Below are 57671 nucleotides of genomic sequence, written 5' to 3' on the forward strand. Positions count from 1 at the left end.
GCGCACCGCCGCTACCCGGTACGTGATACTTCATCTTGATGTCGGTCGGCAGCGCGAAAAAGCGCTGGAACGCATCGTAGGAATCGTCGATCAGTTCGCGTGCAATACCATGCCCGCTGATGCAGCAAAAACCGAACTCGCGATAAGCCGCGCCCAGTTCAGCGACGAATGCGTCACGGTCAGTGTCGTAACGACGGATATCCAGCGTGGGAACGTGCTTCATGAGGCTTCGGCGAGATACGTCAGGGCCGATGATTTTACGACGTCGGCCAGCCGTTCGGCCAGTTGCTGCACTTCCACAGCATCCGCCGCTTCTACAGTAACTCGCACCAACGGCTCGGTTCCCGAAGCGCGCAGCACGACGCGACCGCGGCCGCTGAGAGTCGTCTCCACTTCGGCGAGTGCCTGTTGTACCGCCGTTCCCGCCAGTGCCTCACGCGCACCCTGGGCACGCACGTTGAGCATGACCTGCGGCAATTTTTGCAGGCCCGTGCGCGCCAACGCCAGATCCTGACCGGACAGCGCCAGGGCTTCGAGCACCGCCAGTGCCGCGACGATGCCATCACCTGTTGTGGCCCGATCCAGACAAAGGATGTGGCCAGACGTTTCGCCGCCCAGCATGCCGCCATGCTCCCGCAGCATCTGCATCACATAGCGATCGCCGACATTGGCGCGGATCAGCGGCACGTCGATTTCCGCCAGCGCCTGCTGCAGGCCGAAATTGCTCATCAACGTGCCGATCACCGGCCCCTTCAGCAGGCCACGTGTGTGCAGGCTGCGAGCCAGCACGTAAAGAATGTCGTCACCGTCGGCCAGCGCGCCATGGCGATCGACCAGCACCAGCCGATCACCATCACCGTCAAAAGCCATGCCCATATCGGCACCGTGTGCCAGCACAGCCTGCTGCACGGCTTGCGGATGGGTAGAACCGAACTGGCGATTGATATTGAAGCCATCCGGTTTGTCACCGATGACGATGACCTCGGCGCCCATTTCGGTAAACACCTTTGGCGCAACTTGATAGGTCGCGCCGTGTGCGCAGTCGATCACCAGCTTGAATCCGCGCAGGCTGAAATCCTCCGGCACGGTGGCCTTGCAGAACTCGGCGTAACGCGCCACTGCATCATCGATGCGTCTGGCCTTGCCCAATCGCTCGGAATCAACGGTGACGAAGTCGGCATCGACCTCCTGCTCGATCGCCAGCTCGACCGCATCGGAGAGCTTTTCGCCATTCGCTGAAAAAAACTTGATGCCGTTGTCGTGATGCGGGTTGTGCGACGCGCTGATCACAATGCCAGCGCTGGCGCGCATTGAACGGGTGAGAAACGCGACGGCGGGCGTTGGCATCGGCCCCAGCAAGCCGACATCCGCACCGGCCGCTACCAGACCGGCTTCGAGCGCGGATTCAAACATGTAGCCGGACACGCGGGTGTCCTTGCCGATCAGTACCTTGGGCCGATCCCGGCCCTCGCGCACCAGCACGGCGCCCACGGCGCGCCCCAGCCGCAGCATGAAATCCGCGCTTATAGGCCAATGGCCGACCAGACCGCGGATACCGTCCGTACCGAAATACTTGCGTTGATTCATCGTGTCTTGCCGCTTTGAAGGTATTTCATTCGCTGGAGCATAACGCCGCGACGATTGAAGCGCTCACTCATCATCCGGCCAGCGAGGCACGGCCGTCTTCGCGTCGCGCTTCGGAACAGTATCGATCGCGTGCACTGCACGCCATACGGCTAGCGCATCCACCGTGGCAGCAACATCGTGCACGCGCACCATCCGCGCGCCACGCTGCACGGCAATCAGCGCGGCAGCGGCCGAGCCGGCGGCGCGTTCGGCGGGGTCGGTTTTACCCGTGAGTGTGCCGATCATGCCCTTGCGCGACAGCCCGACATACACACCGCTGCCCAGATTGCCAAAGCGTTCCAGCGCACTCAGTAGTGCCAGATTGTGCTCCAGCGTCTTGCCGAAACCAAAGCCGGGGTCGACCAGAATTTTGCGCTTGTCGATGCCCGCCAGCTCGCAGGAAAACAGCCGATCGGTGAGGAATCGATGGACGTCGCCGACCACATCGTCGTATTGCGGATCGGCCTGCATGCTGCCGGGCTCGCCCTGCATATGCATCAGGCACACCGGCACACCCAATGCCGCCGCGGCATCCAGTGCACCTTCGCGACGCAGCGCGTAGACGTCGTTGATCATGCCCGCACCAGCAGCAACCGCGGCACGCATCACTTCCGGCTTGGAGGTGTCGATGGCAATAGGCAACTGAGTGCGTGCGATCAGCTGTTCGATGACCGGCAACACCCGGCGAAGCTCATCTTCGACCGAAACTTCCGTCGCACCGGGCCGAGTCGACTCGCCTCCAATGTCGAGCATATCGGCACCCTCTTCCGCCATGCGCAAACCCTGCGCTACGGCGGCATCGATCTGGCCATGGAGGCCATCGGCCGAAAACGAGTCTGGCGTGAGATTGATGATGCCTACCACGCGCGGGCGATCCAGCCGCAGCGCGCGCCCGGCACAATCCAGCACTGGCGCAAACAGATCGATCGACATGCGTGTCACCTCAGAATTGCGATATCCGAAAAGACTGGCGAGACATCAGGCAGCGGACGATCCGCCCAGCTCACCCATGTAACGGCGATAGTGGCGCAGCTCGTCGATCGAGTCGCGGATATCCGACAGCGCCGTATGCGCCGATTCCTTGCCAAAGCTCTTGGCGATATTCGGGGCCCAGCGCCGGGCCAGCTCCTTGAGCGTGGAGACGTCAAGATTGCGGTAGTGAAAATAGCGCTCCAGCCGTGGCATCTGCCGATGCATGAAGCGGCGGTCCTGGCAGATCGAATTGCCGCACATCGGCGACTTCCCCGGTGGCACCCATGCGCGCAGAAACTCCACCGTCGCTTGTTCGGCCATCGCGTGATCGGTTTCGGAGATCAGCACCTGGCGCCACAAACCCGACTTGTGATGCTGATTGCTGTTCCAGCTGTCCATCGATTCAAGCCGGTCGATCTCGTGACGAATCGCAAATACCGGGCCCTCCGCCAGCAGATTGAGGTCCCTGTCGGTGACGATCGTGGCGATCTCCAGAATCGAGTCGTTGTCGGTATCGAGGCCGGTCATTTCCAGATCGATCCAGATCAGGTTTTCTTCGTTCACGAGGCTCATGGGTACTCCTTTGGATAAGCAGTTTATCAGTCTTGCTCCGTCTGCCTATCTAAATAGATTCGCCTACGTATCTACGTGACGATGGGCTTTTAAGTTTTTGCGACTTTTCTCCATGCGATGATTCACGCCATGCAGACTTTTTTCTGGCACGACTACGAAACCTCTGGCGCCGACGCACGGCGCGATCGCCCGCTGCAGTTCGCCGGCATTCGCACCACGCTGGAGCTTGAGATTGTCGGCGAGCCGGTGATGTTCTACGGCAAGCCGTCTCGCGAGATGCCGCCGCATCCCGACGCCTGCATGATCACCGGCATCACGCCGCAACGGGCCGAACGCGAAGGCTTGATCGAAAGCGAATTCGCCGCCCGTGTGCATGAGCAACTGTCGACGCCCGGCACCTGCGGCGTCGGCTACAACTCGCTGCGCTTCGATGACGAATTCACGCGGCAGATGCTGTATCGCAATTTCTATGAGCCGTACGGTCGCGAGTGGGAAAACGGCAATTCGCGCTGGGATCTCATCGACTTGGTACGCATGTGCCAGGCGCTGCGGCCCGAAGGTATCGTGTGGCCAAAGCGCGATGATGGCTCGCCCAGCTTCAAGCTCGAGCATCTGGCCACGGCCAACCAGCTCACGCAGGAGCGCGCACACGACGCCTTGTCCGACGTCTATGCGCTGATCGATCTGGCACGCCTGATTCGCGTGCGCCAACCGCGCCTTTGGGACTGGTATTACGGTCTGCGCCGCAAGCAGAAAGTATTCGAGATGCTCGATGTGATCGGCATGACACCGGTGGTCCACGTGTCTTCGCGCTATCCGGCCAGCCGGCATTGCCTCACGATCATTGCCCCACTGGCGCCGCATCCCAGCCGCGCTGGCGAAGTGATTGTGTACGACCTCGCGACCGATCCAGCGGACTGGCTGGCACTGGACGAAGAGGAAATCGCCGACCGTATCTTCACTGCCCGCGCTGATCTACCCGAGGGCATCGAGCGCATTCCGCTACGCACCGTTCGCGCCAATCACGCACCCGCGCTGGCGCCGCTATCGGTGCTGCAAGGTATCGACACGAATCGCTTGCAACTCGATGCAGGCAAGTGCATGGCCCATCGCGATGTGCTGCGCGCAGCTGATGGCCTGGCTGAAAAACTGCGCCGCGTATTTCAGCGCGCCGCCGAACTGCCACCACCGGACGATCCCGAGCTGGCACTCTACGGCGGCGGCTTTCTGCCCGACGCCGACAAGAAACTGTTGGCACAGGTGCGCGCCACGCCTGCCGAACAGCTGGGTCAGCGCGTGTTTCCGTTTCGCGATGCGCGCTATCCGGAACTGCTGTTTCGCTACCGCGCACGCAACTGGCCTCAGAGCCTGGAGGCCGGCGAGCAGGTGCGATGGGATGATTTCCGTCGAACGCGACTGACCAAGCACACTTCACTGACTGCACTCACGCTGGACGACTACTTTGCGCGACTCGCCGAATTGCGGGCCGATCCGCAGGCACAAGGCAAAATTCCCCTGCTCGACCAGTTGCAGGCCTGGGGTGAGAAGCTCGCCGCCAGCATCTGAACAAACCCGACCCGGCCATCCCTCGATTCGATCGCCATCCCCTGCAGCCATGTTCGACGTTAAACGCTTACCGATCCCTCACTCAGCCCACCTTCTGATCATCACGCATGCCAAAAACCTACTTCACACCTGCCACGTTTCGCTTTCTGACCGCGCTCGATCGCCACAACAGCCGCGAATGGTTTCATGCGCACAAGGATGACTACGAGCGCCACGTGCGCGAGCCGTTTCTGCAGCTGATCACCGATCTGCAGGCACCACTAGCGAAGATCAGCACGCACTATCGTGCCGATCCACGCAAGAACGGCGGTTCACTATTTCGCATCTTTCGCGACACGCGCTTTTCCAACAACAAACTGCCGTACAAGCCGTGGCAGGGCTCGCGGTTTTTCCACGAGCGCCGGCACGAGATCCCGGCACCGTCGTTCTACCTGCACATCCAGCCGGGTGACTGCTTTGCCGGCGGCGGCATGTGGCACCCCGAGTCCGATGCGCTGAAGCACATCCGCGAATTCATCGTCGACAACCCGGCAACGTGGAAGCGCGCTACGCAAGGCAAGGCGTTTCGCGAGCACCTGCAGATGGGTGGCGAGTCGCTCAGCCGGCCGCCCCGCGGCTACGAGGCAACGCATGAGCTGATCGATGATCTCAAGCGCAAGGATTTCGTCGCCTCGGCTTACTTCACCGAAGAACTCGCGTGTTCCGACGAGCTGTTGCCGTGGACGGTGTCGACCTTCAAGAAGGTGTCGCCGCTGATCGATTACCTGTGCGCGGCACAAGAACTGGAGTTCTGAACACTCGGACGGTTCATTGCTCGATGATTCAACGCTCGTAAAAGGCGCGGCGCGAACCCAGTAGATACAGCGCCACGACGACGCCCACGACGGCGGTGATCGCCACATAATGCGCCGGCGCCAGCGGGCCGAGCTTGCCGGCGAACCAGCCAATCAGCGGCGGTGTGATTGCACCAAAGATTGCGTAGGCGATGTTGTAGGAGAACGAAATGCCGGTGAAGCGTATCGCCGGTGGAAACGCCGCCACCATCACCGAAGGCACCACGCCTACCACGCCCACGCTAAACCCGGCGATGGCGTACAACGGCAGAAAATGCGCACCGCCTGCAGCCAGATCCAGATACAGCGCATACGTCGTCACCAACAGAGCAAGCGAGCCCAGCAATAACGACCAGCCACGGCCGATGCGATCAACCAGCAATCCACTGCCTAGGCAGCCGAAACAAAGGAACAAAGCGGCGACGCTGCTGCCTTCAAACGCCAGCGCCGGTGCCAGATGAAACCGGGTCTGCGCCAACGTCGGCGTCATCAAGATCACCACCACGATGCCCGCGGTCAACATCCAGGTCACCAGCACCGACAGCCATACACCGACCAGATGTCCGCGCAGTACGGCTTTCAGCGGCAGCTCCTGTGTCAGCTGCTTGCGTTCGCGCAGTGCGGCAAACACCGGCGTTTCGCTGAGCCAGCGGCGCAACCACACCGCGACGAAACCGAAGATGCCGCCCAGCACGAACGGAATACGCCAGGCGAAGGCCAGAACCTGATCCGCTGAATAATGCCTGCTGATCCCCGCGGCCAGCAGCGAGCCTATCAGGATGCCCGCGGTCAGCCCACAGGTCAGTGCCGCGCAGGCAAAACCGATCCGGCCCACCGGTGCATGTTCGGCGACGAACACCCAGGCGCCAGGAACTTCTCCGCCGATCGCAATGCCCTGCACGATGCGCAACAGCAGCAAAAGTAGCGGTGCGATCAGACCCAGTTGTGCGTATGTCGGCAACAAGCCAATGGCCAGCGTGGGCACTGCCATCAAGAACACGCTGAGTGTGAACATCTTTTTGCGCCCCAGCTTGTCGCCGAAATGCGCCATCACAATGCCGCCGAGCGGTCGCGCCAGATAGCCAGCGGCAAAGATGCCATACACCTGCAACTGCGCCAGCCAGGGCGCGACATTGGCCGGAAAGAACAGCTGCCCCAGCACCTTGGCGAAAAAAACGAACACGACAAAGTCATAGAACTCCAGCGCACCACCTAGCGCGGACAGTGTCAGCGTTCGTGCATCGCTGCGGTTGAGAGGGCGGACGATCGATGACGGTGATGGCGTGTCGTGGGGCATCAATGGCTCGCTGGGCGCTGAAAGAGGTCGTGGCTGGCGACCATACACCAATCCATCGACCAGGAAAGCTGTTTTATACGTCCGTTTGCGGAATGCGTATAGCCGTCCAAAAATATATATATTCGTGGTCGCTCAGTACACCAAACAGCTTTGCGAGGATGATTTCTAGACAATCCGAGTCACGACGATTCGACTCGGTCCATTTCGTAAAGCTCGATCGGCAGATCGTCCGGATCGGCGAAGAAAGTGAAGCGCCGACCAGTATATTCGTCAACGCGCACCGGCTCGCAGGTCACGCCGCGATCGAGCAGAACGGCGATTGATGCATCGATATCGTCCACCGCAAACGCCAGATGGCGCAGACCCTGCGCCTCCGGCCGCGATGGCCGCGGCGGCGGCTCGGGAAAAGAGAACAACTCCAGCTGCACGCCAGGGCTGACCTCGAGATCACACTTCCACGACTGCCGCGTCTCGCGATAAACCTCACGCACGATCGGCAGGCCCAGCGTCTCGCTGTAGAAAGCGCGCGAGCGCGGATAGTCCGAGCAGATCAGTGCGACATGGTGGATCGATTTCAGCAGCGCTGAGGTTATTGGCGCTGAAGTTATTGGTGGTGACGTCATCTCTGCTCAGGCCTCGTGAAAGGGAAAGGCCAGCACATCGGCGATCGCATCCGTGTCGGCCAGGCACATCAGCAGGCGTTCGATGCCCATGGCAACGCCGGCAGCATCAGGCATCGCATCGAGTATGGCCAGCAGGCGATGATCAATCGGCATATCGTGCAGACCACGTTCGCGACGAACCACCTGATCCCGCTCGAAACGCATGCGCTGCTCATCGGCATCATTGAGCTCGTGATATCCGTTGGCCACTTCATGATGGCCAAGATAAAGCTCGAAGCGTTCGGCCAAGGGTGGATCACCTGCACGAATTTTCGCCAGCGCGCATTGCGTCGCCGGATAATCGTGAATCACCGTGATGCAGTCGCGCGGAAATGCCGGCTGCAGCCGGTGCGTGATCAGCAGGTCGAGCCAGTCGTCTCGCGTCAATCCGGCCGGATCGATCCCATAGTCGAACAGCGGTTCGCGCAACTCCTCGATCGGTGCATGCAGCGGATCGATCCCCAGCTCATCGAGAAACAACTGTCGGTAGCTGACGATATGCACCTCGGCACGCCGGCCGACCAATGCCAGGGCGGCCTCCACCAGCGTGATCGTCTCCTCCATCAGGCGCCGGTGATCCCAGCCGACCCGATACCACTCCAGCATGCTGAACTCGGGATTGTGCTGACCGCCGGCCTCGCCGTTGCGAAACACCCGACCCAGCTCGTAGCAATCACCCACACCGGCGGCGAGCAGACGCTTGAGCGGATATTCCGGCGATGTGCGCAGCCAGCGCACCGGCGCACCCGCATCGACATGGCCCATGAAGGTCGTACTGAAACTTTCGATATTCGGTTCGCTGTTGCCTGCTGCGGACAGGATCGGCGTTTCCACTTCCAGCACATTACGCACGGCGAAAAAGTTGCGGATCAGGTTGTAGACTTTCGCGCGCAGCTGCAGCGCACTAATCAGCGACAGCTTCTTGGCACTCACGCGGCACGCTCGTGCTTGGCCAATAGCGCCAGCAATTTCGCTTCGTCCCAGATCGCCACGCCGAGCGCTTGCGCCTTGTCCAGTTTTGAGCCGGCCGCTTCGCCCGCGACCACAAAATCGGTTTTCTTCGACACGGAGCCGGATACCTTCGCGCCCAGTGCTTCCAGCCGCTCTTTCGCTTCCTCACGACTCAGCGTAGGCAAGGTGCCGGTCAGTACGACGGTTTGACCTTCCAGCGCAGCATCCTCGGCATGGGCACTTTGAGGAATTGCCTGCAGCAGCACCTGCATCGCCAGTTCGACCTCATGGAGCCGGGCACGCTTTTCATTGTCATCGAGGAAAGTCTGCAAGTTGGTCGCTACAGCCGAGGGCAATCCGGCGACGATCCAGTGTGCGGAGCCAGCCTTCTGCAAGGCTGCCAGTGTCGCGTAATGCCGGCTCAGCAATTCACCGCTCTTGGTTTTGGCGCCGAGCTTGGGAATGCCCGCCGTATCCAGCAACACGGCGAGGCCAAGTCGATCGCGCAGCTTTGGCGAAGGCGAGGACTCGTCGCTGAAGGCGATGCCAGACGCCAGCAAGGCATCGACCACTGCCTCGTTGCCTGGTTGCGCGAAAAAGCCGGCAATCGACGTGGCGACTTCTTCCCCGATATCCGGCAACACGCGCAAAATAGGTGCCGGCATCACGCGCACGATACCCAGACGGCCAAACCACGCGGCAAGCGTCTTGGCCGTACTCTCGCCGATATGCATGATGCCAAGGCCAAACAGAAAGCGCGACAGCGTCGACTGCTTGCTGGCCTGAATCGCATCGACAAGATTTTCTGCCCACTTGGTGGCCACCTTTCCGGCTTTTGCGGTTTCCGGTGTGGTGCCATCACGCTCGTCGATAGCCTGCTTCATCGTCACAAGCCGCTCGACGGTGAGGTCATAAAGATCGGCCGGCGTCTTGACGATATCGAGTTCCACCAAGGCATCGACGAAACGCTCGCCGAGGCCTTCGATATCCATGGCCCTGCGCGAGGCGAAATGGATGATGGCTTCCTTGCGCTGTGCCGCACAGATCAATCCGCCGGAACAGCGAAATGCCGCCGCCCCGTCTTCGCGCAGCAAATCGGAGCCGCAGACGGGACAGTGCGTCGGCATCGTCCACGGTACGGTGTCCGCGGGACGCTGATCCTCGATCACGCGCACGACTTCGGGAATCACGTCACCGGCACGACGCACGATCACCGTGTCGCCAATACGAACATCCAAACGGGCAATCTGGTCAGCATTGTGCAAGGTTGCATACGTGACCGTGACCCCGCCCACCTGCACCGGCTCCATCCGAGCCCGCGGCGTGGCCGCACCGGTGCGGCCGATCTGGATTTCGATATCCAGCAGACGGGTCATCTCTTCCTGTGCGGGAAACTTGTGTGCAATCGCCCAGCGCGGCGCGCGCGAGACAAAGCCCATCTCGCGCTGGCCGGCATAGTCGTCGAGCTTGTAGACCACGCCATCAATGTCGTACGGCAGCGTGTCACGTTTGGCGCCGATGCGCTGAAAGTAGGCGATCAGCCCGTCGAAGCCCTTTGCCGTGCCGACTTCAGGCGATACCGGAAAGCCCCAGTCGCGCAATTGCTGCAGCGTCTGCGAATGGGTCGGCGGCAGCGAGCCGCCTTCGACAACGCCGATGGCATAAGCGAAAAAGCTCAGCCGCCGCTTTGCCGTGATTGCAGGATCGAGCTGGCGCAACGAGCCCGCCGCACCGTTGCGCGGATTGGCCAGCGGCTTCTCGTCATGCGCACGGGCGCGTTCGTTGAAACTCTCGAAATCCTTGCGCAGCATGATGACCTCGCCGCGCACTTCGAGCAGCGATGGCCAGCCTTCATCGCGAAGCCTCAGCGGATGATCGCCATCTTTTCCGCTGCGCAAGCGCAGCGGAATGGCGCGCACCGTGCGTAGATTCGCGGTGACATCCTCACCGGTTTCACCATCGCCGCGGGTCGCGCCCTGCACAAACACGCCATTCTCGTAGCGCAGGCTAATCGCCAGACCGTCGAGCTTGGGTTCCACAGAAAACAGCGGTTCACGACGATCCAGCGTCTGCTCGATCCGACGTTCGAATTCGGCGACTTCATGAAAACGTTCGCGGTCGTTGTCGCCGGCCTGTTCGAACGCGTTGCCGAGCGACAGCATCGGTAGTGCGTGCCGCACTTCGGCAAATCCACCGTTCGCGCGAGCACCGACGCGACGCGTCGGCGAATCGACAGCGGCCAATGTCGGATGCTCGGCTTCCAGCGCCTCCAGTTCGCGCATCAGGCGATCGTATTCCGCGTCAGGCAATTGCGGGTCGTCGAGCACGTGATAGCGATAATTGGCCTGCTCGATCGCAACACGCAGCTCAGTAGCGCGCACGGCGGGATCGGCGGGGGCTGGACGTTCGGTCATGCAAATCTCCTGGATCGTCGAAGTTTAACGATACCGGCGGCTTTCGGATGACTATCAGCAGATTGATAGCGCCCGAGCTTCCACCCGTAGATAAAGCCGGCCTGACTCCTAAAACATCTTTCACGCGGATCAAGCTGTCACAGCAGGTATCATGAGCGGCTTATGTCAGCCGATGCCACCGCCGCAGAGTCACGCGCCGCCGTCGCCACTGTTGCCGCGCCCGCCACGGTTTCAGAGGTGGTGGCGGAAATCTCCTCACGAGAACGTTACCGCGGCCTGCTCTGGCTGGTGGCTGCCGCCTTCTTCATGCAGTCGCTGGATTCCACCGTGGTCAACACCGCGGTGCCAGCCATGGCTTCGGCACTTGACGTCACGCCACTTGGGATGCGCACCGCGCTGACCAGTTACGTGCTGACGTTGGCGATTCTGATCCCGGCCAGCCCATGGCTGTGCGACAGGTTGGGCACGCGCCGGGTATTCGGTCTCGCCATCGTCGTGTTTGGCGCCGGCTCGCTGCTGTGCGGCCTGGCGCAGACGCTGCCCGAACTGGTCGCCGCGCGCGTGCTGCAAGGCGTCGGCGGTGCCTCGCTGATGCCGGTAGGCCGCTACGTCCTTGTCCGCAGCATCGAAAAGCGCGAATTCGTCCGCGCCATGAGCACCGTGGCGACCTTTGGCCTGCTCGGCTCGGTACTCGGGCCGCTACTGGGCGGCGCGCTGGTGGAGTTCACCTCGTGGCGGCTGATTTTTCTAATCAATGTGCCGGTGGCGATTGCCGGCGTATGGATGAACCGGCGCGACATGCCGGACTACCGGCTCGATCATGCGAACCGCTTCGATCTCTCAGGCTTCCTGATGTTTGTGGCTGCCTCGGCACTGCTGCTCACCGCCTCTGAACTGGCTGGCAGCACGCCGGTGCCTTGGAGCCACATTGGTTTGTGCACATTGCTGGCGTTGCTGCTAGGCGCGACCTACGTCTGGCATAGCCGCCGCACGGAATATCCAGTCGCCGATCTCACCCTGCTGCGCGTGCGCAGCGTTTGGGTGGCGTTGGCCGGCGGCCTGTTCACCCGACTCGGCATCTCCGGCATGTTTCTGCTGCTGGTGCTGTTTCTGCAGGTAGGCTGCGGCTGGTCGCCGCTAATGGCCGGACTGATGATGGTGCCGCAGGCGCTGGGCTCGATCAGCGCCAAGTGGGCGATCAACCGCACGCTGATCCACTTTGGCTATCGCCGCCTGCTACTGGGCAATACGCTGATCGCCTCGGTGCTGATGGCAATGTTTGCCCTGCTAGGCCCGACCACACCGATGTGGGCGACCGCCCTGCTGGTGTTCGCCTATGGCAGCTGCACCGGCATGCAGTACACCGCAATGAACACGCTGATCTACAACGATATCGACATCAAGCACGCCTCGATGGCCTCGTCGATGGCCTCGACCGCGCAGTATCTGGCGATGAGTTTTGGCATTGCACTAGCCACCTTGTTGATGGAAGCACTGCTGCAGGGTCACGCGCACGAACAGTACATCGTCGCGTTCCGCTGGACCGTGGTCTTGCTAGGTGGCATCACCGCCATCGCCAGCCGCATTTTCAGCCGACTGCCAGAAAATCGTCCCTTGTCCGGTACCGCCACCGCGCATTGACCAACATGCGCGCCACCGCATGCCAGCCGCCTGCGCATGCATGTAGGATGCTATCTCCAACGACAGCCTGAGCGCGCCGCATGCAGCATGCCAGCGACATCCTGTTCACCCTCTTTGTTGTGTTTATCGCTGCGCAGCTTGGCGGTGAAATTGCGCAGCGACTAAAGCTGCCTGGCGTCGTCGGTGAGATCGCTGCCGGTTGCGTCGTTGGTCCGTCATTGCTCGGCCTGATCACGCCCGACCAGATCGCCATTGGTACACCGCTGGATGTACTGGCCGAGATCGGCGTGGTGCTGCTGCTGTTTTCCGTCGGTCTGGAAACGCGACTGGAAGATCTGAAAAAAGTCGGCAAGGTCGCCTTTCTGGTCGGCGTGCTCGGCGTCGTCATACCGTTCGGCATGGGTAGTCTGTGGGCACACGGTAGCGGCTTCAGCTGGGACAAATCGCTGTTCGTCGCAGCGGCGTTTGTCGCGACGTCAGCCGGTATTACGGCACGGGTGCTGCAGGAGCTGCATGCGCTGCAGCGGATCGAGAGCAAGGTGATTCTGGGTGCTGCGGTGATCGATGACATCCTCGCCATGCTGCTGCTCGGCGTCGTGGTGTCGCTGCAGGGCGGCGGCGGTTTCGACCCCGTGCACCTGCTGGTGGTGCTGGCGGGTGCGATCGGCTTTATCGCGCTGATCGGTTGGGGTGGCACGCGAGTGATGCGCTGGAATTCCGACTGGCTGGAGAAACCGCGCGATCCGCATTCGCCGTTGATGATCGTGCTGGCGATGTGTCTGGGGCTGGCCTACCTATCCACGCTGTTCGGACTGGCTGCCATCATCGGCGCCTTCCTGGCCGGCATGATCGCCTCGGAAACCCAGCAGCGGCACACGCTGGAAAAGCAGATGATGCCGCTGCTCGCGCTGCTGACACCGTTCTTCTTCGTGGTGACTGGCAGCAAGATCGACCTGCACGAACTGGCCAGTGCCGATGCGCTGATCATGCTCGCAGTAATCACCGTGATCGCCATCGTTTCCAAGCTGGCCGGTGGCTGGCTGGGTTCACTGTCGCTGGGCAAGCGCAGCGCCACGATCATCGGTTTCGGCATGGTGCCGCGCGGCGAAGTGGGCGTGGTTATCGCCAGCCTCGGCTTGGCCGCCGGCGTTTTCAGCAATCGCATGTACGCCATCATCGTGGCGATGTCGCTGCTCACCGCAATGGTCACTCCGCCAGTGCTGGCGTGGTTGCTCAAACGGGCTGGTAGCGACAGCGAATTGCAGGAAATCGATTCAAAAATTCTTCCGTAAAATGGAGTGATTCGCAGCTCTGAAGAAACCTGATACGAATTGACCGGCGATTCAGCTGAGCTGATTAGAATGACCAAGCGGCAAGAAAGTGCCCTCTCCAATTCGGGAATACTCATGAACATTAAACCCTTGTTTGCCCTGTCCCTTGCTACAGCTTTGACACTCGGCAGCGCCGGTGTGGCGAGTGCCAGTCCGGACGGCAGTGGCGTGCTGGTCCGCCAGGACGGCATCTATCTGCGCTGCGACCAGTGCGGCACAGTGCAAAGCGTGGAGCAAAACATCACCCAGGGTAGTAACCACGGCGTGGCCGGCGCCATCATCGGCGCGGTGGCCGGCGGCGTACTGGGCAATCAGATCGGCAAAGGCAACGGCCGCAAGATCGCCACGGTCGGCGGTGCGGTGGGTGGCGGCTTCGCCGGCAACGCCATCGGCAAGGGCGGTAGCAGCGAGAGCTGGCTGGTGCGCCTGCGCATGGGTAACGGCAGCTACGCCAATGTTCAGGTCAAGGACGCCAGCGCTATTCGCCAGGGTGATCTCGTGCAGCTCGACCAGAGTGGAAATATCACGCGCATTCGCTGAGGCGAGACTTTCTCTTAAGTAAATATTATTGAAAAGAAAACGCCCCGACCGGGGCGTTTTTTTTGGTTGCACCTTGAGAGTTTTTCCATCTGCACATCGAACCACGGCGACTTCAGGCGGCCTTCGTAACCCTGAACGCTTCCAGCGCACGACGCGTTGAAAGGTAGAGGCCTATCTCGATCGGGTCGATGCTGTGAATAGCGCGTACCGCTTCGAGCAACTCGCTATCAGTGCATCGAAACCGTCGGCACCACAAGGCTCGGCTGGGTCGATCACGCAGTTGGATGTGTTCTGTCATCAGCAATATCCGCTTGGAAAAATTCCGGCAAAGCGTGCCTGCAGCGAGATGAAATGCCTGTCGTCGAAACGTTATATGAGCTTTGACGGCGACATCAGCCATCACGCCGAGCCCGATCGCGGCAATTCAAAACGAGGGCCACACGGTTTCATCCAGTCTGCTCAACGCATATGCGTTTCGGGGCAAGTAAAGCCGATGCCACCGACTTCAGGGCGAGGTCGCTTCCGAGGATTCGAAACGGTAGCCCGCGCCATACACCGAATGGATATACGGGCCGCCCGGCACGATATCATCGAGCTTGCGGCGGAGATTTCTGATGTGACTATCCACGACACGATCGGTGACGTCGCGCAGCTCGTCATGCATCAGGTCCAGCAGCTGATCGCGCGAATAAACGCGGCCAGGATGCGCGACCAGCGTCTGCAACAGGCGGTACTCGGTGGTGGTCAGCGGCAGCGGTTTGCCGGCAACCAGAATGCGCTGCATGCTCTCATCGACAACAAATGGATTGATGGGTACCGACCCGCTCGTACGACGCAACAGCGCACGCACCCGCGCCACCACTTCGCGCGGACTGAACGGCTTGCAGACGTAATCATCGGCGCCAAACTCCAGGCCGAGCAGACGATCGATTTCCTCCACGCGCGCGGTCAGCATGATTACCGGCAACGGATTGTCCTTGCGCAACTCACGCAGAATCTGCAACCCATCCTTGCCGGGTAGCATCACGTCGAGCAGCAGCAGATCAGGTTGTTGGTCGCCGATGGCCTGCAATACGCGATCGCCTTCATCGACGATTGATGCAAGGTATCCAGCATCCTGAAGATATTCGCTCAGCAGCGCGGCAATCTTCGGCTCGTCCTCGGCAATCAGGATGTACTGTGTGGTTGTCATCTCAGCCTTGTACTAGAGGCAGGGTCAATACGATGCGCAGGCCGCCGAGCGGCGATGGCAACGCGCGCAACTCGCCGTTATGCGCCAGCGCAATACGTTGCGCGATGGCCAGACCAAGCCCACTGCCGCCGCGCTTGCGGTCGCGCGAAGCTTCGCCGCGATAGAGCGGCTCGAACAGCCGCGCGAAGGAGTCGGCATCAACGTCCGGTGGTGTGTCGTCGACAATGATGTCTACCGTATGCGTTTGCTTTGCCATGCCGATACGCACACGACCACCGCGATCGCTATAGCGCAGGCTGTTGCCGATGACGTTATCGATCAGCTGGCGCATGCGGTCAGCATCGACCTGCACAAACGCTGGCGACAAATCCTGCTCCAGTACAAGTTCCGACTCGCGCGCCATCGGCGCAAAACGCACCATGGCAGCACGCAACAGCTCTGCGATATCGATCAGTTGCAGGCGATAACTCAGCGTCCCGAGATCGGCCATCGACAGCTGATGCAGATCATCGACGAGACGATCCAGCCGCATCACTTCCTCATGCAGCGACAGCACGCCGCCGGCATCGACCGTGCGCACGCCGTCCTGCATCGCTTCGACTTCACCACGCACGATCGACAACGGCGTGCGCAGTTCATGCGAGATGTCGGCAATCCAGCGCCGACGCGCCGTTTCGTGCGACTGCAGTGCGGCACTGAGCCGATTGATATGCCTGACCAGATCCCCTAATTCGTCGCGCCGCAAGGTATCCAGATGCAGGTGATAGTTGCCGTTGGCAAGTTGGTCGGCCGCCTGCTCCACATCGCGCAGTGGCCCCAGCAGATGGCGCGCGAATATCCAGGCGATACCTAGCGCCAGCAGCAAAAGCAACCCGGCGATCAGCGCCATGTCGCGCACCTGTACCGAAAGAAAATCGGTATCGCGACTTTCCACCGGATGCGTGAGCGGCTGCAGCGCAAGCCAGCCAACCAGTATTCCGTCTTGCTGCAGCGGCCGTTGCAAAGCATCAGGCCCTAACGGCGCACCGACGATCAGGCGATGTTGCGCATCGAGCAGCGACACGCGCGGGGGCAGAGGCAACGCTGGCTGTGGCGGTGGAACATCGTCGTGATCCGGCGCAGGCGGCGGTCGCGGATACCTCCTGGATGGATCCGGTGCACCGTATGGTGGTTTCGGATCCAGTATCTCGTGCAGTAGCGCATCCCATTTTTCACGATCGCGCAAATCATCGAAACCATGCCTTGCATCCGCCCGCTGGTCCAGTGCCTGCGTTAGCGGCGAGAGCCGCGCGAGATCGAGCGTGTTGACGTAAGCGACAAAGCCGCTGCGCAAGTTGAGGATGGTGATACTGCCCAGCGTACCCAGCGCCAGCGCAATCGTGAACGCCAGCAGCAGAAAAAGCTTGTGCACCACGCGCAGACGCAAACGCGTGCGCGGCGAGTCATTGGATGCGGCTGGCGTCGGAGTATCCATCGGCGATGCAGGATAACCCGGTGCTTGAAAATACGCGTCCGCATTCCCTGCATAATTCCTGCGAAGTGGGAGGTCATAGTGGAGTGTGCCGGGCCGACCGGCACCACACAGGAGCATCCCGATGCAAACCCGATTTCTTTGCACCTTGATCGCCATGGCCGTCGCCGGCACGGCCGTTGCGCAAGCCGTTCAACCGTCGCCGCCGGATGTCGGAGCCCCGCCTGCACGGTTCGCCGGCGGTTTGCCGCCACCGCCGCCCGGCTGTGTTGGCAATGGTGCGTTACCTTTGCCGCCTCCACCGCGGCCGCGGCCGCCCGTTCCTGCTAGTGACGACGGATTCGCCAAGGATCTGGGCATCAGCAGCACACAGGCGACCAAGGTGCAGCAAGTATTCGAGCGCCAGGCCGCGCAAGTGCAGCGTCTGGATCAGCAGCGTCGCGATATTGAAGCGGAAACCTGCCGCAGCCTGCAGAGCATCATCGGCGATCAGGGCATGGCTCGCTGGTCGGCCGCTTTTCCACCGCCACCACCACCGGGCGGACCGTGGTACGGACCGCACCTGATGCCGCCACCTCCCCCGCCGCCGCAAGGCTAATGACCGATTACTCGATGACGAATTGGCCAGACTGGAATCTGCAGAAAAAACGCCCCCATGGGGCGTTTTTTTCAAGCTAATGAGCCGGCCGCAATATTCAGCGATAACGCGAACATTCACCGCTGAATCGATATCAGCTATCAGGCAACGCCTCGGTTAAACCAAGCGTGGCAAAAGCCTGCACACGCTCAATCGCTTCGATGAGTTCCTTGCCACCGAAGGGCTTGCGCAGATAGACGCTACGCTCTGGTACAGCTTCGGGATCGGTATTCGGGTCGGCGGAGATAACAACCAAGCCCACCTCGGGATGCCGGCGTCTGGCGAGTTCACAGATGTCGATACCGGTAGTTTCACCGGCGAGAATCACGTCCGCTATGACGACATCGACCTGCTCTTGCTTCGAAAGAAAGCCGGAGGCCCCGCTTGAGCCCACAGCGCAGTGCACACGAAAACCGCCCTTGCCTTCGAGCAACATCCGCATCGTTTCCAATACGGCGTGATCGTCATCAACAATGAGGACAACCTTGTCGGTGCCCATGATTACCTTCACCTGCGGCTGGCGGGTATGCATTCATTCCCCTGAGTAGCCAGTTTACTCGACTGGGATGACTTCGCGAGGTCTTCATGGCAATGCCTCACTCACGGAGCTTCTCAGCACAAGATAATGTGCCGACGTTCAGGTCGCAAAGCCTTAGCTTTCATGCAACGCGTGTTTTGCTGATTGCCATTCAGCATAGAGGATGGCCCAATATGACGCGGTGCACCGACCTTATGGAAAGCCCTTCTTGACTGCCGTTGAAAAAATCATCCTGTTTACTGCCATGATCCTTTCGATCATGGCCTGCCAGCAGTCGCCCGACCCTGCCGCGCTGCGCAGCGCGCACTACGATCCGGCTCAGTATTTCGACAACGATCGGCTGCGCGCGAACACATTGATCGCCTGTCATGCAGGCACTGCACAGAGTCAATTGGATTGGTCCAGCTTGTACGCGTGCCGGACATCCGCCTCAACAGATCGCGCCAAGCACAGTGGCTGGAAGCCGGCGACGGGCTCCCCACGTTAATCAGAAGTCAGCTCCTCGGGAATGGCAGACTCCTGCCTAGGCTTCGGCCAGTTCCGCTACCCAGGCAGCACGCGAAAGCGTGCGGGGCTTATGGTCACGCTGCGTTGAAGACTGGGCTGTGCTGGTCGTCAGCATCACGCAATCAATCGTCTTGCCCATGGAAAGCGCGTGCTCGCGTGCCAGCGTTTCGGTATTGAAGTGCTGCGGCTTCAACTTGCGACCCTGGTGAAAACCACACACTACAAATGTCGTCGTATTCATCGTCACATCTCTTGAGGTCGTTCCAGCTTGCCTGGCGAATGTGTCAAGAAATGAGATCAAGAGATCGTTAGGACCAAAAAACCTCAATCGGGTCGCCTTACCAGCGCTTTGTCACGTCGCGAATCACACGCTTTTTCATGCGAGCTAGACAGGCGGGCTAGCGTCACGACAAACCCCCATGCGGCCATGCAAGTAATTGCGGCAATAGCGGCGGCAAACATATACCTGCAGCCATACAAAAGCTTCTCCAAAACCCTTTGACAGCCTATCCTCGCGGGCTTGGCATCCGTTGTTACTATGTATCGAACTGACAACGTGTCGAGCATCAGCTCGACCGTGGCTTCGATGCCTGACGGTTGGCGCGTATCACCTAGCTGTGAGGCCTATGGGCATTCCGAAGAAATTGAAGAATAGTGGTTCGGACAGGAACAAAATGGCGAGCTGGCCGCTTGCCCATTCGATGTCATTCGCTGCGACGCTGGCTTGTCTGCTGATTGCCGGTTGCGCGGTGGGTCCCGACTTCAAGAAGCCGGCGACTCCCAAGGTCACCAGCTACACCGATCATCCGCTTTCAACCACGGTCAGCAGTCAGAACATCACCGGAGGCGAAGCACAGCGTTTCGCCAACGGGGCCAACATTCCCGGCGACTGGTGGACGTTGTTTCATTCCACCCCGCTGAACGCACTGATCGAGCAGTCACTCAAAAGCAACGCCGATCTCAAGGCGGCACAAGCTGCCCTGCTGGTGGCCAGTGAAACGACCAAGGCTGGACACGGTGCGTTTTACCCCAGCGTCTCGGGAAGCTTTTCAGCCTCGCGCGAAAAGGACCCACCGGGTTCACTCGCTCCCGTACCCAGCAACAACGCCTATCGGTACGACTTGTTCACTCCACAGCTCAGCATTTCGTATGCACCCGATATTTTCGGTCTGAATCGTCGAACGGTGGAATCCCTGCAGGCGCAGGAACAGGCTGTCCGTTTCCAGACCATCGCGACGCAGATCACGCTCAGCACCAACGTGGTGGCCGCCGTGGTGCAGGAGGCATCGCTGCAAGCGCAGGTGGATGCGACCCATCAGCTGGTCGACATCAACACGCACATGCTGAAGATCCTGCAATACCAGTTGACCAAGGGATATGTCGGTCGGCTCGATGTCGCCGCACAGGAATCGCAGCTGGCGCAGGTCACCGCCACGCTACCGCCGCTGATCAAGCAACTGGCCCAGCAGCATGATCTGCTGGCTGTCCTGGTCGGCCGCTTTCCGAATGAGATACCGGGCGGAAGTTTTGATCTGGCGAGCCTGCAATTGCCACAGGATTTGCCGCTGAGCCTGCCTTCCCAACTGGTGGCTCAGCGTCCCGACGTGCTGCAGGCCGAGGCCAACATGCATGCCGCCAGCGCCCAGATCGGCGTGGCCACTGCCAACCGGCTGCCGAATATCGCGCTGACCGCGAATGTCGGCAGCACGGCACTGGCGATGGGCCAGGTGTTCAAGTCCGGCACTGGCTTCTGGAATATTGGCGCGGCGATCACCGCACCGATTTTTCAGGGTGGCACCCTGCTGCACCAGGAGCGTGCTGCGAAGGCGGCCTATGTCGAAGCAGCCGAACAATATCGCAGCACCGTGCTGGGCGCGTTCCAGAATGTTGCCGATACCCTGACCGCGCTTGAGCAGGACGCCGAGGGGCTGAAGGCGGCAGCTCACGCTGCCGATGCCGCCAAGATCACCCTGGATCTGTCGCAGCGGCAATGGAAGGCCGGCTACGCCAACTATCTTTCGTTGTTGAGCGCGGAACAGGGCTATCAACAGGCCCGGATCAACCTGGTGCAGGCGCAGGCCAACCGTTTTACCGATACGGCTGCGCTGTTTCAGGCGCTGGGCGGCGGCTGGTGGAACCGCGCGGATTTGGCCAATGCGGATTCGATGCAGAACGATTCAATGCAGGACAAAAATGAAAAATAATTTGTTGCACGCAATACCGGGGACTTCGCCTGCGCAACGTCCCGGTGAACTACCGCACCGGGTTGCCGTTGCCACCATGATGATCGCAATGCTTGTGTCGCTCACCGCGTGTTCGTCCAAAACGGACGATGACACGAACGCGCAGCCCGCATCCGTCACCGCACACAACGTGACGATGACCTCAGACCAGCGCCAGCACATCAAGCTCTACACCGTGGCACCGTCGACGTTTCACAAGACGGTCGAGACCACCGGTGCCGTCGATTTCGACAACGATCAGGCCACCAGCGTGATCGCGCCCTTCTCCGGTCCGGTAACCCGGCTGCTGGTTTCTCCCGGCGATCGCGTCAAGAAAGGCCAGCCGCTGGCCATGGTCGACTCACCCGACTTTGCCGCCGCCGTCAGCGCCTATGCCAAGGCACTCGCGACGGCAAAAACCGACCGCCGTCTTGCTGACGCCGACAAGGACCTGGGCCAGCATGAAGGCGTCGCCCAACGCGAAAACGAGCAGGCGCAAACCGATGCCGTCAACGCCGAAGCTGATCGCGATGCCGCCCTCCAGGCTCTGATTGCACTGGATATCGATCCAGACGCGATCAAGGGTATCCAGCAGGGCCGCACGGTTTCGCATATCGAGGGCATCATCCGTTCCCCGATTGCCGGCACCGTGGCGGAAAAGCTGATCACGCCAGGCCTGCTGCTGCAGGCTGGTACCACGCCGTGTTTCACCGTGGCCAATCTCTCACGGGTCTGGGTCATGGCGCAGGTCTCCGGATCTGACCTCGATTCGATCAGCGTCGGTGACCCGGCGGAGGTGGTAACAGGCATCGGCAGTAAAAACTTTCCAGGCACCGTGGACAACATCGCCGCGCTGGTGAATCCCGACACCCGTTCGGTGATCGCGCGCGTCGTGGTCGACGACCCGGGCGACTTTCTGAAGAAACAGATGTACGTCACCGTGCGGATTCATTCGCGTCAGTCACACAGCGGATTGCTCGTGCCGGTATCGGCGATTTTGCGCGACGACGAGAACCTGCCCTTCGTCTATGTCGCACAGCAGGACGGCAGCTTCGCGCGGCGATCGGTGACCCTGGGTGACCGGACCGGCGATCAGTTCAACATTCCTGACGGTCTGCATGCAGGTGACCAGGTCGTGGTCGACGGCGGCATCTTCGTCCAGTTCATGCAAAACCAATGAGCGACCAACTACCTCCTGACGAGACGCCGTCGCGCACGGCGTCGATCATGAACCGGCTGGTCGGCTCCTCGCTGGCCCAGCCGCTGCTGATCATTCTGATGACGCTGCTGCTGACCGGCGCCGGCGCGAGATCGCTGCAGCGCCTGCCGGTGGATGCATATCCCGACCTCTCGCCGCCCATTGTCGAGATCATCACACAGTGGCCAGGGCACGCTGCCGAAGAAGTGGAGCGACTGATCACCGTGCCGGTCGAGCTCGCGATGAACGGCATCCCGAAGGTCGCCAACGCACGCTCGATTTCGCTGTACGGATTGTCGGACGTCATCATCACGTTCAACAACGGCACTGACGATAATTTTGCCCGGCAGGAAGTGTTCAACCGGCTGGGCGATCCCAGCCTGCCAAGCGGAGTCACGCCTTCGGTATCGCCGCTGTCCGCCCCGTCGGGACTGATTTATCGCTACGTGCTGCAAAGCCCCGACCGCTCGCCGATGGAGCTGAAAACGCTCGAAGCGTGGACGGTCGAACCGCAGTACCGATCGGTTCCCGGCGTCGCCGATGACTCGGGCTTCGGCGGCGGCACCATGCAATATCAGGTACTGCTCGATCAGGCCAAGATCGCTTCGGTCGGCCTGTCCGCCGTGCAGATCGAAGCGGCGCTGGCATCCAACAACGACAACGCCGGCGGTGGCTTCTATTCGCAGGGTGGCCAGTTCTATTACGTGCGCGGCCTGGGCCGTATGGACACGCTGGAGGACATCAGCAATGTGGTGTTGGCGGTGCATGACGGCACGCCGATACTGTTGAAGGACGTGGGCCGCGTGGCGATCGGCATTGCGCCGCGACTGGGTGAGTTTGGCTACGAGAAACAGGACGACGCCGTCGAAGGCGTGATCCTGCTGCGCACCGGCGAGAAAACCCAGGACGTACTCAAGCGCGTCGAAGCCAAAACGCACGAACTCAACAACGGCGTGCTGCCCAAGGACGTCAAGGTCGTGCCCTACTACGACCGCAGCGACCTGATCGCGCTGACCACCAAGATCGTCGAAGACAACCTGCTGCGCGGCATGCTGCTGGTCATCGTGGTGCTGATCTTTTTCCTCTACGATTTCCGTGCGGGCTTGATCGTTGCCGTCACGATTCCACTGGCCTTGTTGTTTGCCTTCATCTGCCTGGACGTCCAGGGTGCATCGGCCAACCTGCTGTCGATCGGTGCCATCGACTTTGGCATCCTGGTCGATGGTGCGGTGGTGATGGTGGAAAACATCTTCCGTCAGATCGCCGAGCGCAAAGGCACGCCACTCAGCGTCAGGGCAATCATCCGCGATGCAGCCGCAGAGGTGGATCGCCCGCTGTTCTACGCCGTTGCGGTGATCATGGTCAGCTTCCTGCCGATCTACGTGCTGTCAGGGCCGTCAGGCACGCTGTTCAAGCCGATGGCGGATACGATGATCTTCGCCCTGGTCGGTTCGCTGATCGTCACCCTGACCCTGCTGCCGGTGCTGTGCGCGTGGTTCATGCGCAAAGGCGTGCGCGAGCGGCGTAACGTGGTGTTCGAGGCGATCAAGTCGGTTTACGTCAAAGGCCTCGATCTGTGTCTCGCCTATCCGTGGGCGACCACGCTGGCCTCCACCGTCATCCTGCTGGGCTCGCTGCTGCTGATCCCGCGCATCGGTGCCGAGTTCATGCCGCAGCTGGACGAAGGCGCGCTGTGGGTGCGCGCCACCATGCCGTACACCATCTCGTTCGACGAATCAGCCAGGATTACACCGAAGATACGCGACATCCTGCGAACCTTCCCCGAGGTCACCACGGTTGCTTCGGAGTTGGGCCGGCCTGATGACGGCACCGATTCGACCGGCTTCTTCAACGTCGAGTTTTACGTCGGCCTCAAGCCGTACTCACAGTGGAGCGGCAGCTACCGCACCAAACCTGAATTGATTGCCGCGATCAACCACAAGCTCGAGGCGTTCCCCGGCATCAACTTCAATTACACCCAGCCGGCCGAGGATGCGGTGGACGAAGCCGAGACCGGACTGAAGAGCGCACTCGCGGTGAAAGTCTTTGGTGCCGATCTCAACATCCTGCAGCAGAAAGGCAAGGCGATCAAGCAGGTACTGGAAAAAGTCCGTGGCATCCGCGACGTGACCCTGGTGCAGGAGCTGGGACAACCCAGCCTCACCATCAAGATCAACCGCGCCGCGATCGCCCGTTACGGCTTGAATGTATCCGACATCAACGGCCTGATCACCACTGCGATCGGCGGCGACGTGGCCACCCAGGTCGTGCAGCAGGAAAAGCAGTTCGATCTCGTTGTGCGCCTTGAACAGAAGTATCGCGACAACCCCGAAGAGATCGGCAATATCCTGGTCGCCACACCGGGCGGCCAGCAGATTCCGCTGAAGGAATTCGCCGACATCAAGGTCACCAATGGCGCATCTTTTATCTACCGTCAGGACAACTCACGCTACATCGGCGTGCAGTTCTCGGTGGAAGGTCGCGATCTGGCCGGCGCTGTGGAGGATGCCATCGGGCAGGTCAACAAGACCATTACCCTGCCGCAGGGCTATCGCCTTGACTGGGGTGGCGAATACTCGGAATACACTGCGTCGCGTGCCCAGCTCAACATCATCCTGCCGCTAACCCTGGGCTTGATCTTCCTGCTGCTGTTCACCCTCTACAGCAATTTCAAATTCCCCTTCATCACCGTGGCCGGTGTGCTGCTGTCGGCGCCGGTCGGCGGCATCGTGGCTCTTTGGCTCACCGGCACACCATTCTCCGTGTCATCCGGCATCGGCTTCCTCGCCCTGTTCGGAGTCTCCGTGCAAACGGCCGTCGTTTATATCTCCTACGTCAATGAACTCAGACGCGGCGGTGTCGACGTCACCGAGGCCATCCGCCAGGGCGCCATCCTGCGCTTGCGCCCGATCATGATGACCGCGCTGGTGGCGGCACTGGGACTGTTGCCCGCGGCGCTTGCCACCGGTGTCGGTACGGATACGCAACGGCCGTTTGCCTTGGTGATTGTCAGCGGTTTGTTCACGCGACTGTTGATCAGCATCTTTTTGATGCCGGCGTTGTATGCGCTCGTGGCACGGAAGGATGATCGGCTGGAAGTTTGAGGTGTTTTCTTCAGCTATATGTTCGAAGTCATGTGATTCGCCAGGCTTTAACGAAGCTTCTTGTAAGGGCTGTCATGGTTCTCTAGCGTGGACGAATAAATCGCCACGCTAGGGCGTGTCATCACTTACCAAGTGGCTCGCGTTGTTTCGTTGTGGCTGTCAGGTGGCGGGGCGGGGCGCAGCGCCTGACTGGCGGTCAGGCCAAGCCGCGCACTGCCGCATGGCGGCCACAGCGAAACAACCCTTCGGGCCGGGTCTGTTTGCCCACAGGCCGGCGTCATCGCTCAGGCGTGTACGGACGTACACTTCTTCGCTCTTCCTTGGCCTGCACGCAAACAGCTCCCGGCGCGGGCCCCTTGGTAAGTGATGACACGCCCTAGATACCGGATGCGAGCAGCCACGTTATGGATCACGCCACTCAGGCCGTAAATCTCCGAATAGACGCACTGCGCAATACCTGGGCAGGGCCTTTCAGCATGTCGATTGATCGGGGAACATGCCTGACGGTCACTGGGGCATCGGGATCGGGGAAAAGCGTTTTTCTGCGCATGGTGGCGGACATGGATGCCGCCGAGGGCAAGGTCTTGCTTGGCGATGAGGATCGCACGACCATGCCTGCGCCGCAGTGGCGTCGAAAGGTGACGCTGGTGCCTGCGCAGGCGGGATGGTGGGCGCCAACGGTGGCTGAGCATTTTGAAGAAAAGAACAAAACCACCGCGACAGAGCTAGCTCGTCAGTTGCGATTGCCCGAAGACATTTTCAGCCGGCAGGTTCTGCGGCTATCGACCGGCGAACGGCAGCGGCTTGCTCTCATCCGGGCCTTGGTAGCAAAGCCCGCGGTACTACTCCTTGACGAGCCCACCAGTTCGCTGGATCAGGAAAGCGTGGCCGCCGTGGAATCGCTTCTCGCCAGCGAGCTGGAACGTGGCCTCGTGCTGATCCTGGTAACACATGATCCTGCCCAAGCCGAGCGGCTGGGAAACCAGACCATGCATATCAAGGATGGCAAGGTACTGCCCGCATGAAAACCATCCTGCTACATCCGACGGATTTGTCGATTGCCGCATCACTGGTCATCGTCGACATTGCACTATCGATCTTTCTTCGTCTGGGTTTACACAAGCAGATCGCGATAGCGGCCACTCGCATGGTCGTGCAGCTCGTCATGATCGGTTACGTGCTGAAATTTGTCTTTGCCCTCAACAACCCGGCAGCAACCGGTCTCATCGTGATGATCATGGTTCTGGTCGCCGCGCGCGAAGTGGCAGCGCGGCCGGATCGGTCACTCGTCCACGGACAGAACTATCTGATTGGTCTGGTGAGCGTGGCGGGGGCCACAACGCTGGCCAGCGTTTTTGCATTGATTACAGCCATACGGCCCGACCCGTGGTTCGACCCGCATTACACCATTCCGCTCGTCGGCATCATTCTGGGCAGCGTGTTGAACGCCGGAAGCATTGCACTGGATGGCGTGCTTAGCGGCGTGGAAGCAGCGCAGCCAGGCATCGAAGCACGCCTGATGCTCGGCCACCCCTACTGGTCCGCCATGGCTACCCTGATACGTGGCTCGATTCGCCGGGGCATGGTGCCGATCATCAACCAGATGTCGGCCGCCGGCGTCATCACCCTACCCGGCATCATGACCGGCCAGATCCTGGCGGGGCTCGATCCGATTGAAGCCGTCAAATACCAGATCCTGCTGATGTTTCTATTGTCAGGTGCCAGCGGCCTGGTCGCCGTGGCGGTCGCATATTCCGCCGCATGGCGTCTGACCGACGGGCGCCAGCGCCTGCGGCTGGATCAGCTTCGCTGAAGCAACTGGCCACTGATGGCGTCGTGGAGAATCGCGTGCCATCGCCGGCTGATCGCTCTGCTCGCTTTGTGATGCAGGTCAACACTCATTCGCCTATGCGTGTACGTGGCTAAGGCGGCCACGTACACGCAACCCTGCGGCGAAGTAGCCAGATCTATCCACATAATCTGGCAACGTAATCTCTTAGGCTGCCGCATCCTTCAGTTTTTTCAGCGGACGCACTTTGACCTTGACCGATGCCGGCTTGGCGGCAAACCACTGTTCTTCCTTGGTAAAAGGGTTAATACCTTTACGCTTGGCCTTCGCGGGAACCTGGATAGCCGAAATCTTCAGCAGGCCAGGTAACGTGAATGAGCCAACACCCTTCTTATGGACGGAGCCTGCAACCGCACCCTCGAGTGCAGCCAATACCGCGCGCACATCCTTCGCAATCACACCGCTCGCTTCAACGATATGCGCGACGAGCGTCGTTTTGTTCAAAGCATCCTTGATGGGCTTGTGAGCGACGGATGCCGACTTGCCTTTGACGGCTGCTTTTGCGGGTGCGGCCTTTTTAGCTGTTGCCATGTCATTTCCTTTAGGTTCGGCGTTTCGATGAGCCACCTTTTTTGCGGCTAACGCAATGTAGGACAACTTTGATCGATTTCCAAACTGATATTGCTCGCCGCAGAATTTTTCAGGCTCGCACTGGCAAGGTATGCACTTGCCTCTGGTGTATGGCACAGGTGCCTGGGATATCCACCTTGTCTATCCGCTTAGCAAAATATCGGGCCCGGGCACGCCATCAATAAGTACAGAAGACCGGTCAATGTGACCGGCCTTCCGATAAATTACGGCACAACAACATGAGCCATATAAATGATATTTTTCAATGATTTATGCGCATGGCGCCGAAGAAGACCGTAGCTCTATTCAACAGACATCAGCGCGTTAGCTTGTTCTCAGGCAAGGCCACTGATCCATTGGCCGCCGCCGCAGTCTAGAGCCGACGAAACCACACTCGGCACGCCATCACGTGATTTTCTTCGCTTCTATGGATGCTCAACGTGCGGCTGATCGAACGTCCGGCATGATCTCTCTAGCCAAGCCGGAACTCTTTCCCCAGATCCCGGAACCTGGCCCTGCAGCATCCGCTTGGCGGGACTGAGCTGATGAAAAAGCTCGCCGCAACTCGGCTGTACCGCGTGGTATCACCAATATATCGTGGTGAGCCACAATATTTCTGACTCTGAAACGTCTTCAGACGTATGTTCCCACCGACGCCACGAACCCAATGACAGACAAAGACAGCGCTATTGCTGCAACTGTCATGCGTGAACGCCTGAGGCTCGGCAATTTTATCCGGGGTCGCGTACGCGATCAGGCAGAAACGGAAGATATCTTGCAAGACGTCTTTTACGAGTTCGTCGAAGCGTACCGTCTTCCTGAGCCGATCGAGCATGTCAGCGCGTGGCTGTTTCGCGTAGCGCGCAATCGCATTGTCGACCATTTTCGGAAAAAGAAGGTACTGGCGATCAGCGAAACGAGCGAGCTCGACGACGACAGCGAGCTGCGACTGGACCTCGCCCTTCCCTCGCCCGAAGCGGGCCCTGAAGCGGAATATGCGAGATCCACTCTGCTGAAGGCTTTGCAGAAGGCTCTCGATGAGCTGCCTGAGAACCAGAGGGAAGTTTTTGTTGCGCACGAATTTGAAGGAAACAGCTTCAAGGAAATCTCGGCTCGAACCGGCGTAACTCTCAATACGTTGCTCGCACGCAAGCGCTATGCGGTGCTGCATCTGCGGGCACGTTTGCAAACCGTATACGACGAACTTGAAATTTAGAAGGAGACAGACATGACGTTTAAATTCAGATTCCTGGGCAAGGCGGTACTCATCTTGGCGGCTATAGCTGTGCTTGGCTGGTTGGTCATGCTGCTATGGAACGCCGTTATTCCGGCTGTGTTTGCAGATAGTCGCCCGGTCGACTATCTGCATGCATTAGGGCTGCTGATCCTCAGCCGCATTCTGTTTGGCGGCTTCCATGGACGCGGTGGACGGCGCGGACAACGCTGGGAAAAATGGCAAGCCATGACGACGGAAGAGAGGGAGCAGTTTCGTCAAAACATGCGGCACGGCCGAAGCCGGGACAACCGGGAATGAGCGCGAAAGAGACGGCGACCTGCAGGCAGGAACCGGGCGTATTTGCTCCGATCGTCAACCTGAAGAAATGCGAGGGAAAGGCAGATTGCGTTCGGGTGTGCCCCGAGAATGTTTTTGAAATTCGACGGATCGACGACGAAGACTATCGAAGCCTCGGTACGCTGCACAAATTCAAACTTCGCGTGCACGGCATGAACGTCGCGTACGCGCTGAACGCCGATGCCTGCAGAGCCTGTGGCCTATGCGTCAGCGCGTGTCCCGAAGATGCCATTACCCTGACCCGGCTTCGAACAAACACATGAACATTGCAGCCACATCCTCGCCACTGAAATTCTCCCGCTATCAGAAATTTGTCGTCGGGATACTGGCGTTCCTGCAGTTTGCCGTCATCCTCGATTTCATGCTGATGTCCCCACTGGGCGCGGTGATCATGCCTGCGCTCGCCATCGGCCCCAAACAGTTCGGGTTGGTCGTGTCGGCGTACGCATTCAGTGCTGGCTTGTCAGGCTTGTTGACGGCTGGCTTTGCCGACCGGTTCGACCGCAAGAAGATCCTGCTTTTCTTCTATATCGGCTTCATCGCGGGCACGCTCTGGTGCGGGCTCGCCCAAACCTTCCATGCGCTGCTGCTGGCGCGAATCGTGACGGGCTTGTTCGGTGGCGTCATCGGTTCGGTCGTACTCGCCATTGCCACCGACCTATTTCCGCTGCAATTACGCGGTCGCGTGATGGGTTTGATCCAGACCGCTTTCGCCGCTAGTCAGGTGCTGGGTATTCCGATCGGCCTGTATTTATCCAATCGATGGAATTGGCACGTGCCGTTCCTGGCGATGGCTGCGCTTGGCGTACTCGGTGGCCTAATCGTGAGCTGGCGCATGCAACCCGTAGCAGAACACCTGGGCTTGCCCCAGGAGCACAGCCCATGGATGCATCTGCTTCATACGGTGAACCAGCCGCGCTACCTGGCCGCCTTCGCGACGACGGCGCTTGTGACGACTGGCGGATTCATGTTGATGCCATTTGGCAGCGCCTATGTTGTAAATAATCTGGGTATCAACCTGCATAGCCTTCCAATGGTCTATCTGGTCACCGGCTTGTGCACCATCTTCTTCGGCCCCCTGATCGGAAAAGCCGCCGATGCGTTTGGCAAGTTCCGGGTGTTCACGCTCGGCACAGCGTTGTCGATCGTCATGGTGCTGGTTTATACGCACCTCAAAGTGATCTCTTTGCCCATGCTCATCGTGATCAATGCCGTCATGTTCGTCGGGATCTTTTCACGCATGATTCCGTTTCAGGCGCTTATGTCCGCGATGCCAGCGAATACACAACGCGGCTCATTCAATGCCATCGGTGCTTCTGTGCAGCAACTATCGGGGGGACTGGCCTCCGTTGTCGCAGGTCACATCGTCACGCTCGGCGCCGATGGCAAGCTCCAACATTTCGACACGATCGGCTACGTCGTCATCGGCACGTCGCTGGCTGCGTTCGTATTGCTTTGGCAACTTCAGCGCGGCCTAGGAAATCGGCTATCGCCGCAAAGGGCTACCGGCTTGATCGCCGAACCGCCCGCCGACAAATCAGGATCTTGAAATGTCCAACGTTATTTTTTTGAGTGTGCCTTCGCATGGCCACGTGAATCCGACGATAGGGTTGGTCCGTGAAAACGTGGATCGAAACATATAGAGAGACCACACTTGCCGAAACGCATCCATCAAACCGCGCTCTAGTACTCGCTATGTACTGGGATGACCCCGTCACTGATCTAAGGCCCGTTCTAACTTGGCATCGCAGGAATATTTCCCATGCGACCTATGGCCCCACCGCAGTCAAGCCATATTTGGTGGCACGCGCCTCGATTTCCGGATTAAGCGCGCGGGCAGCGACCAGATCGGCATTGCCCGCGTCGATCTGGCCACTGCGAATTTTTGCCAGGCCTAGACCATAGCGCGACCACGCAGATTGCGGGCTTTGCGCGACGGCCTGCTCGTAGGCCTTGATCGATTCGGGATAATGTCCCAGCCGTAGCTGCACCATGCCGAGACTGTCGAGGTAAGCCGGCTTTTCACCATCGCGCTTGATCGCCTTGTGGCAATCGCTCAAAGCATCATCGAGCATCTGATTGGTCAGGCCACGCGCCCAGCAGCGCTCGTTGAGTGCTGAGCCGAGCATGGCGTCATCGATATGCAAGCGAATCCAATCGTCGAGCATAGGCAGCGCCGCAGCGGGTTGATCGAGTTGGACGTATAGGCGGGCAATCGAGCGCGCCTGTGCTGATCCCGCAGGCGCCAAGGCGCCTGCGGCCGTCACATCGACTGTCGCACCCGTACGGTTCTTGTGCACGAAGCGCAGTTCGGCGCGCATCAGCAATGCATCGACGTTCTTCGGATCCAGGCTCAAGGACTTGTCCAGGTCGGCGAGCGCCGCATCGGACTGTTTGTCCGCCGCACGAGCCCGCGCACGGGCAACATAGTAAGCAGCTTGATCGGGCGCCATGCGGATCGCCTCGTCCAGATCGGCTATCGCAGCCTTCGGTTCGCCGCGCGACAAGTGCGCTTCGCCACGCAGAGCGTAATCAGGCGCAGTCTTGGGCTCCGCGCTGTTGGTGTCCGCAGCAGTGTCGGCGTCGGGTTTATCGCTGTCGCTTGGCGCTTTGGCCAGGGTAAACACGCGCCCGCCGTTGTAGGTGAAATAGGCTTTCCTCTGGCTGTTGGCGATGAACATGTGATGGGCGAGGAGAAAATCCACACCGAGCAGCATGTCGGTTTCGCCGTCGCCCATGCTTCCGTCAATGACCTGCATCTGGCTGTGCTGGATGGTTTCCGTGCCGACCGAAAACGAATCAATGCGTACAGTCCATGTCTTGACCGACCTGGTGCCAATACCGATGCTGCTACTGCCAGCACTGACATCTGGCGCATCAAGGTCGATACCCACCCGCTCGGCGGCGCGACGGCTGAGCACAGTGGCATACGCCCCCGAATCGAGCAGCGCCCGCACCTGCTTGCCGTTTATCGTCACGTTGAGAAAAGTTTGCCGGTTGTCCTGGTTGCGCGCCGACACGATATCGGCGACGTTGTAATTACCATCCTTGGACCAATAGGCCAGCGAGTGCTTATCGCAGTGCTCCACATTGAACAGAGTCAATTTGCCATGTGCCAGATCGATTTCCAGATCGACCAAATCGAGCAAGTTGGCGCCGAGCAATCCATGGCCCGTATCGGTGCCTCCAACGATGAAACCAATATTGTGTAGCGTCGTACCGAGGATGCCAAAGTCCTTGACCTGAGTGAACTGGACACCCGCAGAGCCCCCAATACCGCTGATGCGAAAACCAAATGGCGCAGGTCGCAGCTTGAGTCCCAGCGACAACGCGTTCGCACGTGACATGGTGTTGAAGAAAGCGCCAGTATCGAGGGTGAAGCGGGTATCGTTCCCATTGATCTTGACCATGGTCGTGGCTTGGCCGCCGACCATTTCCACCGGCAACGTGCCGTAATCCTTCAACTGGCAGCTGTCAGCCCAAGCCTGGCTTGCGAGCAAGGCACTGATGCCCAGGCAGCCCAAACGCAATATCCTTATCACTATCGCCCCCTTGTATGTCATGGCCGCAGAATGCAGGCCTGGCAGTCGAGCGCCGGTTTGCATCGGCACTCCAAGCATGATGGCGAAAACTCTGAAGACGCTCAAGGAATGATTTGGCGGTGGCGGGTGGGCGTCGCTGGCTCTCACCTTTCTTTTCCGATTCAAAATTTATTGATAGGAATTTTTCTAGGTAGGTTTTTCTCACGCTTTGACGTCTTTAAAGAGGACGCCAAAGAAGTCGACATCTACCGAAGGAAAAAGGCGTCAACGAAGTTCCACAAAGCCGTATACACGTCTGTTTCGAATTCAATAAATCAGGGCATACCCAAGAGACAGTCAATACAAAGATGTAGGGCATACAAAGATTACTTCTTTTCAATGCGCTGTCTATTGGAAAAAACCAAAAAATCCCGTTAGAGGAGAAGCTGTTTTCGGAAAGCGGGATAACCTACCTATCGGAGAGATAAAATGCACTCGGAAAGAATAATGTTCCATATGCGTCGCATGATTCTTGCTACAGCGATCCTTGGTTTATTGGGTGCTGTCGGTGTCTCGTCTTCTGTCGTGGCGCAGGAAACGAATGATGTGGCGGCTCAAGCGCAAAAAGAAGCCTTGGATACTTGGCACAAGTCTCTTAAACAGACTCCGCCGCCTACAGAAGGGTGTTTTCACACCACGTATCCGAGCATAATTTGGGAGAAGGAGGCCTGCGTTCCGGTAGCGGCGCATCGAGTGGTATTACCGCCGCGGTTCGCTAAACCGGCTAAACACATCCAGGCTGAGAGCGCCCCGGTAGCGGCGGATACTGTCGGTGATGGCGATGACTATAACGCTACAACTTCTAGCCTGACGAACTCAGCAACAGGAAGCTTTCCCAGCGTGAAGGGCGTCACGGCGAAGGGTAATTACACGCTGCAGCTTAATACCACTATCGGGTCCTCGTCCGCTTGCAACGCGACGTACGGCTACTCCAGTTGTTCGACTTGGGAGCAATTCATCTACGGAACGACGGGCGAGGACGTATCCGGTACTCCGCCACAAGCTTATATCCAGAATTGGATATTTCTTTCCGATGATGATTACTCTTCCATTGGATGTCCGAACGGATGGGGTAGTTATGACCCACAAGATGCCTGCTACGAAGATAGCGCTGCTGTAAATACAGCCAACGTTGCATTGGCAAATCTTGGTAACGTAAAGCTCTCAGGGTCTGCTTCGACGAAGGGCAACGACACAGTGATCTTTACCTACGGTACCACCGCCAAGTCGGTGAGCCAGAGTGGCCGCACAGTCAGCATCGGGTCCATTTGGAAACAATCGGAGTTCAATGTCGTTGGTAACGGTGGTGGCTCAGGCCTTTCATTCAATAAGGGATCATCGCTCACGGTGAACATTCAAGTGGCTGACGGCACGACGACTGCACCAAAGTGCGCTGGCCCGGCCAATGGAGGCACCACTGGAGAAACCAACAATCTGACGCTGGGTAAATGTACCGCCAAGGCTGGAACGGCTGCCAAGGGCACCACGGCAGCGACGAATCCCTCCATTCAATTTACCGAATCGAACTGAGAACGCGCGATTACTGATAGTTGAAGTAGACCGAGCACGGGCGCTGAGGGAAATTCTTCCTCGGCGCTTTTAAGGCCTGCCCTTCTTGCGGATTCCAGCGAAGTCGGTAGCCGATACCAGTTGTACCTGATCGACTGCTGGTATTGACCGGCCAACAAATATAAGGGGTCAGAGTGGGCTACCCCGACACCTTCCCGCGAACATCGCAGTAATTCTGAGTCGGGTTTTCTCGCCAACCGTTGCGGGGGCAGTGCCGGCTTGGGATGAATTCATCCGCACCGTCTTCCCGTTTCACCCTGCGCACTGGAATGGCGGTGGCAGGACACCTATAGGCCAGGCAGTCTAGCGCGGTGCATCTTCGACTATGTTGCGTAGCGCAAACCACGACCGCCGCTGGATTGATACAGTCGGTGGCTATGCATCCTAAAGGTGTTGAAGCAGAGATTCCGCACCCTCTTCAGCATGCCACTGATCGAACCATACGACGTCGCGAAGTGGCATGCGCGGAAGCCAGCCGGCCGTTTCCAACTCTGGCTTTTTGAGGAAATGAGTGACGTAACCGATGCAGAGGTAAGCAATGGGAACAATGGAATTCGGAATACCCAATGCTTCGCGCAAGTTTTGCGGATCCACGATGCTGACCCAGCCCAGGCCGATGTTTTCTGCCCGCGTCGCCAACCACAAGTTTTGTACCGCGCAGACCGCACTATAAAGATCCATCTCCGGCTGGTGCGTGCGACCAAGAACGACGGGGCCGGAGCGAGTTCTGTCGCAAGTCACGCAGATGCCCACCGGCGCATCCAGAATGCCCGCCAACTTGAGTGACTGATACGTCTGTCGGCGTTCGTCGCTGAACATTGAGGCCGCTTCCGCGTTCGCGATCTGAAAAGCATCGTGGACACGGCGTTTTACACTGGCATCCCGCACGACGATGAAATCCCAGGGCTGCATGAAACCCACCGATGGGGCGTGGTGAGCGGCGCGCAGAATGCGGGCCAGCACGTCCTCGGGAACGGAGTCGGGGAGAAACTGAGAGCGAACGTCGCGCCGATTGAAGATGCACTTGTATACGGCATCTCGCTCCACATCCGAAAAAGTAGCATCGGCCTCATTGCCAACATTGACTGTGCTCATCCTCAACCACCTCGGACCTAAATCGTTGAGCGCATGGTATCGGGTAGCATGAGCACATGCTGATCTCGGACTTGAAACATGGCCCATCCGAAACGGTGGTTGCCGAGTTGCGCGACTATCCGGAGTGGCATCGGTACCGGCAACGATATGGCGTTTGGATCATTCCCGTGAACGATTCGGTGTTACTGGAATACATCGAAACCGCACGACGGCGGCTTGCTGACCTGCTGCATCCATCCCAGCAGCGCCAACCGCATCTGACCCTGTTCGTCTGCGGTTTCGAGCAACAATTGCGCGTTGCGCATGATGACTTCTCACCCACGCAACTGCACGATCAAATCGAGTCACTGCAGGGCTTGCGTAGCGCCGCATGTTCGCTTCCACTGGGCGCGCCCGACAGCTTCGCCAGTGCCGTCTTCATTCCCGTGATGGATCCATCCGGGCAACTGACCCGGTGGCGCTGCGCCTTGGAAGTAGCGGCGAAAGAAGTTCGGCAGGCCACGTACGCGCCGCATGTCACCTTGGGGCTATATAAACGCAAAGCCACGGCGGAGGAAGTTCGCCAGCGACTGTGTGAGATCGATGCGCCGTCGACGTCGCTGCGAATAAACCAGCTTGAGTACGCAACCTATGACGCCCGCCTTCACTTCGGGCCGCTGGAAACTCGGCACGTCGTCAGGTTGGAATCCGCTTAGACCAGCACGATCAGCACCACCACTTCGGCGAGCTCGGTCAATGCTCCCAGCGTGTCGCCCGTCATGCCTCCCAGGCGATGCATGCATGCAAACCGCCAGCATGCAAACACGACCGACGCGGCGAGCAAAGCACGCGCGCCATGCCATCCACTACACGCAGCGACTGCGACCGCTGCCAATACGCCGACTATGCAGGGCAGCCGGGGCGAGTGTGTCAGCGCGCTGCCAAGGCCTTGGCTACGAACGTAGGGCATCGAAAGAAAGGCCGCTGTGATGGCTGTACGCGCCAGCATCGGCGCCAGCCAGATCGCTGTGTCGGCGAGCGGCAAGCTCGCCAGTGCAGCAAACTTGAGCAGCAACACAAGCACCACGGCAGTCACGCCCATAGGGCCGCTACGTGGATCCTTCATGATCGCCAACGTACGCTCACGATCACCGAGACCACCGACCCAGGCATCGGCGCTGTCGGCCAGACCGTCCAGATGCAAGGCACCGGTCAATCCGGTCCATACGAGCAAGAGCAGTGCGGCCAGGAGTAGTGGCGGCAAGCTGCTGCCGATCCACGCCAAACCCCAAAGCACGCCCCCTATCAGCAATCCCACCGTGGGATACCAGGCCAGCGAGGCGTTCGTTGCCCCGGCATCTTTGAATACCCACGCGGGCACCGGCACCCGGGTGAGAAAACCAAGCGCGGCAAGCAACGAACGCATCAGGCCGGTACTCGCCAACCCAATGGGTGCAGGGAAGCGTGCGGTACATCAATGCTGGCCATATCGCCAAAATCGCGTCCCTCGGACTCGCAACGCAGCAGACGGATGGCACCGCCGTGGGTTACCACCAGCACGCGATGCGCGGTGGCTTCCACGGCGATATCGCTCAATGCAGCACACAGGCGATCCCGAAATGCCGCAAACGACTCGGCACCTGGCGGCGGGTTTGTCACTGGGTCGGCCCAGAACTGTCCCAGTGCAACACCCTGCTCCTGTGCCAGCCTTTCGATGCTTACGCCCTGCCAATGGCCGAAGTGATATTCGGCAAGTCGACTGTCGACGCGCAGCGGTATGCCCTGCTCCGTGGCCAGTTCCCGCGCAAAATCAGTGCAGCGGCATAGCGACGAAGTGACGATGGAATCCCAACGACGATCCGCCGTCGCCGCACGCAGTTGCGACCAACCCAAGGTACTGAGTGGATCGTCGAGCTGGCCCCGGTAGCTGGTCTGGCCAGTGTCGCCGTGACGGAGCAGATCGATACTTCCGCTCATGCGTTGCTCACTCCGGCCTGGGCAAACGTCGCCATGCCCGCATGCAGGTCGCAGGCCAGACGCAGCAAAGGCACTGCCGTCGCCGCACCACTGGCCTCGCCCAGGCGCAAGCCAAGATCCAGCAGAGGATCAGCATCCAGTGCTGCAAGCACGCGCGTGTGTCCCTGTTCGCGCGAGCGATGACCGAAAAACATCCAGGCGCGGCAAGCGGGATTGATGCGCACTGCAGCCAGTGCGGCAACGGTGGTGATGAAACCGTCGACGAGCACCGCCACGCCACACTGTGCCGCCGCTACATAGGCGCCCGTCAGCGCAGCGATCTCGAAGCCGCCCACGCGCCCTAGCCACGCCAGCGCATCCGCATCATTAGGATACCGGGCCAACGCGCGGGCGATCACCTCGGCCTTGTGCTCGATACCTTTGGCATCCAACCCTGTGCCTGCACCGGCCAGGGTGGCCGGCGACTCGCCCAGCAAGGCGCAGGCCAGCGCCGCTGCCGATGTGGTGTTGGCAATGCCCATTTCCCCGCCGATAAACAACTGCGCGCCCGCTGTATGAGCCTGCGCAACGCTGTCAGCACCGGTGCGCAACGCGGCATCAAGCTGGGCTGGCGTCATCGCCGCCTGCTCGCAGAAATTGTGCGTCTGCGACGCGATGATCGCCCGACGTACCCCAGGCAGTTCGCCGGGATCGTTCACCGTGCCCAGATTCACCACTTCAAGCTGGGCGCCGAGGGCCCGTGCAAGCACGCTGATCGCGGCGCCGCCATGGGCGAAGTTGCGCACCATCTCACCCGTCACCACTTGCGGGAAAGCCGATACGCCTTCCGCCGCAACGCCATGATCGCCGGCGAAGACACTGATCCATACCTGCTGCACCGATGGCCGGGCACTGCGTTGCAACCCGGCCAGACGAATAGCCTGCTTTTCCAGCGCACCGAGTGAACCTGGTGGCTTGGTCAGTTGTGCCTGGTGGGCACGGGCGGCATTTTCGCTGTCCGCGTCGCTGACGGCACACGGCTGAAACAACCAATCATGACTCATGCAAGATTTCCTTTGAGAGGCAGCGGCAACCCCGCTGCCACAAACAACACACGTTCGCAGCGGGCCGCCATAGCCTGATGCAGGCGCCCCGCTTCATCAACGAAGCGGCGCGTCAACTCACCCATCGGTACCACGCCGAGGCCTACTTCATTGCTGACAAAAAGTAACTCGCCGGGGAGTACAGACAACACCTCGAGGAAGGCTTCGCATTCGCGCCCAAGGCGCTTGTCGTCGGCATCACCAAGCAGGTTACTGAGCCACAGGGTGAGGCAATCGACCAGCACGCAACGATCAGGGTGGGCGTATGCACGCAAGGTATCGGCCAGCGCCAGAGGCTCTTCCACACTTTGCCAGTGCGCCGGGCGACGATCACGATGATGGGCGATACGGACAGCCATCTCTGCATCGTGCGCCTGCGCGGTCGCGATATAGACCACCTCTTGTCCGGATTCACGCGCCAGCCGCTCGGCCAGCGCACTCTTGCCCGAACGGGCACCTCCGAGTATCAGTGTGCGCACGATGGTTCTCCCATGCCGATCAGCCTGAGCAGCGCAGCATTATCCAAATGATTCTCCACGGCATCGGCCAGCCGGTCGATACTCTCTTCGCGTAAGGCATGCATGTCCACTGCTGCAGCATCGCGCACACCGGCCCACGCCAGCAGCGCGGTCAATGCCTGCGGCTGATCGAACAAGCCATGCAGATAACTGCCGAGAATTTGGCCGTCTGCAGACAGCGCACCATCGTTGCGACCGTCATCGAGCAAGCTCGATGGACAGGCCAGCGCATCGCCATGACTGATACCGCAGTGGATTTCATAGCCACTGACCAGGGCATCCGTCCATGAAAGTCGGCCATGCGTACGACGCAGCTGCTTTTGCGGTTCCAGCACGGTCTCCATGTCGAACCAGCCCAAACCTTCACTTGAGCCGGGTTCGCCTTCGAGGCCGTGCGGATCGTGCACGACTCGCCCAAGCATCTGAAAACCACCGCAGACCCCTATCACTTTGCCACCATAACGCAGATGCCTGGCGATGGCCTGCGGCCAGCCCTGCCCGCGCAGCCATGCCAGATCGGCGCGGGTGGACTTGGAACCCGGTAGCACGATCAAATCGCAAGCCGTCGGCAACTCACCCGGGCCGACCAAAGTCAGCTCGACATCGGGATGTGCGCGCAGGGCATCCAGATCGGTGTGATTGCTGATACGTGGCAACGCCGGCACTATCACGCGCAATCGCGCCTGCGGCTTGTGCTCGCGCTGACGCGGCAAGGCATCCTCTGCTTCCAGTTGCAAACCATGCAGGTAAGGCAGCACGCCCAGCACCGGCTTGCCGGTTTCGCGTTCCAGCCAGTCCAGGCCCGGCTGCAGCAACGCCATGTCGCCGCGAAAACGGTTGATGACGAAGCCTACTACCCGTTTGCGCTCGCTCTCGGACAACAAGGCCAGTGTGCCAACCATGTGCGCGAACACACCGCCACGGTCGATATCGGCGATCAACACCACGGGGCAATCCACGGCTTCGGCATAACCCATGTTGGCAATGTCATGCTCGCGCAGGTTGATTTCGGCGGGGCTGCCGGCGCCCTCGACAATCACCGCATCGTATTGCGCGACCAGCCGTGCATGCGAAGCCAACACGGCATCCATCGCCACGCGCTTGTAGTCGTGATAGTGGCGTGCGTCCATGTTGCCGATGGCATGCCCGTGCACGATCACCTGCGCACCGATATCGCTATTGGGCTTGAGCAGCACCGGATTGAAATCCGTATGGGGATCGACGCCCGCCGCTTGCGCCTGCACCGCCTGCGCGCGACCAATTTCTCCACCATCCACGGTGACGGCCGAATTGAGTGCCATGTTCTGTGGCTTGAACGGCGCCACGCGTACGCCGCGTCGACGCAACCAGCGACACAGCCCGGTGACCAACGCGCTCTTGCCGGCGTCGGAGGTACACCCTTGCACCATCAAGACGCCGCTCATCGTGCGCACTGCGCCAAAGCGGCATCCAACCGCTCAAAGGCAGCGTTGTTTTCCGGCAAGCCGAAACGGAGGCTTTGAGGCCGATCGAAAAGGCGCGTGAGGATGCCTTGCGCAGCGAGTGCGCGGTGCACATCGTTAGCCCGCTCACTCCGCCACCATTGGAAGAACGCGCAACCGGCAGTGGGAGCGATGTCGTGTTTCGTCAGCAACTGCGCAAGACATGCACTGCACGCCTGCAGGCGCGTACGTGCCTGTGCATGCCACGCGAGATCGGCCAATGCGTGACGCAAGACATAGCGAGCCGGGCCACTCACGGTCCACGGGCCGAGCCGCTCACGCGCCGCATCAAGCAAAGTGGCGTTCGCACAAATGAAACCGGCGCGTGCGCCCGCCATGCCGAAAAATTTTCCCACCGAGCGCAACACGATCAGCCCCTCGTTGGCGGTATGCGGACACAGGCTGTCGTTGGGCGTGGCGTCCATGAAGGCCTCGTCGACAATCAGCCAGCCACCGCGAGCTGCCAAGCGTGCATGGCAGGCCAACAATGTGGCCAGATCAAAACGATCGCCACCGGGATTGTTCGGATGGATCAGCACCACCACGTCGACATCATCGACCCGCGCAAACAACTCTTCTGCCGCAAGCTCGATCACCTGATGACCAGCGCGCCGCCACGCATGCGCATGCTCGTTGTAACCGGGTGCAATAACGCCGACCCGCGACGCGGACCGCAGCAGAGGTAATGTCTGGATGGCCGCCTGCGAACCGGCGACGGGCAGAAGCTGTGGCGCGCCGTAGTAAGCCTGCGCCACCTCGACTAGACCGTCCTCATCATCGGGCAGTCGTGCCCACGCAGCGGCTGGTATGGGTGGCACGGGCCACGCAAAGGGACTGATGCCCGTAGACAAATCGAGCCAGTCCGCTGGCGCGATGCCATAGGTGCGCGCAGCACGCAACAAACGTCCGCCGTGTTCAAGCATAGGCCAGGCCACCGTATAGAAACGCCACCACCAACCACAGCACCACGCTACGGCGCACCAACGCCAGTGAGCGCGCGATGACGTTGGCGTCTGGCGGGTCGCCTTCGCCAAGATCCGGGCGCGCTTCCCACACTCCGTCGTAAGGCGCGGCACCTCCCAACTGGACCCCCAGCGCACCTGCGCCGGCCGCCATTACCGGCCCGGCATTAGGGCTGTCCCACAGCTTTGCCTGCTTGCACCAGCAGCGCCATGCGCGGCGTGTCTGGCCAAGCAGCGTGTAACTCAATGCCGTGAGTCGCGCAGGAACATAATTAAGCACGTCATCGATGCGCGCCGCGGCCCAGCCGAAGTTCTCGTAGCGTGTCGTGCGATAGCCCCACATGGCATCGAGTGTATTCGCCAGCCGGTACAGCAACGCCCCCGGGGCTCCCAGCACGGCGAACCAGAACAATGCGCCGAAGACGGCATCGTTGCCGTTCTCCAGCACCGACTCGGTGGCGGCCGCAGCCACTTGGTGTTCGTCTAGCACCTGTGTGTCGCGGCTGACCATGCGCGCGACCGCTTGGCGGGCACGCGCCATGTCACCGTCACGCAAAGCCGATGCCACGGGCATCGCATGATCACCAAGGCTGCGCAGCCCGATGACGGCATAGAGCACCAGCACATTAAAAAGAGATGCCACCCATGCCGACAGCCGGCCCAGCCAAGCCTCGGCGCCCCAGGCCAATAGCACCAGCGGCATGACCGTCAACAACCAAGCGCAGACACCCGAACCACGACGATCAGCGTATAACCGCGCTTCGAGCCAGCGCGCCAGACGCCCGAATCCCACTAGTGGGTGCGCACGCGATGGTTCGCCCAGCCAGGCATCGATCAACACCGCTGCCAGCATCGCCCATGCCGTCGTCATGGCATGAACAGCGTTGCGGCCGTGCATGGATAAGGCGTAAACGCCATGGGCTAAAGCTCGATGCCCTTTTGCGCGCGGATGCCTGCCTGGAAAGCGTGCTTCACCACGCGCATCTCGGTGACCGTATCTGCAAGCTCAACCAGTGCATCCGGAGCACCACGGCCCGTCACCACGACATGCTGTTGCGGAGGACGCGCACGCAGTGCGTCGCACACTTTCTCCACATCGATGTAACCCTTCACCAAGGCAATGTTGAGTTCATCCAGCAATACGAAGTCGTACTGTGGGTCGGCCAACATGCCTGCGGCTATCTGCCAGGCAGCTTCAGCGGCTCGGATATCGCGTGCCTTGTCCTGCGTTTCCCACGTATAGCCTTCGCCCATCACGTGATAGTCGAGCTCATCGGAAAAACGACGAAAGAACGCCTCCTCTCCGGTGGAAAAACTGCCCTTGATGAACTGCACCACGCCACAGTGAAAGCCATGGCCGAGCGCGCGAGCCAGCATGCCGAAGCCTGACGAACTTTTGCCTTTGCCATTACCCGTATTGACCACTAGCACACCACGCTCAATGGTGGCTCGGGCGATGCGCCGATCAATCAGCTCCTTCTTGCGCTGCATGCGCTCGCGATGATGCGCGTCTGCAGCCGATTCCTCTGAGTGCGATTCGTCGCTCATGTGCGAGCCTCTGACACGTGGTGCGCGCCATACCAGACCACGACGCGGCTGCCTACGACGTAGGCGACCAACGCCGTCGTGACATAACCCATGGTGGTGCGAACAAACAGCGGACCCCACTGCCACAGGCGCTGCAGATATTCGACCATATGAGGGTTCGGGTAGCGGCCGCCCAACCAATAGAACGACCCATTTGAGATGGCAAAGGAAATCGATGCCGAGAGCAAAGCCACGCACCATGCCCCGACCAGCGGCCACGCGTCAGCACGGAGGCGTGACGAGTACAAACGGCCGCCATACCACAGCGCCGCATAGGCCAGTGGAAGGAAGGCATAGGCGACCGTGACGCAGAAGTCGCTGATGCCGGCGTAATGGATCGACACCTGGTCCAGTCCTACGGCCAGCAGGATGAACACGGCGAAGGCCCAGTGCTTGCGCAAGAACAGACCGCCCACAAAAAAGATCGCCATCGACGCGTCCGGCAAATGCAGCACGTCGCCGAAGTGCTTGAAGCGTGTCGCCAGCATGACCAGCACCAACGCGGCTAACAGCAAGGTAAAGCGGGAACCCGATAGTGATTTCATCGCGCGACTCCTCAAGCGGTCATGTTTGCGTTACACGTCAGTGATGGACTCGCGGGCGCCAGTCCATCACTCCGAACATTACAGTCCCGGCTGGTAACGCAGCGTCAGGTACCAGGTGCGACCGAGCTGGTTGTAGTAATACGCTGTCTCGTAGTTGTGGTCGAACACGTTGTCGAGTTTCGCCTCCACCTGCCAGTTGGGCGCGAAGGTATAGCTGGCGCGAAGAGCGGTGGTAGCGTAACCGCCGAGGCGGATCTGATTGGCCGCATCATCGTAGCGCTTGCCCGCCGCGAAGAAAGTGGCGCCGACGTTGAACTGGCCGAACTTGCGGTCCACGTCCACGCGAGCGGTCTGACCCGCACGGCGCGGCAGCCAGTTGCCGTTGTTCGCATCGTCGCTGTTGTCCTTCGGTTGCAGCCAGGTCAAGTCGGTCTGCACGCGCCAGTCGTTCAACGTGAAACCGAACTGGCCTTCCACGCCACGGATCTGCGCGCTGCTGATGTTCTGTGGCACGAAGTTACTGTCAAGCGTGATCAGGTCGGTGATGCGGGTCTGATAGACATTCAGACCCCAGTGCCAGCTGTCGAGTTGCTGCGTAAGGCCGAGTTCGGCCGAGTGCGAGCTTTCCGGCTTCAGGTTCGGGTTGGCGGTGGGGGTGCCGTCGAAAGGTGGGTAGTACAGGTCGTCGAAAGTCGGCGCGTGGAAGGCACTGCCGTAGCTGGCCGACAGCACGAGACCGTGATCGAAGTGATAACCCCAGGCCACTGCGCCGGTGTTGTGGGAACCGTATTCGTCGTCATTGTCGTGGCGTCCGGATACCTGCACTTCGTTCTGGCCGAAGGTGCCCTGATACTGCGCGAAGGTGCCGGTATCACCGCGCGTATCGACGATGAAATCGGTGTCGCTGTCGATGTGCTGCTGCAGGTAGTCCACTCCCACACTGAGCAGCTGACCGGGAGCCAGGGTGATGTCGTTCTGCCACGACGCCTGGTTCTGGCGCGAGTCAAAATAACCCGTCGGAGCACGCGGGTAGTACTGGCCGAAATAATCGCCCTGATAGAAAGTGGCAGAGTCATCGCGATTCTGCCCGGCGCTCAGCGTGACCTTCCAGATATCCACTGGAGTGAAGCTCAGGCGTGCGCCGGTGGCGTACTGCTCTTCCTCGTTGTTGTTGCCGCCGAACGGGCTGCCCGCATAAAAATTGTCGCTCTTGCTGCGCAGCCAGTTGAAGGCCAGCTCGGTGCCGTTGTCCCAGCGGTAGCCGAAGTTAGCCAGACCGTTGTAGTTGCGGTACGGATCGTTGTGCTGGTCATCCGTGAAACAAGCCACGCCCAGTTCTGCTGCTCCCAGGCGGCAGGACGGAATGCCACTGGTGTATTCGCCACCGAGGCTGGCGTTGAACCAGTAGTGGCCATCTCCGCCCGATACGCCCGCCTGACTATTGATGAAGCCGTGACTACCGGTAGTCACGCTTACCGACGGCTCGATGTTGCCGCTGTCCGAGCCGTGGCGGGTGAATATCTGGATCACGCCGCCTATCGCATCCGAACCGTACAGGCTCGATCGCGGACCGCGCACGATCTCGATGTGATCGATCGCATTCACCGGAATCTGCTCCAACGCCGGCGTGCCCAGCGACACGCTGCCAATGCGCACGCCGTCAATCAGCACCAAGGTTTGGCCGGAGTTGGTGCCGCGCAGGAACAGCGAAACCGGCTGGCCGATGCCACCCGTCTGGGCGATCGACACACCGGGCAGACCGGTGAGCAAATCCGCCAGTGAAGTCGGTTGCAGGCGCTCGATGTCATCGTGCGTGATGACGGTAACCGACGACAGCGTATCGTCCACGGTCTCAGGCGTACGCGTCGCGGTGACGACTACGGTCGACAAGGTGTCGGGCTGCGTGACGGTTTGTGCAAAAGCGGTAGGCGCTACAGATAGAGCCAGTAACAGGGCGGCCGCGAGCGCGCGGCGATTCAGCGTCGTGTGGTGTTTCATTTTGGAGGTTCCCCAGCCGCACGGCCCCGTACGGCAAAGATAAATATGCCGGCGACTGCGAAAGGATTAGGGACATGAAAAGCACGACGAGCGCGTGAACCGCACCCGGCGCTCCCAAGCCTCGCCCCACCGCGAGCAAACCGGAGTTCACGCTCAAGGCCGGTCTCCGGGCTCGTGGTCGAAGACTTTGCGTCTTCTGGATCAACGCCTTCCCATGCATGACACACAGTGGCTAATGTTGATCCGGCGACCCTTGCGGGTCACAACTCACTTACCGTTGCGGGGGCAGCCCCGGAATAGACGCAGTGGCAAGCCAAATGCATCGCACCGGATTCACGTTTCAACTGCCGGCCCATGCCGGCAATCACCTTAGGCAAAGCCATGTTAACAGAAATGTAGCGAGCTCCATTCCCTACACCGTTCCCGACGGGTAGGCCAGGTACACGGAGCGCCATTGCTCGGCCGTCGTCCTTTGCGCGCGGTGTGACTAAGCGGGCTTACCACTACCAGCACGCCGATCCGAGGCAACCGGAATCAACGTCCAACTTCACCGGAATTCGCAGCCTCTCTTCGCGAGCCTTTTCATAGAATGAACTTCGCAATACAAGCTCTAGTGAATACACCACTATTTTTTCGCGGCACTTAAGGGTACGTAAGGCTTGTCATCAAGGATGGCATTTATAGCGTCGTCTATGGCATACACATGATCGTTTTGATTGGTCACGAGGATGAGCGTTCGACCCTTCGAGGAGTCCGTCGTCAGCAACGCTTCGAAATTATGATCGTTACCATCATGCACATGCCGCACCAGATGATTGCCGACCATCTCACCATGTCCAAGGCCGGTCTGCCACTTGGAGTCCTGAGTGGTCACGATCTGACGCGTGCTATCCGGAGTGATGAGACAGAAACTCGTCATACAGTTTGACCACCGTAGGAAATCATCCACGGTCAGTGCCGGCCAGCCCGTGATGTCCACTGTCATCGGATCTTGCTTGTAATTCGCATCGAAACTTTTCGCCACTCGTGGCGTCGCATCCGTCGGATCTATCACGGCGTCGCGAATGCCGGCCCTCGGAAACTCCCTTTTTCCGAGGAAGTCATTGAAGCTCATTCCACTGACTTTCTCGATCACTCTCCTGCGCAGGAATGTGTTGTTGTTGTTGTAGGCGTAATGTGTTCCGGCGGGATAATCGAGCTGCTTGAGCGCGCGAAGATTCCTGTAATTGTCCGCGTCGCTACTCACGGTGTTCCAGTCCACCTCCGGCAATCCGCTCGTGTAGTTCAGCAGATCTTCGATCGTTATCGTCGTCGCCCATGGCGGAAGGTCGGGGAGATACTTAGACACAGGATCGGTTAGCGACAGCTTTCCCTCTTGCGCGAGCATCAATATGCCGACGGCATCGAACTCCTTGGTGATCGATCCGATATCGAACCTGTCTGAAAGTTTCAGGAGAAGTGTACGAGAGGCGTCTGCATAGCCGATGGCGCGACGAAGGATGACCTTTCCGTGATCGGCGATCAGGATGTTTCCATTCAACAATCCTGCCTGATGGGCTTGATCAAGATAGGCATTGAGTTGGGCAACTGTTGCCGGCTGCACCTTCGCTGCGCACGGTCCAATGACTAAGCAGAAGATAACGGCAGCGACACTCTTGCGAATAAGCTTCATAGTCCACCTTGAATGACCATATTCAGATGTTGATGTAATACGCTCTTCCAGATATCCACCGGATTACCGCGAAAACCGTAACGTCGGACACCCAGCCATGGGGCATGGCTCGACTGCGCACCAGAGGACTGATGCATGCCGCGGAGAAAGGGTTTAGTCAGTGTGTTGGCTCTAGTGGTGGTTGACCCGCAGTCTGATCGGCACTGACCACCATAATGTTGGCACCGCAAACCTGCGTCACATTCTGCGCAGCCCAAGGCTTGGCGGAACCGGTTTGTTGGCCATGCCAATGGGCGACCGCCGAAACCACGGCGACACCATCCCTCCAACGGCAGACAGGATCAAACGCTGAACGGCTGCGCTGCGATGATCTCCTGATAACCTCGCCCATCTCGACACCTGTTATCAACCGGGCATTCATGTGGCCCCTATAGGGCAGTCATATCAAGTAAGCACGTCAGCCACTGGACGCTCGAAACGACAAAACGTCTCGCCTTTGAAACGTCCATCGCGAAGGATCATCTGCGCCTTTTGCTTGAATCCGTTCTTTTCTAGCACTCGGACAGACGCGATGTTCCTGAGCAGACATGCACTGTTGAATTTGAAAAGCCCAAGGCGCTCGTGGGCATGCCAAAGCACCAGATTCACGGCGCGGCTCCCCACCCCGACGCCATGGAACGGAACGGCAACCCAGTAATCGACACTTCCTGACCCAGTCTGTTGGTCAATCTGGTTGATCGAAACGACACCACAAAAATCATCATTGCTCTTGATGGCAAAAACCTTAGCAAGCCCAGCTTCGATCTTTGGATGGATCACGTCATACCATCGCGCGGCGCCGTCGTCTGGATAGGGATAAGGAACCAAACTTGCCGCTGAGATGATGGGATCCGACGCATGACGTTGAACGAATGGCAAGTGCGTTCTCGATATGGGCTCAATGCTGATCATGAATTGAATATGGTGCGGGAGGTTGAGAGCGTCAATCATGTCGCACGGGCAGATTGCCTATCCACGACTTCAACTCCACCAAGCCCTGAGACGCTCAATCAAACCGGGAGGTATTGACCTCGTGAGTTGACCAAAGTGTCGGAAGGCTATCACGCCTCTGGCGGCGATGACTTCTGACTCTTCAGTGGCTACGTCCCGTCCGGATACCAAGGCAGCCGCGTGCCCTCCACGACCGCTATCCAAGTTCCAGCTTCAGTGCGATCTCGACATCGCAATAGGGCTTGGCGGATCGAACACGGTGATCAAATGCGAAGTCGATCCGGGGTGATCCGGGATTGACAGCCGCCTCTGTTTCAAGCCGGTAGAAGTCGAACGTCATGGGCTTCGTGTCGCAGAGCGAATCACCGAAATCCCGTGTCTTGAAAGCACATCATCACGAACGCTGTTGCACAAGTCTCAGTCCGGCAGTGCATCGTCTCCAAGGTCAAGCTGGCTGTACGAGATGGGAAATGTGAAATAGTCTTGCCTCTGTGAGAGTGTGGCCGGAGCATGGAGAGGGAGATGTCCGCGAAGAAACTGGCGACGGCACTGATTTGCACGCTCGGCTCCGCTATCTGGTTGTGCATGGCTTTTTCACCGCGCATCGGCGGCCTGTTGTTTGGTTACTCTTCTAGCGCCATAACTACCCGCGGCAGTACCCGTGATTGCACCCTCCTGCGCCGCGGCAAGTACCACACCGACGGCATCCAGTGCATGCTGGATTATCGCGTCGGCGATCGGGCGGTGTCGGCTCAGGCGTTGGTGTGGGAGTCCGACGATGCCTTCATCGGCCTGGACGGCCTGCATCACCAGCTCGCTACCTTTAATCGCGGCGGCTCGGTGGAGATCCAGGTGGATCCGCGCTACCCGGATCGCCCCGATATTTTGCCCACACAATGGTTGGCATTTCCGGCTTGGGCGTTGGGGATGCTGTTCTACGTCGGACTGTTTGCGGCCATCGTCTTGGCGTCCGGCAAGTTTTCGTTACAGGTAGCGCATCGCGCCGACTACGATTACGACGAACAAGGTCGGCTGGTGCCCGTGCGCTTTGGCCATGCCGGACGCGGGCGCTGGTTGCGACTTGTTCCAGCGGTACTCTGGTGTCTGCTGTTCGGGGCCACGCTGTACGCCTGGGCCAACCGGCCGGCCAACCAGTTGTTGCTGTCCGCGCATCGCGGCCTGGTAGAGGTGCCTGCCATTCTCATCCACTGCGCCGCGGGATACAGCGGCAGTTATAAGGGGCACGACCAGACCGAATGCGAACTGAGCTATCGCTGGCAGGGCGCCGAACGACGCGGGCAGGCCGAGGCGCTGGATTTCCGCCTGTTCCCCACAGCTGCCCGCGTCGATGATGCGGCGGATGTGGTGGAAGGCCAGCATGTGCTGGCATACGTCGACCCGGCGCAGCCCAGCTATGCGATCGCCTTTGTCAGCAACGCCTGGTTTGCACCACAAGGCTGGGGCTTGATCGAACTGATGCTACCCATTTGGCTGGGCATAGGCCTGATTTGCGCATTGGGCGTCAGCGTGAACACTCCGAAGGGGTGGCCGCGGTGATGCCTCTGTTATTGGTTCTGGCTTTGTCCCTGCTGCTGCTGGGCGTGGTTCTTCTGATTATCTGGTTGAGGAGGAGCTCAGGCGCTATGAAGCGTCTGGTGCCGCTGATTGCCGCACTTGTGGTTCTGCTCGGGGCGGTCGCGGTTTTCCTGAACTTGCAGTCGAAGCCGCACAGCGAGGACGCCGGCATGGGCGAAACCGTGTCAGGCAACTACACGCGCTATCAAGGGCATATCTACATAAACATTCCGGGCCAAGGCTATTACCTCGTGCAAGGCGCCGACGCCACCAGCTTCAGCCCGCTGAGCGAACAGTATTCTTCCAATCTCGGCAAAGGCAAACATGCGGTGTACTGCGGCTCGCAGGTAATTCCGCAACTTCAGCCTGAGCAGGTACGCTTCGCTCAGAATGGCTACGTCAGCGATGGAACACGCGCCTGGTATTGTACCGAGGAAAAGGACAACCCAGCCTACCATTGGTGGCAATTCTTCACCCGCAGCAACGATGAAGACAGCCCGGAGAAACCGCGCGAAAAGGACTACATGTTGTTCGAGTTGAACCCGGTGCACGCCGCTAGCTTGAAACCGCTGGTTGGCGCTTATGCAGAGGATGGCGAGCACATGTTTTACGAAGGCACCTTGATTCCCGGCGCGGACGGGCCTTCGCTGGGTGCAGTCACGCGCGGTTGGGGCCATTTCACCGGACGCGAGGACGAACCTTACGCGCGCGACGACCACCGCGTGTACTACGAAGGCAAGCCACTTCCTGGCGCTGGACCGAGTGCGTTCTACGCGCTGGTGCCGGAGGGCGATTCGTTCGACAATCACTATGGGCAGGACACCGCGACAGGACAGTTTTACTTCGGCGCGCAACCGTTTCCCGGCAAGGTCGATGGCGTGGACAGCAGCGGCCTGCATATGTTGATCGCCGACCGCGAGCGTTCCAACCACGAACTTTTCTACAACTCGTCGGGCATCTGGTACTGGGAATATCAGGAAGGCAAGCTCAAGCGTGGTTGCACGAACCCATTCCACGCCGCCAGCATGTCGAATGGAGCACCTGTCGAGCTATCGCCCGGCGTTTGGGCGGATGCACACGACACCTTCGTATTGCGTGCTGGCGAAGCTTGGGGACATTCGAGGAACGATCCCTCGCTGAGGACGCGTACAACTCAGTTATGGATGCTGCCCGGCTTGGCGCGCGCGCAATGGAGCAAGGTGGCCGACATACCCGGCAATGACGGGATCGGAACGGAAGGGACTTTGTGGAGAGCGGGCTCCCAGCTTTACTTTGCGCCATTCGCCGGCCAAAGCAATTTCTTCAACGATGCGCTGTATCTCGTATCGAATCTCGATGGGTTAAAGCGCGATATCGTGTCCGACCAAAATGCGTCGCAAGCCGACGACGAACGACTGAAAGTCTTGGATGCAAACGATATTCAAGAATTTGATTCTTCGAATGCCACCCTTGTTTGCCGCATGACTTCCCGCTATCCAGCCATGTGGGAAATCTGGAAGTGATCCAAGTATCGGCACGCAGTCCGTGCTACAAGAAAATGGCTGAATGTGCTTTGCAGGGTTGCACAAGCTTTTACCGGCTTTTTCCGGTCTTGGCTCTCGAAGTCAACCTGGATTTTCCCTCGCTAACGCGACCATCGGTCCTTAGCATCATTCAACAGCGCCGCCAACTCGGTAGGTTTCAGCTGAAAGAATCCGGGGATGGCGAACACGCCCATGCGTCCGCCCTTCTGCACGTTGAAGGCAATCACTGTCCCACTGCGAATCCGCTCTTCGCGAAATCCCGATATGTCTTTCCACGCCCACGACCTTCGTATGCCGAGGATCACGTAACCGAGACCTCCGGGCGCCAAGGTCAACGTGGTGGGTCGTGTGACCTGGATGAAGCCCACCAAGCTGACGATGCCTCCGACCACGCCAACTGCGATCGCCTCAAACAGCATTAGGGGAATGAAGGACGTGCCGATGCCGATGAGAACGGCGTACACGCCAGCCATCAGAAAATAGAGCTCGGAGCCTTTCGGTCGGCGCAGAACAATCGGTGGACGATCCAAACTGATGTCACTCACTCGTCAATCGCCATGACGGCCACGTAGCCTTCCAGTTGCAGTGCCCGATCACGGATGAAATTGGTGGCATCCCCTGCCTGCATCGGCACATACATCGTGCCCTGCCGCGTTTCGAATAGCGCGCCACGGGCTTTCGCTTCTTGATCCCGAAAAGTCAGCCAGGTTCTCTGCGAGGCGCGAAGGTCGGTGGCGACATTTGGCGGAAGCTTGCGCATCAAGGTGGCATACGCGGCGTTCATCCGGTGATCGTAGGCCTTTGTTGCCGTCGCCTCGCAATCGGTCTGTCCAGCGGTCGATGCGTTGGCAGCATCATTGAGGCACCGATCGAGTGCAACCGCTGTCGGATCCTTTGATCCTGCGGCGAATGCGGCCGCCGGCAAACTGACCATCAACATGGCGATAAATCTTTTGCTGACATGCATGGAGCGTTTCCTCGTTTTCAAGGGACAAATGCTGGTGATTTTTGCTTGATCAGCAAAAGAGCCTACGCCAAAGTTTGCTGCTGATTGACAGAGAATGTCAGGTCTATCCAAAGCAGCCCCCTATCCCGTGCATGCCATGATCGTTGCACCTTTTATCGCGCGGATCATATAGTCACCTGTCCTCCATGTCAGGCGTTCTCTGACCCCTGCGTGATGAACATCGCGTTCGACGCACCAGACTCTTACCCATTTCAAGGAGTGAACCATGCACATGATCAAAGCTATCGTGGCAGTCGCCTGCGTTTTCGGTGCGTCGCTGTCGGTCAGCACCGCACGCGCAGAGGATTGCCTCATTCCCTTTGTCAGCAAAACGGCGCGCTGTCCGATGTCTGTGGACCAGGGCAAAGTCAAGGTCAAGTTGACGCCCGCACAAATCAAGGCGTCAATCTCGGCCATCCGGAAGACATCCGACGACCACATCACCAATGGGCTGTACAAAGGTCCGATTTTCGATGCACAGGTGCTGGGGACCGCTCCATCCGTTGCGGGTCAGCCTACCTGGAAACTGAAAATCCTCCACAACTATCAAGGTGAGCAGGACTCAGGAGAATGCACCGTCGTAACACCGGCGGTGAAAGATGGCGGGGCCACACTCGTCGTGGGGAAAAAGTATCGGATCTATACAGTCGTTGTCGGGGATAAATTCGACGTTCCTGACGACTTCTATGTTTGGAAAGGCTCGGTAGTCGGGTTGCCGTAACCCGTTTTCCGGAAGGCAGAGATGTGACTCGGGGGCGGCGCTCATACGCCAGCCCCCTGTCATCATCTCCATGAGCATTCATTGCCATGACCAGACAAAACGAACTAATCGTTGTTTGAAAAGTCGGCTGCTCTCTTTGAGCTCACCAGTTTCCGTCAAGGGATCAGCACTGCCGCGCTCCCGATGAAACTGGCAAGGCATATGTAAAGCCCATGCGCTTGCATGATGTCTAGGTCCGACGATAGCGAAATAGATCTCAGCGTGTGCGACTCGCAGATGTTCTAATTGTCCGCTGATTTTTTGAGAAGCACCGATGGACACCCTGCCCGATACCACCTCTACACGTGTTGCCCAGGCAACCACCTGCCCAATTGGCCGCACGCTTGCCATCCGGTTTCGATCCAAGGCGTGGGTCACCATCATGCTTCTGAGCATCAGCACCACTGCACTTTGCGCACCGCCTGCTCCGCCCCCTCTCTTTGATGGAGTCCTCCACGCCCGAGGTCCTCATGGGGTTTACACCGAAATCCGGTTCGAGCCACATCGCTTGGTCGCGCAGGTGCATGGGCCTCACATCTGTGTCTTGCATGCCCGCCTAGTCCACGGTGATCCGCACGCCAGCCGCTACGCCATCGAGCCACCTCAGGGGGGACGCTTCTGCGATGAACTGGTCGACGGGGAAATCGTGATCCGTCCGCATTCGCCGAATGACGTGATGGCCGAATTTAGGTCGCCGCGCATGGACTGGTCAGGGGAGTTTCGCCGCTACACGCCGGGCCGCTGATCGTATCGAGCCCTTGCATTTGGTCTTTCCATGTCAGGTTGGCGCGCAATGATGTGCGCAACCCGATGGGGGCGACATGTTCAATGATTTCTGCGTAAGCCGAGTGATCGAACCACTCGGTATGGCCTCCGCAGTCATAGTTGATCAATCCGCGCTCGTAAGGGGATGGCACCCTGCGATGAGCGAACACCTTTTTGGTTTCGTCCTCGATTTCGGCAGCTGCACTTTTCGATGATGCACAGAATGCCACGCTCATTTCTGTGTCGAACAGGACAACCAACGCTTCATCAAAATTCTTGGTGTAGTTGGCGGTTTTCACAAAATCATAAGCTCTGTTCGGCCAACGACCTGTCATGCCGACTTTGATGGCCGAATGGTCATGCAACACCAAGAGATACACCCAATAAATGAGGACCTTGACCTCCGCGTAGACATTCGGCGGCACTTTGAGCTGGAAGCGTTTCAGAATGACCGAGACGAACAATTTTCTGTCTGGATAGTATTTGTTTCGTTTGGCTGCCGACTTGCGCAACTTTGTTTCGCCAATCTGGTTGACCAGCCATAACAATCGTTGCACATCCATCTCGTCTTCGACATGCACGCCAAAGTTGTCTTCTGGAAGGTTAGTGAATATGGGAATTAGCTCTTTACGCATATCTCATGCAGTCGCCAGAGGTAACCGATTGTTCTTTCGTATCTAGCGTCCGCTCATGTCTAAAAGGCTTCGAGTTGCTATGGCGGTCCGCTCAACCCATCCTCATCGTGGGGCCACCCGGAGGCTGCGGCTGCACAACCTGGGCGTTTTGCTGAGCGACCTGCTGTTGCGCTTGGACCTGTTGCTGGGTGGCTTGGGCAAACTGCTGGTAGTGCTGCTCAGGCGGTGTTTGGGTGGCTTGCTGGGTTTGCGTCGCACTCCACTTTGTTCGCGGGTCTTCGGGGCTGCCCTGAAAGGCGTGGATTTCGGTGATGTCGATTTTCCCGCTTCGGAAATCTTCACCAAAAGCGATGCCGCTGACGTTCTTCATCCCTTCACGCCGAGCATCCGCCATGACGCCGGCGGTCAGCGCCTCGTGCTGTTTGGCATCCAAGCTCAGGCCGTTCTCCGCATACAGCTTCCCAATCTGACCGTGCACGCTCTGATTCATCGCATGCTCGGGGTGTCCGGCATCGCGTGGGTCATGCGCATGTGATGGTGCTGCATGGTGGGGGGCAGGATGATGCGCTGGTGCGTGATGAGCCGGGGCCGCTTCGTGTGTTGCGGGCGCATGCGCGCCATGAGCAGTGTGGCCATGATGGGCTGGATGATCGTGGTGTGGCGGAGCTGGTTGAGCCACCCGCAACATCGGATGGGTGGCACCGTCCTTGGTGATGCTCAGATCCTTGGAGTGATCCGCGTTTTGCACCAACGACAGGTCGCTGCGGTTAACCGTGCTCCATGTGTTGTTCGTGAACGCATGTCCCTGCCCGTCCGCACCCCACGACACGAACTCCTTTCCCTCGGCGACAAACCCGGCGCCCTTGAACTCTCCGGGGTGATGGCGATCCAGTGGCGTGGACTGGTAAGCGCCGCCTTTATCAAGGGCAGTGATGAATGGCACGGCTTTGTCGTCGTGCACAAACAGGCCCTTCACCGTAGGATATTCAGCAGCGAGGTTACCCGGTGCTTTGTCCAGCTCGGTTGGGTTGACCAAGCTATTGGAAGCAACGTTTTGCCAAGTGGTCGAAAGAGGATTGGTGGCATCGCCATTGCGCAGTGAGTTGACCACTTTGGCGCCACTCAGTGCCCCATCGCGGCCATCCCTGAAATAGCCATCCAAATGATTCAGGGAAGCCCCCACCTCGGCCACGCTGTGGTATTTGTTGGCCGCGACGTCATGCACCAGGATTTTCCCCTGTGTCTCATTCTGGTTGTAGGCCTTGGCGGTAATGGCCGCCAGCCGCACCTGATCGTCCGGGGTTGCGTGCTTGTAAACATCACTGCCTTTAATAGGCGTAACTGCGTCGTCCATCAGTTTGTTGACCTGAGACACATCACGGTTGTGAACCCATGTGATGCCCTCTTTACTGGCCAAAAAACTGTCGAGGTGCGACTGAACCCCGGCGTCAACGGGTCGCCCGGCGTCGGCTCTGATCTTGTGGCCATTGCGGCCCAGATCACTGATCGTCTGGGCTTCTTGTGTGTGGTCGAGCACCCAATCCTTGTGGTTGGTTTTGGCCCAGCCCTGATAGGCGTCCACCAGGTCTTTGGGCACGTTTTCGCCACCGTGCTTATGGGGTTGGTAGTGTTGCCCCATGTCAGTCTGGATGGTGCCGATGCTGTATCCGCTGTTGTCGGCCGGAGTCAGTACCGCCGCATGGGGATTGGTGCCGGCGACAGAGAGCTTGTAGGCCTGATCACGACTTTCGGAGGTTACGCCGACCGCAAAGTAGATCGTGGCGCGCAACTGATCATCCGAAACGCGAGCAGGGGTGGGCGTCTGAGGTGGTGGCACAGTTGAGGCTGGTGCCGGAGATTGGGGTTCGTTGGTATCGGCCATGACACATCCTCTAATTTACTGATCATCATCCGGGCAGTGATCGTCCGTAGGGGTTTTCTTGCCTTTGATCTCACGATGCAGCGTCAGATACTTTCGGTGCTTATCGCCAAACTTCTGATACCAATCCAGTTCATCGCCACGCAGCACGTAGTAATCCGGTTGATCCTTGTCGAAATTCGGACAGATCGCGCCATCGTTTGAAGCGGGGTCATCGTTGCAGTAGCCGACCAGCAGTTTTTTGCCTTTGAGGGTGCCTTGGAGTGAACCACTGTCTCCGTGCCCGCGAGCGGTGCCGTCACCCCAGTGCCCTTTGACTTCGTTTCCTTGCTGCGTCAAATGCAAGTCGGCCGAATGCTTCCAACCGCACGTCTGCTGGTAGAGCCAGTCGCCCTGAAAAGACGATTGCGCCATCACGGGTGGCACGACCATCAAACCCAGGATCAACCAAGAACCTTTGAAACGCATGCGAACCTCCTTAAAGCTTCAATGTGGGAACGTCGATGGCTTTCATCAGCCGGGCCTTGTATCGACTTTCTTTGTAATACCGAAGTTTCTGGCACTTCACCGGATGCGGAATGCCCTCGTAAAGGAACACCTCGGCCTCGTTGCCCATCGCCTTCATCTCCTGCGGCAGCATCAGCGCACGGCGCTCCTCGGACTCGCTGCGTGAGCGTTGGTCTTTGCCGCGGGTGATGTTCTCCTTGCGCACCGTGGTGTAACCCAGCATCTCCGAATAATCGTTGGCGTCTTGCTGTTCGCGCGGCGCGTAGATGATTTGTAAGGCATGGTTGGTGAGGATGGTGCGTGAGACGTCCTTGCCATAGGTGGCGTCGAGCTGCGCCATGCTTTGAATGATCGGCAACAGGCGCATGTTGTAGCCCGCCATGTAGCTCACCCCAGTGGCGATGGCGTTGACCTTGCCGATGGAGGTGAACTCATCCATCAGCAGCAGGCATTGATGCTTCAAGGTCTTGTCGTTCTGCGGCAAGGTCTTGGTGTTGACGTTGATCAGCTGGCTGAAAAACAGGTTGATGATGAGCCGACTTTCAGCGAGCTTGTTGGGCTGGATGCCGATGTAGATGGTCATTTTCTTTTTGCGCACATCGGTGAGCAAAAAATCATTGAAACTGGTGGCCGCATCCAGAACCGGATTGACCCAGGCATTCAACGGTTCCTTGAAGGTGCCCATGATCGAAGAAAAAGTTTCTTCGGCCTGCGAGAG

Annotated in this window: 54 protein-coding genes and 2 riboswitches (2 of these 56 cut by a window edge); of the genes, 21 read left to right on the forward strand and 33 right to left on the reverse strand. The window is 59.3% G+C overall.

Annotated features, from left to right (window positions below; translation table 11 throughout):
* The 4 genes from HDE79_RS12540 to orn form a co-directional block, all read right to left on the reverse strand.
* A protein-coding gene (locus tag HDE79_RS12540) for an isopenicillin N synthase family oxygenase (protein ID WP_184602315.1) crosses the window boundary here: on the reverse strand, positions 1-223 show its beginning. Its footprint begins 725 nt before the window's first position; only the first 223 of its 948 coding nucleotides appear in the window; the start codon lies at positions 221-223; the stop codon falls past the left edge of the window.
* The gene (glmM, locus tag HDE79_RS12545) at positions 220-1587 is read right to left on the reverse strand and encodes a phosphoglucosamine mutase (protein WP_184602316.1); all 1368 of its coding nucleotides are present in this window, start codon (positions 1585-1587) and stop codon (positions 220-222) included. Before glmM ends, HDE79_RS12540 begins: the two co-directional genes overlap by 4 nt.
* Positions 1588-1650: 63 nt before the next feature.
* Positions 1651-2559 carry a dihydropteroate synthase gene (folP, locus tag HDE79_RS12550; protein WP_184602317.1) on the reverse strand — a complete coding sequence of 303 codons (909 nt, stop codon included), beginning with the start codon at positions 2557-2559 and terminating at the stop codon, positions 1651-1653.
* Positions 2560-2604: 45 nt separating this feature from the next.
* Positions 2605-3171, reverse strand: coding sequence for an oligoribonuclease (orn, locus tag HDE79_RS12555; protein ID WP_184602318.1), 567 nt, complete (start codon positions 3169-3171; stop codon positions 2605-2607).
* Positions 3172-3300: 129 nt separating this feature from the next.
* Here orn and sbcB point away from each other — a divergent pair, with 129 nt between their 5' ends.
* Both sbcB and HDE79_RS12565 read left to right on the forward strand, forming a co-directional pair.
* On the forward strand, positions 3301-4737 hold the full coding sequence (sbcB, locus tag HDE79_RS12560; RefSeq protein WP_184602319.1) for an exodeoxyribonuclease I: 1437 nt from the start codon (positions 3301-3303) through the stop codon (positions 4735-4737).
* A 107-nt stretch (positions 4738-4844) separates the two neighbouring features.
* Positions 4845-5531, forward strand: coding sequence for a DUF2461 domain-containing protein (locus HDE79_RS12565; protein WP_184602320.1), 687 nt, complete (start codon positions 4845-4847; stop codon positions 5529-5531).
* A 28-nt stretch (positions 5532-5559) separates the two neighbouring features.
* Here the strand turns inward: HDE79_RS12565 and HDE79_RS12570 are convergent, their stop codons facing one another.
* From HDE79_RS12570 to ligA, 4 genes are all read right to left on the reverse strand, one after another.
* Entirely contained in the window at positions 5560-6867 is a 1308-nt protein-coding gene (locus tag HDE79_RS12570; protein ID WP_184602321.1) for an MFS transporter, read from the reverse strand.
* A gap of 179 nt (positions 6868-7046) precedes the next feature.
* Complete coding sequence (locus HDE79_RS12575; protein ID WP_184602322.1) at positions 7047-7490, reverse strand: VOC family protein; 444 nt, start codon at positions 7488-7490, stop codon at positions 7047-7049.
* 6 nt (positions 7491-7496) lie between these two features.
* Complete coding sequence (gene epmA / locus HDE79_RS12580; RefSeq protein ID WP_184602323.1) at positions 7497-8462, reverse strand: EF-P lysine aminoacylase EpmA; 966 nt, start codon at positions 8460-8462, stop codon at positions 7497-7499.
* Complete coding sequence (ligA, locus tag HDE79_RS12585; protein ID WP_184602324.1) at positions 8459-10894, reverse strand: NAD-dependent DNA ligase LigA; 2436 nt, start codon at positions 10892-10894, stop codon at positions 8459-8461. The genes epmA and ligA overlap by 4 nt, the downstream gene beginning before the upstream one ends.
* A gap of 162 nt (positions 10895-11056) precedes the next feature.
* Between ligA and HDE79_RS12590 the strand changes: the two genes are divergently transcribed.
* The 3 genes from HDE79_RS12590 to HDE79_RS22155 all read left to right on the forward strand — a co-directional run bounded on the left by HDE79_RS12590 (position 11057) and on the right by HDE79_RS22155 (position 14406).
* Positions 11057-12535 carry an MFS transporter gene (locus HDE79_RS12590; protein WP_184602325.1) on the forward strand — a complete coding sequence of 493 codons (1479 nt, stop codon included), beginning with the start codon at positions 11057-11059 and terminating at the stop codon, positions 12533-12535.
* A gap of 80 nt (positions 12536-12615) precedes the next feature.
* Positions 12616-13827, forward strand: a complete 1212-nt coding sequence (locus HDE79_RS12595) for a cation:proton antiporter (RefSeq protein ID WP_184602326.1) — start codon at positions 12616-12618, stop codon at positions 13825-13827.
* A gap of 114 nt (positions 13828-13941) precedes the next feature.
* Positions 13942-14406: a glycine zipper 2TM domain-containing protein gene (locus HDE79_RS22155; RefSeq protein ID WP_184602327.1), complete on the forward strand. Its 465-nt coding sequence runs from the start codon at positions 13942-13944 to the stop codon at positions 14404-14406.
* Positions 14407-14911: 505 nt separating this feature from the next.
* Here the strand turns inward: HDE79_RS22155 and HDE79_RS12610 are convergent.
* Together HDE79_RS12610 and HDE79_RS12615 are read right to left on the reverse strand one after the other, a co-directional pair.
* Positions 14912-15598 carry a response regulator gene (locus tag HDE79_RS12610; RefSeq protein ID WP_184602329.1) on the reverse strand — a complete coding sequence of 229 codons (687 nt, stop codon included), beginning with the start codon at positions 15596-15598 and terminating at the stop codon, positions 14912-14914.
* A gap of 1 nt (position 15599) precedes the next feature.
* The gene (locus HDE79_RS12615) at positions 15600-17072 is read right to left on the reverse strand and encodes an ATP-binding protein (RefSeq protein ID WP_184602330.1); all 1473 of its coding nucleotides are present in this window, start codon (positions 17070-17072) and stop codon (positions 15600-15602) included.
* A gap of 121 nt (positions 17073-17193) precedes the next feature.
* On the opposite strand from HDE79_RS12615, the gene HDE79_RS12620 reads away from it, so the two are divergent.
* Positions 17194-17667, forward strand: a complete 474-nt coding sequence (locus HDE79_RS12620; RefSeq protein ID WP_184602331.1) for a hypothetical protein — start codon at positions 17194-17196, stop codon at positions 17665-17667.
* A gap of 133 nt (positions 17668-17800) precedes the next feature.
* Here HDE79_RS12620 and HDE79_RS12625 read toward each other — a convergent pair whose 3' ends face one another.
* A complete protein-coding gene (locus HDE79_RS12625) occupies positions 17801-18238 on the reverse strand; it encodes a response regulator (protein ID WP_184602332.1) in 438 nt (145 codons plus the stop codon).
* A 169-nt stretch (positions 18239-18407) separates the two neighbouring features.
* On the opposite strand from HDE79_RS12625, the gene HDE79_RS12630 reads away from it, so the two are divergent.
* A complete protein-coding gene (locus HDE79_RS12630) occupies positions 18408-18731 on the forward strand; it encodes a hypothetical protein (protein WP_184602333.1) in 324 nt (107 codons plus the stop codon).
* Between the two features lie 36 nt (positions 18732-18767).
* On the opposite strand, the gene HDE79_RS12635 is transcribed toward HDE79_RS12630, so the two are convergent.
* Complete coding sequence (locus HDE79_RS12635) at positions 18768-18992, reverse strand: hypothetical protein (protein WP_184602334.1); 225 nt, start codon at positions 18990-18992, stop codon at positions 18768-18770.
* A 433-nt stretch (positions 18993-19425) separates the two neighbouring features.
* On the opposite strand from HDE79_RS12635, the gene HDE79_RS12640 reads away from it, so the two are divergent.
* The 5 genes from HDE79_RS12640 to fetB all read left to right on the forward strand — a co-directional run bounded on the left by HDE79_RS12640 (position 19426) and on the right by fetB (position 27088).
* Complete coding sequence (locus tag HDE79_RS12640; protein ID WP_184602335.1) at positions 19426-20955, forward strand: efflux transporter outer membrane subunit; 1530 nt, start codon at positions 19426-19428, stop codon at positions 20953-20955.
* Positions 20945-22153, forward strand: a complete 1209-nt coding sequence (locus HDE79_RS12645; protein ID WP_255488400.1) for an efflux RND transporter periplasmic adaptor subunit — start codon at positions 20945-20947, stop codon at positions 22151-22153. The genes HDE79_RS12640 and HDE79_RS12645 overlap by 11 nt, the downstream gene beginning before the upstream one ends.
* A complete protein-coding gene (locus tag HDE79_RS12650; protein WP_255488401.1) occupies positions 22150-25275 on the forward strand; it encodes a CusA/CzcA family heavy metal efflux RND transporter in 3126 nt (1041 codons plus the stop codon). The genes HDE79_RS12645 and HDE79_RS12650 overlap by 4 nt, the downstream gene beginning before the upstream one ends.
* 476 nt (positions 25276-25751) lie before the next feature.
* The gene (locus HDE79_RS12655; RefSeq protein WP_221440145.1) at positions 25752-26300 is read left to right on the forward strand and encodes an ATP-binding cassette domain-containing protein; all 549 of its coding nucleotides are present in this window, start codon (positions 25752-25754) and stop codon (positions 26298-26300) included.
* On the forward strand, positions 26297-27088 hold the full coding sequence (fetB, locus tag HDE79_RS12660; protein WP_184602337.1) for an iron export ABC transporter permease subunit FetB: 792 nt from the start codon (positions 26297-26299) through the stop codon (positions 27086-27088). Before HDE79_RS12655 ends, fetB begins: the two co-directional genes overlap by 4 nt.
* Before the next feature lie 183 nt (positions 27089-27271).
* Here fetB and HDE79_RS12665 read toward each other — a convergent pair whose 3' ends face one another.
* A complete protein-coding gene (locus HDE79_RS12665) occupies positions 27272-27655 on the reverse strand; it encodes an HU family DNA-binding protein (RefSeq protein ID WP_184602338.1) in 384 nt (127 codons plus the stop codon).
* A gap of 706 nt (positions 27656-28361) precedes the next feature.
* On the opposite strand from HDE79_RS12665, the gene HDE79_RS12670 reads away from it, so the two are divergent.
* The 4 genes from HDE79_RS12670 to HDE79_RS12685 are packed head-to-tail and all read left to right on the forward strand — an operon-like array spanning position 28362 to position 30816.
* Positions 28362-28910, forward strand: coding sequence for a sigma-70 family RNA polymerase sigma factor (locus tag HDE79_RS12670; protein WP_184602339.1), 549 nt, complete (start codon positions 28362-28364; stop codon positions 28908-28910).
* Positions 28911-28922: 12 nt separating this feature from the next.
* Positions 28923-29228: a hypothetical protein gene (locus tag HDE79_RS12675; RefSeq protein ID WP_184602340.1), complete on the forward strand. Its 306-nt coding sequence runs from the start codon at positions 28923-28925 to the stop codon at positions 29226-29228.
* Entirely contained in the window at positions 29225-29530 is a 306-nt protein-coding gene (locus tag HDE79_RS12680) for a 4Fe-4S dicluster domain-containing protein (protein WP_184602341.1), read from the forward strand. The genes HDE79_RS12675 and HDE79_RS12680 overlap by 4 nt, the downstream gene beginning before the upstream one ends.
* The gene (locus HDE79_RS12685) at positions 29470-30816 is read left to right on the forward strand and encodes an MFS transporter (RefSeq protein WP_221440146.1); all 1347 of its coding nucleotides are present in this window, start codon (positions 29470-29472) and stop codon (positions 30814-30816) included. Before HDE79_RS12680 ends, HDE79_RS12685 begins: the two co-directional genes overlap by 61 nt.
* 220 nt (positions 30817-31036) lie before the next feature.
* Here HDE79_RS12685 and HDE79_RS12690 read toward each other — a convergent pair whose 3' ends face one another.
* Entirely contained in the window at positions 31037-32872 is a 1836-nt protein-coding gene (locus HDE79_RS12690) for an aspartyl protease family protein (RefSeq protein ID WP_255488402.1), read from the reverse strand.
* Positions 32873-33295: 423 nt separating this feature from the next.
* Between HDE79_RS12690 and HDE79_RS12695 the strand changes: the two genes are divergently transcribed.
* Positions 33296-34378, forward strand: coding sequence for a hypothetical protein (locus tag HDE79_RS12695; RefSeq protein ID WP_184602342.1), 1083 nt, complete (start codon positions 33296-33298; stop codon positions 34376-34378).
* 144 nt (positions 34379-34522) lie between these two features.
* A riboswitch (cobalamin riboswitch) is annotated at positions 34523-34724 on the reverse strand.
* 77 nt (positions 34725-34801) lie between these two features.
* On the opposite strand, the gene bluB is transcribed toward HDE79_RS12695, so the two are convergent.
* Complete coding sequence (gene bluB, locus HDE79_RS12700) at positions 34802-35512, reverse strand: 5,6-dimethylbenzimidazole synthase (protein WP_184602343.1); 711 nt, start codon at positions 35510-35512, stop codon at positions 34802-34804.
* A 56-nt stretch (positions 35513-35568) separates the two neighbouring features.
* On the opposite strand from bluB, the gene HDE79_RS12705 reads away from it, so the two are divergent.
* Positions 35569-36207: a 2'-5' RNA ligase family protein gene (locus HDE79_RS12705; protein WP_184602344.1), complete on the forward strand. Its 639-nt coding sequence runs from the start codon at positions 35569-35571 to the stop codon at positions 36205-36207.
* Here HDE79_RS12705 and HDE79_RS12710 read toward each other — a convergent pair.
* From HDE79_RS12710 to HDE79_RS12765, 12 genes are all read right to left on the reverse strand, one after another.
* Positions 36204-36920 (reverse strand): adenosylcobinamide-GDP ribazoletransferase, encoded by a 717-nt coding sequence (locus tag HDE79_RS12710; RefSeq protein ID WP_184602550.1) that lies wholly within the window; start codon positions 36918-36920, stop codon positions 36204-36206. The two genes, HDE79_RS12705 and HDE79_RS12710, sit on opposite strands and share 4 nt — an antisense overlap.
* The gene (locus HDE79_RS12715) at positions 36917-37468 is read right to left on the reverse strand and encodes a histidine phosphatase family protein (RefSeq protein WP_184602345.1); all 552 of its coding nucleotides are present in this window, start codon (positions 37466-37468) and stop codon (positions 36917-36919) included. The genes HDE79_RS12710 and HDE79_RS12715 overlap by 4 nt, the downstream gene beginning before the upstream one ends.
* The gene (cobT, locus tag HDE79_RS12720; RefSeq protein WP_184602346.1) at positions 37465-38511 is read right to left on the reverse strand and encodes a nicotinate-nucleotide--dimethylbenzimidazole phosphoribosyltransferase; all 1047 of its coding nucleotides are present in this window, start codon (positions 38509-38511) and stop codon (positions 37465-37467) included. Before cobT ends, HDE79_RS12715 begins: the two co-directional genes overlap by 4 nt.
* A complete protein-coding gene (gene cobU / locus HDE79_RS12725; RefSeq protein WP_184602347.1) occupies positions 38508-39029 on the reverse strand; it encodes a bifunctional adenosylcobinamide kinase/adenosylcobinamide-phosphate guanylyltransferase in 522 nt (173 codons plus the stop codon). The genes cobT and cobU overlap by 4 nt, the downstream gene beginning before the upstream one ends.
* The gene (locus HDE79_RS12730) at positions 39017-40492 is read right to left on the reverse strand and encodes a cobyric acid synthase (protein WP_184602348.1); all 1476 of its coding nucleotides are present in this window, start codon (positions 40490-40492) and stop codon (positions 39017-39019) included. Before HDE79_RS12730 ends, cobU begins: the two co-directional genes overlap by 13 nt.
* Entirely contained in the window at positions 40489-41472 is a 984-nt protein-coding gene (gene cobD, locus HDE79_RS12735; protein ID WP_184602349.1) for a threonine-phosphate decarboxylase CobD, read from the reverse strand. The genes HDE79_RS12730 and cobD overlap by 4 nt, the downstream gene beginning before the upstream one ends.
* Positions 41465-42382, reverse strand: coding sequence for an adenosylcobinamide-phosphate synthase CbiB (gene cbiB, locus HDE79_RS12740; protein WP_184602350.1), 918 nt, complete (start codon positions 42380-42382; stop codon positions 41465-41467). Before cbiB ends, cobD begins: the two co-directional genes overlap by 8 nt.
* 50 nt (positions 42383-42432) lie before the next feature.
* On the reverse strand, positions 42433-43059 hold the full coding sequence (gene cobO, locus HDE79_RS12745; protein WP_184602351.1) for a cob(I)yrinic acid a,c-diamide adenosyltransferase: 627 nt from the start codon (positions 43057-43059) through the stop codon (positions 42433-42435).
* The gene (locus tag HDE79_RS12750; RefSeq protein WP_184602352.1) at positions 43056-43643 is read right to left on the reverse strand and encodes a hypothetical protein; all 588 of its coding nucleotides are present in this window, start codon (positions 43641-43643) and stop codon (positions 43056-43058) included. Before HDE79_RS12750 ends, cobO begins: the two co-directional genes overlap by 4 nt.
* A gap of 78 nt (positions 43644-43721) precedes the next feature.
* Complete coding sequence (locus HDE79_RS12755) at positions 43722-45641, reverse strand: TonB-dependent receptor (protein WP_184602353.1); 1920 nt, start codon at positions 45639-45641, stop codon at positions 43722-43724.
* Positions 45642-45780: 139 nt separating this feature from the next.
* A riboswitch (cobalamin riboswitch) is annotated at positions 45781-46028 on the reverse strand.
* A gap of 238 nt (positions 46029-46266) precedes the next feature.
* Positions 46267-47313, reverse strand: coding sequence for a serine hydrolase domain-containing protein (locus tag HDE79_RS12760; protein WP_184602354.1), 1047 nt, complete (start codon positions 47311-47313; stop codon positions 46267-46269).
* 444 nt (positions 47314-47757) lie between these two features.
* Positions 47758-48303, reverse strand: coding sequence for a GNAT family N-acetyltransferase (locus tag HDE79_RS12765; protein ID WP_184602355.1), 546 nt, complete (start codon positions 48301-48303; stop codon positions 47758-47760).
* 522 nt (positions 48304-48825) lie between these two features.
* On the opposite strand from HDE79_RS12765, the gene HDE79_RS12770 reads away from it, so the two are divergent.
* Together HDE79_RS12770 and HDE79_RS12775 are read left to right on the forward strand one after the other, a co-directional pair.
* The gene (locus HDE79_RS12770; RefSeq protein ID WP_184602356.1) at positions 48826-49860 is read left to right on the forward strand and encodes a hypothetical protein; all 1035 of its coding nucleotides are present in this window, start codon (positions 48826-48828) and stop codon (positions 49858-49860) included.
* A 23-nt stretch (positions 49861-49883) separates the two neighbouring features.
* Complete coding sequence (locus HDE79_RS12775) at positions 49884-51380, forward strand: DKNYY domain-containing protein (RefSeq protein ID WP_184602357.1); 1497 nt, start codon at positions 49884-49886, stop codon at positions 51378-51380.
* A 122-nt stretch (positions 51381-51502) separates the two neighbouring features.
* Here the strand turns inward: HDE79_RS12775 and HDE79_RS12780 are convergent, their stop codons facing one another.
* Together HDE79_RS12780 and HDE79_RS12785 are read right to left on the reverse strand one after the other, a co-directional pair.
* On the reverse strand, positions 51503-51946 hold the full coding sequence (locus tag HDE79_RS12780) for a hypothetical protein (protein ID WP_184602358.1): 444 nt from the start codon (positions 51944-51946) through the stop codon (positions 51503-51505).
* On the reverse strand, positions 51943-52368 hold the full coding sequence (locus HDE79_RS12785) for a lysozyme inhibitor LprI family protein (protein WP_184602359.1): 426 nt from the start codon (positions 52366-52368) through the stop codon (positions 51943-51945). The genes HDE79_RS12780 and HDE79_RS12785 overlap by 4 nt, the downstream gene beginning before the upstream one ends.
* Before the next feature lie 265 nt (positions 52369-52633).
* Here HDE79_RS12785 and HDE79_RS12790 point away from each other — a divergent pair, with 265 nt between their 5' ends.
* The gene (locus HDE79_RS12790; RefSeq protein ID WP_184602360.1) at positions 52634-53128 is read left to right on the forward strand and encodes a hypothetical protein; all 495 of its coding nucleotides are present in this window, start codon (positions 52634-52636) and stop codon (positions 53126-53128) included.
* A 725-nt stretch (positions 53129-53853) separates the two neighbouring features.
* On the opposite strand, the gene HDE79_RS12795 is transcribed toward HDE79_RS12790, so the two are convergent.
* The 4 genes from HDE79_RS12795 to HDE79_RS12810 form a co-directional block, all read right to left on the reverse strand.
* On the reverse strand, positions 53854-54567 hold the full coding sequence (locus HDE79_RS12795) for a hypothetical protein (RefSeq protein WP_184602361.1): 714 nt from the start codon (positions 54565-54567) through the stop codon (positions 53854-53856).
* 91 nt (positions 54568-54658) lie between these two features.
* On the reverse strand, positions 54659-56449 hold the full coding sequence (locus tag HDE79_RS12800) for an XVIPCD domain-containing protein (protein ID WP_184602362.1): 1791 nt from the start codon (positions 56447-56449) through the stop codon (positions 54659-54661).
* Between the two features lie 15 nt (positions 56450-56464).
* On the reverse strand, positions 56465-56881 hold the full coding sequence (locus HDE79_RS12805; RefSeq protein WP_184602363.1) for a hypothetical protein: 417 nt from the start codon (positions 56879-56881) through the stop codon (positions 56465-56467).
* 43 nt (positions 56882-56924) lie between these two features.
* Positions 56925-57671: the 3' portion of a type IV secretory system conjugative DNA transfer family protein gene (locus HDE79_RS12810; RefSeq protein ID WP_184602364.1), read on the reverse strand. The gene runs 936 nt beyond the window's last position; the window shows 747 of its 1683 coding nt (coding positions 937-1683); the start codon falls outside the window, past its right edge; the stop codon is at positions 56925-56927.

Source organism: Rhodanobacter sp. MP1X3, from assembly GCF_014207165.1.
GTDB lineage: Bacteria > Pseudomonadota > Gammaproteobacteria > Xanthomonadales > Rhodanobacteraceae > Rhodanobacter.

Bases quoted from the DNA above. Each gene is read 5' to 3' on its own strand.
- glmM (WP_184602316.1), bottom strand. From the start codon at position 1,587: ATGAATCAACGCAAGTATTTCGGTACGGACGGTATCCGCGGTCTGGTC.
- folP (WP_184602317.1), bottom strand. From the start codon at position 2,559: ATGTCGATCGATCTGTTTGCGCCAGTGCTGGATTGTGCCGGGCGCGCG.
- orn (WP_184602318.1), bottom strand. From the start codon at position 3,171: ATGAGCCTCGTGAACGAAGAAAACCTGATCTGGATCGATCTGGAAATG.
- sbcB (WP_184602319.1), top strand. From the start codon at position 3,301: ATGCAGACTTTTTTCTGGCACGACTACGAAACCTCTGGCGCCGACGCA.
- HDE79_RS12565 (WP_184602320.1), top strand. From the start codon at position 4,845: ATGCCAAAAACCTACTTCACACCTGCCACGTTTCGCTTTCTGACCGCG.
- HDE79_RS12570 (WP_184602321.1), bottom strand. From the start codon at position 6,867: ATGCCCCACGACACGCCATCACCGTCATCGATCGTCCGCCCTCTCAAC.
- HDE79_RS12575 (WP_184602322.1), bottom strand. From the start codon at position 7,490: ATGACGTCACCACCAATAACTTCAGCGCCAATAACCTCAGCGCTGCTG.
- ligA (WP_184602324.1), bottom strand. From the start codon at position 10,894: ATGACCGAACGTCCAGCCCCCGCCGATCCCGCCGTGCGCGCTACTGAG.
- HDE79_RS12590 (WP_184602325.1), top strand. From the start codon at position 11,057: ATGTCAGCCGATGCCACCGCCGCAGAGTCACGCGCCGCCGTCGCCACT.
- HDE79_RS12595 (WP_184602326.1), top strand. From the start codon at position 12,616: ATGCAGCATGCCAGCGACATCCTGTTCACCCTCTTTGTTGTGTTTATC.
- HDE79_RS22155 (WP_184602327.1), top strand. From the start codon at position 13,942: ATGAACATTAAACCCTTGTTTGCCCTGTCCCTTGCTACAGCTTTGACA.
- HDE79_RS12610 (WP_184602329.1), bottom strand. From the start codon at position 15,598: ATGACAACCACACAGTACATCCTGATTGCCGAGGACGAGCCGAAGATT.
- HDE79_RS12615 (WP_184602330.1), bottom strand. From the start codon at position 17,072: ATGGATACTCCGACGCCAGCCGCATCCAATGACTCGCCGCGCACGCGT.
- HDE79_RS12620 (WP_184602331.1), top strand. From the start codon at position 17,194: ATGCAAACCCGATTTCTTTGCACCTTGATCGCCATGGCCGTCGCCGGC.
- HDE79_RS12625 (WP_184602332.1), bottom strand. From the start codon at position 18,238: ATGCATACCCGCCAGCCGCAGGTGAAGGTAATCATGGGCACCGACAAG.
- HDE79_RS12630 (WP_184602333.1), top strand. From the start codon at position 18,408: ATGGCCCAATATGACGCGGTGCACCGACCTTATGGAAAGCCCTTCTTG.
- HDE79_RS12635 (WP_184602334.1), bottom strand. From the start codon at position 18,992: ATGAATACGACGACATTTGTAGTGTGTGGTTTTCACCAGGGTCGCAAG.
- HDE79_RS12640 (WP_184602335.1), top strand. From the start codon at position 19,426: ATGGCGAGCTGGCCGCTTGCCCATTCGATGTCATTCGCTGCGACGCTG.
- HDE79_RS12645 (WP_255488400.1), top strand. From the start codon at position 20,945: ATGAAAAATAATTTGTTGCACGCAATACCGGGGACTTCGCCTGCGCAA.
- HDE79_RS12650 (WP_255488401.1), top strand. From the start codon at position 22,150: ATGAGCGACCAACTACCTCCTGACGAGACGCCGTCGCGCACGGCGTCG.
- HDE79_RS12655 (WP_221440145.1), top strand. From the start codon at position 25,752: ATGTCGATTGATCGGGGAACATGCCTGACGGTCACTGGGGCATCGGGA.
- fetB (WP_184602337.1), top strand. From the start codon at position 26,297: ATGAAAACCATCCTGCTACATCCGACGGATTTGTCGATTGCCGCATCA.
- HDE79_RS12665 (WP_184602338.1), bottom strand. From the start codon at position 27,655: ATGGCAACAGCTAAAAAGGCCGCACCCGCAAAAGCAGCCGTCAAAGGC.
- HDE79_RS12670 (WP_184602339.1), top strand. From the start codon at position 28,362: ATGACAGACAAAGACAGCGCTATTGCTGCAACTGTCATGCGTGAACGC.
- HDE79_RS12675 (WP_184602340.1), top strand. From the start codon at position 28,923: ATGACGTTTAAATTCAGATTCCTGGGCAAGGCGGTACTCATCTTGGCG.
- HDE79_RS12680 (WP_184602341.1), top strand. From the start codon at position 29,225: ATGAGCGCGAAAGAGACGGCGACCTGCAGGCAGGAACCGGGCGTATTT.
- HDE79_RS12685 (WP_221440146.1), top strand. From the start codon at position 29,470: ATGCGTCAGCGCGTGTCCCGAAGATGCCATTACCCTGACCCGGCTTCG.
- HDE79_RS12690 (WP_255488402.1), bottom strand. From the start codon at position 32,872: ATGCAAACCGGCGCTCGACTGCCAGGCCTGCATTCTGCGGCCATGACA.
- HDE79_RS12695 (WP_184602342.1), top strand. From the start codon at position 33,296: ATGTTCCATATGCGTCGCATGATTCTTGCTACAGCGATCCTTGGTTTA.
- bluB (WP_184602343.1), bottom strand. From the start codon at position 35,512: ATGAGCACAGTCAATGTTGGCAATGAGGCCGATGCTACTTTTTCGGAT.
- HDE79_RS12705 (WP_184602344.1), top strand. From the start codon at position 35,569: ATGCTGATCTCGGACTTGAAACATGGCCCATCCGAAACGGTGGTTGCC.
- HDE79_RS12715 (WP_184602345.1), bottom strand. From the start codon at position 37,468: ATGAGCGGAAGTATCGATCTGCTCCGTCACGGCGACACTGGCCAGACC.
- cobT (WP_184602346.1), bottom strand. From the start codon at position 38,511: ATGAGTCATGATTGGTTGTTTCAGCCGTGTGCCGTCAGCGACGCGGAC.
- HDE79_RS12730 (WP_184602348.1), bottom strand. From the start codon at position 40,492: ATGAGCGGCGTCTTGATGGTGCAAGGGTGTACCTCCGACGCCGGCAAG.
- cobD (WP_184602349.1), bottom strand. From the start codon at position 41,472: ATGCTTGAACACGGCGGACGTTTGTTGCGTGCTGCGCGCACCTATGGC.
- cbiB (WP_184602350.1), bottom strand. From the start codon at position 42,382: ATGACGACGGCATGGGCGATGCTGGCAGCGGTGTTGATCGATGCCTGG.
- cobO (WP_184602351.1), bottom strand. From the start codon at position 43,059: ATGAGCGACGAATCGCACTCAGAGGAATCGGCTGCAGACGCGCATCAT.
- HDE79_RS12750 (WP_184602352.1), bottom strand. From the start codon at position 43,643: ATGAAATCACTATCGGGTTCCCGCTTTACCTTGCTGTTAGCCGCGTTG.
- HDE79_RS12755 (WP_184602353.1), bottom strand. From the start codon at position 45,641: ATGAAACACCACACGACGCTGAATCGCCGCGCGCTCGCGGCCGCCCTG.
- HDE79_RS12760 (WP_184602354.1), bottom strand. From the start codon at position 47,313: ATGAAGCTTATTCGCAAGAGTGTCGCTGCCGTTATCTTCTGCTTAGTC.
- HDE79_RS12765 (WP_184602355.1), bottom strand. From the start codon at position 48,303: ATGATTGACGCTCTCAACCTCCCGCACCATATTCAATTCATGATCAGC.
- HDE79_RS12770 (WP_184602356.1), top strand. From the start codon at position 48,826: ATGTCCGCGAAGAAACTGGCGACGGCACTGATTTGCACGCTCGGCTCC.
- HDE79_RS12785 (WP_184602359.1), bottom strand. From the start codon at position 52,368: ATGCATGTCAGCAAAAGATTTATCGCCATGTTGATGGTCAGTTTGCCG.
- HDE79_RS12790 (WP_184602360.1), top strand. From the start codon at position 52,634: ATGCACATGATCAAAGCTATCGTGGCAGTCGCCTGCGTTTTCGGTGCG.
- HDE79_RS12795 (WP_184602361.1), bottom strand. From the start codon at position 54,567: ATGCGTAAAGAGCTAATTCCCATATTCACTAACCTTCCAGAAGACAAC.
- HDE79_RS12800 (WP_184602362.1), bottom strand. From the start codon at position 56,449: ATGGCCGATACCAACGAACCCCAATCTCCGGCACCAGCCTCAACTGTG.